The organism is Rhodococcus sp. G-MC3 (assembly GCF_030063335.1).
GTDB lineage: Bacteria > Actinomycetota > Actinomycetes > Mycobacteriales > Mycobacteriaceae > Rhodococcoides.
Window position 1 is genome coordinate 57,672 of sequence record NZ_JASISW010000020.1, and the last position, 54,937, is coordinate 112,608.

The 54,937-nt window shown below is 62.3% G+C and carries 55 protein-coding genes and 1 pseudogene (1 of these 56 running past the window's edge); 28 read left to right on the plus strand and 28 right to left on the minus strand.

Annotation, left to right across the window (positions count from 1 at the left end):
* The 3 genes from QMK17_RS20015 to QMK17_RS20025 all read left to right on the plus strand — a co-directional run.
* Nucleotides 1–237, plus strand: the 3' portion of a protein-coding gene (locus tag QMK17_RS20015) for an ANTAR domain-containing protein (RefSeq protein WP_283511046.1). Its footprint begins 27 nt before the window's first position; 237 of the gene's 264 nt are visible here — the last part of the coding sequence; the start codon falls outside the window, past its left edge; the stop codon is at nucleotides 235–237.
* Between the two features lie 305 nt (nucleotides 238–542).
* Entirely contained in the window at nucleotides 543–1,505 is a 963-nt protein-coding gene (locus QMK17_RS20020; RefSeq protein ID WP_283511047.1) for an Hsp70 family protein, read from the plus strand.
* Between the two features lie 102 nt (nucleotides 1,506–1,607).
* On the plus strand, nucleotides 1,608–2,663 hold the full coding sequence (locus QMK17_RS20025; protein ID WP_283511048.1) for a fused (3R)-hydroxyacyl-ACP dehydratase subunits HadA/HadB: 1,056 nt from the start codon (nucleotides 1,608–1,610) through the stop codon (nucleotides 2,661–2,663).
* A gap of 13 nt (nucleotides 2,664–2,676) precedes the next feature.
* Here QMK17_RS20025 and QMK17_RS20030 read toward each other — a convergent pair whose 3' ends face one another.
* The 10 genes from QMK17_RS20030 to QMK17_RS20075 form a co-directional block, all read right to left on the minus strand.
* Complete coding sequence (locus QMK17_RS20030; RefSeq protein WP_283511049.1) at nucleotides 2,677–3,708, minus strand: hypothetical protein; 1,032 nt, start codon at nucleotides 3,706–3,708, stop codon at nucleotides 2,677–2,679.
* Complete coding sequence (locus QMK17_RS20035) at nucleotides 3,705–4,835, minus strand: glycosyltransferase (RefSeq protein ID WP_283511050.1); 1,131 nt, start codon at nucleotides 4,833–4,835, stop codon at nucleotides 3,705–3,707. The genes QMK17_RS20030 and QMK17_RS20035 overlap by 4 nt, the downstream gene beginning before the upstream one ends.
* Nucleotides 4,832–5,992: a lipopolysaccharide biosynthesis protein gene (locus QMK17_RS20040; RefSeq protein ID WP_283511051.1), complete on the minus strand. Its 1,161-nt coding sequence runs from the start codon at nucleotides 5,990–5,992 to the stop codon at nucleotides 4,832–4,834. The genes QMK17_RS20035 and QMK17_RS20040 overlap by 4 nt, the downstream gene beginning before the upstream one ends.
* Complete coding sequence (locus QMK17_RS20045) at nucleotides 5,989–7,119, minus strand: glycosyltransferase (RefSeq protein WP_283511052.1); 1,131 nt, start codon at nucleotides 7,117–7,119, stop codon at nucleotides 5,989–5,991. The genes QMK17_RS20040 and QMK17_RS20045 overlap by 4 nt, the downstream gene beginning before the upstream one ends.
* A gap of 71 nt (nucleotides 7,120–7,190) precedes the next feature.
* The gene (locus QMK17_RS20050) at nucleotides 7,191–7,802 is read right to left on the minus strand and encodes an acyltransferase (protein WP_283511053.1); all 612 of its coding nucleotides are present in this window, start codon (nucleotides 7,800–7,802) and stop codon (nucleotides 7,191–7,193) included.
* The gene (locus tag QMK17_RS20055) at nucleotides 7,799–8,764 is read right to left on the minus strand and encodes a GDP-mannose 4,6-dehydratase (protein ID WP_283511054.1); all 966 of its coding nucleotides are present in this window, start codon (nucleotides 8,762–8,764) and stop codon (nucleotides 7,799–7,801) included. The genes QMK17_RS20050 and QMK17_RS20055 overlap by 4 nt, the downstream gene beginning before the upstream one ends.
* Nucleotides 8,761–9,756 carry a GDP-mannose 4,6-dehydratase gene (locus QMK17_RS20060; RefSeq protein ID WP_283511055.1) on the minus strand — a complete coding sequence of 332 codons (996 nt, stop codon included), beginning with the start codon at nucleotides 9,754–9,756 and terminating at the stop codon, nucleotides 8,761–8,763. Before QMK17_RS20060 ends, QMK17_RS20055 begins: the two co-directional genes overlap by 4 nt.
* The gene (locus QMK17_RS20065; RefSeq protein ID WP_283511056.1) at nucleotides 9,753–10,895 is read right to left on the minus strand and encodes a glycosyltransferase; all 1,143 of its coding nucleotides are present in this window, start codon (nucleotides 10,893–10,895) and stop codon (nucleotides 9,753–9,755) included. Before QMK17_RS20065 ends, QMK17_RS20060 begins: the two co-directional genes overlap by 4 nt.
* Before the next feature lie 576 nt (nucleotides 10,896–11,471).
* Nucleotides 11,472–12,989: a cellulase family glycosylhydrolase gene (locus QMK17_RS20070; protein ID WP_283511057.1), complete on the minus strand. Its 1,518-nt coding sequence runs from the start codon at nucleotides 12,987–12,989 to the stop codon at nucleotides 11,472–11,474.
* Nucleotides 12,990–13,115: 126 nt separating this feature from the next.
* The gene (locus QMK17_RS20075; RefSeq protein ID WP_283511058.1) at nucleotides 13,116–14,519 is read right to left on the minus strand and encodes an O-antigen ligase family protein; all 1,404 of its coding nucleotides are present in this window, start codon (nucleotides 14,517–14,519) and stop codon (nucleotides 13,116–13,118) included.
* A 109-nt stretch (nucleotides 14,520–14,628) separates the two neighbouring features.
* Between QMK17_RS20075 and QMK17_RS20080 the strand changes: the two genes are divergently transcribed.
* Genes QMK17_RS20080 through QMK17_RS20115 form a run of 8 tightly spaced genes read left to right on the plus strand, consistent with a single transcriptional unit; the run spans nucleotide 14,629 to nucleotide 22,718 of the window.
* On the plus strand, nucleotides 14,629–16,020 hold the full coding sequence (locus tag QMK17_RS20080; RefSeq protein ID WP_283511059.1) for a polysaccharide biosynthesis tyrosine autokinase: 1,392 nt from the start codon (nucleotides 14,629–14,631) through the stop codon (nucleotides 16,018–16,020).
* A 5-nt stretch (nucleotides 16,021–16,025) separates the two neighbouring features.
* A complete protein-coding gene (locus QMK17_RS20085; RefSeq protein ID WP_283511060.1) occupies nucleotides 16,026–17,270 on the plus strand; it encodes a lipase family protein in 1,245 nt (414 codons plus the stop codon).
* The gene (locus QMK17_RS20090; RefSeq protein ID WP_283511061.1) at nucleotides 17,267–17,974 is read left to right on the plus strand and encodes a YveK family protein; all 708 of its coding nucleotides are present in this window, start codon (nucleotides 17,267–17,269) and stop codon (nucleotides 17,972–17,974) included. The genes QMK17_RS20085 and QMK17_RS20090 overlap by 4 nt, the downstream gene beginning before the upstream one ends.
* Entirely contained in the window at nucleotides 17,971–19,188 is a 1,218-nt protein-coding gene (locus tag QMK17_RS20095; protein WP_283511062.1) for a lipase family protein, read from the plus strand. The genes QMK17_RS20090 and QMK17_RS20095 overlap by 4 nt, the downstream gene beginning before the upstream one ends.
* Before the next feature lie 16 nt (nucleotides 19,189–19,204).
* Nucleotides 19,205–20,491, plus strand: coding sequence for an acyltransferase family protein (locus tag QMK17_RS20100; protein ID WP_283511063.1), 1,287 nt, complete (start codon nucleotides 19,205–19,207; stop codon nucleotides 20,489–20,491).
* Nucleotides 20,492–20,495: 4 nt separating this feature from the next.
* Nucleotides 20,496–20,708 carry a hypothetical protein gene (locus QMK17_RS20105; RefSeq protein ID WP_283511064.1) on the plus strand — a complete coding sequence of 71 codons (213 nt, stop codon included), beginning with the start codon at nucleotides 20,496–20,498 and terminating at the stop codon, nucleotides 20,706–20,708.
* Complete coding sequence (locus QMK17_RS20110) at nucleotides 20,705–21,898, plus strand: lipase family protein (protein ID WP_283511065.1); 1,194 nt, start codon at nucleotides 20,705–20,707, stop codon at nucleotides 21,896–21,898. The genes QMK17_RS20105 and QMK17_RS20110 overlap by 4 nt, the downstream gene beginning before the upstream one ends.
* A 10-nt stretch (nucleotides 21,899–21,908) precedes the next feature.
* On the plus strand, nucleotides 21,909–22,718 hold the full coding sequence (locus QMK17_RS20115) for a sialate O-acetylesterase (RefSeq protein ID WP_283511066.1): 810 nt from the start codon (nucleotides 21,909–21,911) through the stop codon (nucleotides 22,716–22,718).
* Nucleotides 22,719–22,757: 39 nt separating this feature from the next.
* Here the strand turns inward: QMK17_RS20115 and QMK17_RS20120 are convergent, their stop codons facing one another.
* On the minus strand, nucleotides 22,758–23,660 hold the full coding sequence (locus QMK17_RS20120) for an NAD(P)/FAD-dependent oxidoreductase (protein WP_283511067.1): 903 nt from the start codon (nucleotides 23,658–23,660) through the stop codon (nucleotides 22,758–22,760).
* Nucleotides 23,661–23,734: 74 nt separating this feature from the next.
* On the opposite strand from QMK17_RS20120, the gene QMK17_RS20125 reads away from it, so the two are divergent.
* Nucleotides 23,735–24,262 (plus strand): MarR family winged helix-turn-helix transcriptional regulator, encoded by a 528-nt coding sequence (locus QMK17_RS20125; protein ID WP_283511068.1) that lies wholly within the window; start codon nucleotides 23,735–23,737, stop codon nucleotides 24,260–24,262.
* A 163-nt stretch (nucleotides 24,263–24,425) separates the two neighbouring features.
* Here QMK17_RS20125 and QMK17_RS20130 read toward each other — a convergent pair whose 3' ends face one another.
* From QMK17_RS20130 to QMK17_RS20160, 7 genes are all read right to left on the minus strand, one after another.
* Complete coding sequence (locus QMK17_RS20130) at nucleotides 24,426–25,523, minus strand: sulfite oxidase (RefSeq protein WP_283511069.1); 1,098 nt, start codon at nucleotides 25,521–25,523, stop codon at nucleotides 24,426–24,428.
* A gap of 104 nt (nucleotides 25,524–25,627) precedes the next feature.
* Nucleotides 25,628–26,794: a TDT family transporter gene (locus QMK17_RS20135; RefSeq protein ID WP_283511070.1), complete on the minus strand. Its 1,167-nt coding sequence runs from the start codon at nucleotides 26,792–26,794 to the stop codon at nucleotides 25,628–25,630.
* A gap of 114 nt (nucleotides 26,795–26,908) precedes the next feature.
* Entirely contained in the window at nucleotides 26,909–28,264 is a 1,356-nt protein-coding gene (locus tag QMK17_RS20140) for an MBL fold metallo-hydrolase (protein ID WP_283511071.1), read from the minus strand.
* 56 nt (nucleotides 28,265–28,320) lie between these two features.
* A complete protein-coding gene (locus QMK17_RS20145) occupies nucleotides 28,321–28,590 on the minus strand; it encodes a metal-sensitive transcriptional regulator (protein ID WP_283511072.1) in 270 nt (89 codons plus the stop codon).
* A gap of 79 nt (nucleotides 28,591–28,669) precedes the next feature.
* Entirely contained in the window at nucleotides 28,670–29,443 is a 774-nt protein-coding gene (locus QMK17_RS20150; protein ID WP_283511073.1) for a sulfite exporter TauE/SafE family protein, read from the minus strand.
* A complete protein-coding gene (locus tag QMK17_RS20155) occupies nucleotides 29,443–29,862 on the minus strand; it encodes a DUF302 domain-containing protein (protein ID WP_283511074.1) in 420 nt (139 codons plus the stop codon). Before QMK17_RS20155 ends, QMK17_RS20150 begins: the two co-directional genes overlap by 1 nt.
* A gap of 113 nt (nucleotides 29,863–29,975) precedes the next feature.
* Nucleotides 29,976–32,129 carry an MMPL family transporter gene (locus QMK17_RS20160; protein ID WP_283511075.1) on the minus strand — a complete coding sequence of 718 codons (2,154 nt, stop codon included), beginning with the start codon at nucleotides 32,127–32,129 and terminating at the stop codon, nucleotides 29,976–29,978.
* A gap of 351 nt (nucleotides 32,130–32,480) precedes the next feature.
* Here QMK17_RS20160 and QMK17_RS26525 point away from each other — a divergent pair.
* Together QMK17_RS26525 and QMK17_RS20175 are read left to right on the plus strand one after the other, a co-directional pair.
* A pseudogene (locus tag QMK17_RS26525) lies at nucleotides 32,481–33,178 on the plus strand (NAD-dependent epimerase/dehydratase family protein).
* 91 nt (nucleotides 33,179–33,269) lie between these two features.
* Nucleotides 33,270–33,599, plus strand: coding sequence for a YnfA family protein (locus QMK17_RS20175; protein WP_283511077.1), 330 nt, complete (start codon nucleotides 33,270–33,272; stop codon nucleotides 33,597–33,599).
* 18 nt (nucleotides 33,600–33,617) lie between these two features.
* On the opposite strand, the gene QMK17_RS20180 is transcribed toward QMK17_RS20175, so the two are convergent.
* Nucleotides 33,618–35,864 carry a putative bifunctional diguanylate cyclase/phosphodiesterase gene (locus QMK17_RS20180; RefSeq protein WP_283511078.1) on the minus strand — a complete coding sequence of 749 codons (2,247 nt, stop codon included), beginning with the start codon at nucleotides 35,862–35,864 and terminating at the stop codon, nucleotides 33,618–33,620.
* 122 nt (nucleotides 35,865–35,986) lie between these two features.
* On the opposite strand from QMK17_RS20180, the gene QMK17_RS20185 reads away from it, so the two are divergent.
* Nucleotides 35,987–37,372 (plus strand): protein adenylyltransferase SelO, encoded by a 1,386-nt coding sequence (locus tag QMK17_RS20185; RefSeq protein ID WP_283511079.1) that lies wholly within the window; start codon nucleotides 35,987–35,989, stop codon nucleotides 37,370–37,372.
* A gap of 86 nt (nucleotides 37,373–37,458) precedes the next feature.
* On the opposite strand, the gene QMK17_RS20190 is transcribed toward QMK17_RS20185, so the two are convergent.
* The 3 genes from QMK17_RS20190 to QMK17_RS20200 form a co-directional block, all read right to left on the minus strand.
* A complete protein-coding gene (locus tag QMK17_RS20190; protein ID WP_283511080.1) occupies nucleotides 37,459–37,686 on the minus strand; it encodes a hypothetical protein in 228 nt (75 codons plus the stop codon).
* Nucleotides 37,687–37,782: 96 nt separating this feature from the next.
* On the minus strand, nucleotides 37,783–38,163 hold the full coding sequence (locus QMK17_RS20195) for a histone-like nucleoid-structuring protein Lsr2 (RefSeq protein WP_283511081.1): 381 nt from the start codon (nucleotides 38,161–38,163) through the stop codon (nucleotides 37,783–37,785).
* 328 nt (nucleotides 38,164–38,491) lie between these two features.
* Nucleotides 38,492–39,139 (minus strand): TetR/AcrR family transcriptional regulator, encoded by a 648-nt coding sequence (locus QMK17_RS20200; protein ID WP_283511082.1) that lies wholly within the window; start codon nucleotides 39,137–39,139, stop codon nucleotides 38,492–38,494.
* A 70-nt stretch (nucleotides 39,140–39,209) separates the two neighbouring features.
* On the opposite strand from QMK17_RS20200, the gene QMK17_RS20205 reads away from it, so the two are divergent.
* Nucleotides 39,210–40,325, plus strand: coding sequence for an FAD-dependent oxidoreductase (locus QMK17_RS20205; protein WP_283511083.1), 1,116 nt, complete (start codon nucleotides 39,210–39,212; stop codon nucleotides 40,323–40,325).
* Nucleotides 40,326–40,401: 76 nt separating this feature from the next.
* Here QMK17_RS20205 and QMK17_RS20210 read toward each other — a convergent pair whose 3' ends face one another.
* A complete protein-coding gene (locus tag QMK17_RS20210) occupies nucleotides 40,402–40,584 on the minus strand; it encodes a hypothetical protein (protein ID WP_283511084.1) in 183 nt (60 codons plus the stop codon).
* A gap of 170 nt (nucleotides 40,585–40,754) precedes the next feature.
* Here QMK17_RS20210 and QMK17_RS20215 point away from each other — a divergent pair, with 170 nt between their 5' ends.
* The 5 genes from QMK17_RS20215 (at nucleotide 40,755) to QMK17_RS20235 (ending at nucleotide 44,791) form a co-directional block, all read left to right on the plus strand.
* Nucleotides 40,755–41,033, plus strand: coding sequence for a YrhK family protein (locus QMK17_RS20215; RefSeq protein WP_283511085.1), 279 nt, complete (start codon nucleotides 40,755–40,757; stop codon nucleotides 41,031–41,033).
* A 70-nt stretch (nucleotides 41,034–41,103) separates the two neighbouring features.
* The gene (locus tag QMK17_RS20220) at nucleotides 41,104–42,054 is read left to right on the plus strand and encodes a glycoside hydrolase family 25 protein (protein ID WP_283511103.1); all 951 of its coding nucleotides are present in this window, start codon (nucleotides 41,104–41,106) and stop codon (nucleotides 42,052–42,054) included.
* A gap of 167 nt (nucleotides 42,055–42,221) precedes the next feature.
* A complete protein-coding gene (locus QMK17_RS20225; protein ID WP_283511086.1) occupies nucleotides 42,222–43,355 on the plus strand; it encodes a DUF6745 domain-containing protein in 1,134 nt (377 codons plus the stop codon).
* A 31-nt stretch (nucleotides 43,356–43,386) separates the two neighbouring features.
* The gene (locus QMK17_RS20230) at nucleotides 43,387–43,839 is read left to right on the plus strand and encodes a hypothetical protein (RefSeq protein WP_283511104.1); all 453 of its coding nucleotides are present in this window, start codon (nucleotides 43,387–43,389) and stop codon (nucleotides 43,837–43,839) included.
* A 61-nt stretch (nucleotides 43,840–43,900) separates the two neighbouring features.
* The gene (locus tag QMK17_RS20235) at nucleotides 43,901–44,791 is read left to right on the plus strand and encodes an NADP-dependent oxidoreductase (RefSeq protein WP_283511087.1); all 891 of its coding nucleotides are present in this window, start codon (nucleotides 43,901–43,903) and stop codon (nucleotides 44,789–44,791) included.
* Here the strand turns inward: QMK17_RS20235 and QMK17_RS20240 are convergent.
* Entirely contained in the window at nucleotides 44,788–45,183 is a 396-nt protein-coding gene (locus QMK17_RS20240; protein WP_283511088.1) for a cupin domain-containing protein, read from the minus strand. The two genes, QMK17_RS20235 and QMK17_RS20240, sit on opposite strands and share 4 nt — an antisense overlap.
* 52 nt (nucleotides 45,184–45,235) lie before the next feature.
* Here QMK17_RS20240 and QMK17_RS20245 point away from each other — a divergent pair, with 52 nt between their 5' ends.
* Entirely contained in the window at nucleotides 45,236–46,216 is a 981-nt protein-coding gene (locus tag QMK17_RS20245; RefSeq protein ID WP_283511089.1) for a GlxA family transcriptional regulator, read from the plus strand.
* A gap of 130 nt (nucleotides 46,217–46,346) precedes the next feature.
* Here QMK17_RS20245 and QMK17_RS20250 read toward each other — a convergent pair whose 3' ends face one another.
* Both QMK17_RS20250 and QMK17_RS20255 read right to left on the minus strand, forming a co-directional pair.
* Nucleotides 46,347–47,867, minus strand: coding sequence for an HNH endonuclease (locus tag QMK17_RS20250; RefSeq protein ID WP_283511090.1), 1,521 nt, complete (start codon nucleotides 47,865–47,867; stop codon nucleotides 46,347–46,349).
* A gap of 81 nt (nucleotides 47,868–47,948) precedes the next feature.
* Entirely contained in the window at nucleotides 47,949–48,350 is a 402-nt protein-coding gene (locus QMK17_RS20255) for a YbaB/EbfC family nucleoid-associated protein (RefSeq protein WP_283511091.1), read from the minus strand.
* Between the two features lie 87 nt (nucleotides 48,351–48,437).
* On the opposite strand from QMK17_RS20255, the gene QMK17_RS20260 reads away from it, so the two are divergent.
* The 3 genes from QMK17_RS20260 to QMK17_RS20270 all read left to right on the plus strand — a co-directional run bounded on the left by QMK17_RS20260 (nucleotide 48,438) and on the right by QMK17_RS20270 (nucleotide 51,265).
* On the plus strand, nucleotides 48,438–49,460 hold the full coding sequence (locus QMK17_RS20260) for a hypothetical protein (protein WP_283511092.1): 1,023 nt from the start codon (nucleotides 48,438–48,440) through the stop codon (nucleotides 49,458–49,460).
* Nucleotides 49,461–49,661: 201 nt separating this feature from the next.
* Complete coding sequence (locus QMK17_RS20265) at nucleotides 49,662–50,330, plus strand: TetR/AcrR family transcriptional regulator (protein WP_283511093.1); 669 nt, start codon at nucleotides 49,662–49,664, stop codon at nucleotides 50,328–50,330.
* Nucleotides 50,331–50,332: 2 nt separating this feature from the next.
* Nucleotides 50,333–51,265, plus strand: coding sequence for a TIGR01777 family oxidoreductase (locus QMK17_RS20270; protein WP_283511094.1), 933 nt, complete (start codon nucleotides 50,333–50,335; stop codon nucleotides 51,263–51,265).
* 103 nt (nucleotides 51,266–51,368) lie between these two features.
* On the opposite strand, the gene QMK17_RS20275 is transcribed toward QMK17_RS20270, so the two are convergent.
* Entirely contained in the window at nucleotides 51,369–52,097 is a 729-nt protein-coding gene (locus QMK17_RS20275; RefSeq protein WP_283511095.1) for a hypothetical protein, read from the minus strand.
* Between the two features lie 85 nt (nucleotides 52,098–52,182).
* On the opposite strand from QMK17_RS20275, the gene QMK17_RS20280 reads away from it, so the two are divergent.
* Together QMK17_RS20280 and QMK17_RS20285 are read left to right on the plus strand one after the other, a co-directional pair.
* Nucleotides 52,183–52,521, plus strand: a complete 339-nt coding sequence (locus QMK17_RS20280) for an ArsR/SmtB family transcription factor (RefSeq protein WP_283511096.1) — start codon at nucleotides 52,183–52,185, stop codon at nucleotides 52,519–52,521.
* The gene (locus QMK17_RS20285) at nucleotides 52,514–52,954 is read left to right on the plus strand and encodes an SRPBCC family protein (RefSeq protein WP_283511097.1); all 441 of its coding nucleotides are present in this window, start codon (nucleotides 52,514–52,516) and stop codon (nucleotides 52,952–52,954) included. The genes QMK17_RS20280 and QMK17_RS20285 overlap by 8 nt, the downstream gene beginning before the upstream one ends.
* Before the next feature lie 28 nt (nucleotides 52,955–52,982).
* Here the strand turns inward: QMK17_RS20285 and QMK17_RS20290 are convergent, their stop codons facing one another.
* Nucleotides 52,983–53,936 carry a lipase gene (locus QMK17_RS20290; protein ID WP_283511098.1) on the minus strand — a complete coding sequence of 318 codons (954 nt, stop codon included), beginning with the start codon at nucleotides 53,934–53,936 and terminating at the stop codon, nucleotides 52,983–52,985.
* A 370-nt stretch (nucleotides 53,937–54,306) separates the two neighbouring features.
* Between QMK17_RS20290 and QMK17_RS20295 the strand changes: the two genes are divergently transcribed.
* Nucleotides 54,307–54,678 carry a VOC family protein gene (locus tag QMK17_RS20295; RefSeq protein WP_283511099.1) on the plus strand — a complete coding sequence of 124 codons (372 nt, stop codon included), beginning with the start codon at nucleotides 54,307–54,309 and terminating at the stop codon, nucleotides 54,676–54,678.
* The last annotated feature ends 259 nt before the right edge of the window (nucleotides 54,679–54,937 follow it).

Here is a 54,937-nt window from a genome sequence, read left to right on the forward strand (position 1 = left end):
TGGGCAGTCGGAGTTCTCATTGCATTACGGGGTTATTCCCCGGAACAAGCATTCGAAGAATTGGTCGCGCACAGTTACAATTTCGACGTCAGTTTGCTGCAGTCGGCACGTTCGTTGGTGGCTGTGGCTCGCGAAGTCGCAGCGGAGTCCTTGCCGGTCACCTCGACCGAGCGTGAGTGGGGCGGACTGCTTGCCGATCGTCGCCCGGTGGACGACGGCATCGAGAACGTCGCCTGATCCACAGCCCGCCCCTCGGGATCGGCACTTCTGGGCCCTGTCTGCTTGGCCGCGCGTGTGCACGCCACTGAGTTCTTCGGCCGTGGTTCAAATCTTTCCGGCGCAAGTTTCAACTTCTTCGGCGCATCGAATGCGCCGCATCGATTCCCTCCCTTTCGGAGTCGCTCCGTCGGAAGAGTTGAACTCGCCGATTCGGCGCAAAACAAACCAGTTCCCTGATCAAAAGGACTTAATGCTACCCACGGACGGATTTCGCGGCTAACATCGAACACGTCGGAACGCGAGCGCTGGAAGTCGGGGAAGCCATGAGAACGGTGCTGGGAGTGTCTGTCGGCTCTACAACGGCCCGGGCCACAGCCCTCGACGCCGCTGACGATTCGGTGTGTTCGGCCAGCGTTGCGCGTCCGTTCGAGTCCTCGGGTCATGTGTCGGCAGCTTTGGAGCTGCTGGACTCGATGGCCGTCGCGCACCAGGTGGAGCCTGCCGACTCGATACTGGCAGTGCCTGACAATCCTGCTGGGCGGTCGCAGACCTCTGCGTATTCGATGCACCAGGCGGATCGGTTCATGGTGGTGTCCGAGCTCGGTGCCCAGCTGCGATTTCTGCGCGGAACCGGGCAGCTGGAGGGGCTCCGGACGGTTGCTGTGTGCGATGTGGGTGCCTCGGGAACCACGGTGTCCGTCGCTGATCCGAAGATCGGGAATGTGTTCTGGTCCGTGCGGACCACCGGCTTCGGCGGAAACATGTGCGACGAGGCCGTGCGTAATTACCTTCTCGCCACATACGGTGCCGACGAGTTGGTGTCGAGTGCAACCCTGGACGGACTGGTCGTAGCCATCAGGTATGCACGCGAACAGTTGTCCAGTCTCCGCGTCGCCGAGATTCCCGGACCGTTCATCGGCGGTCCAGTCCGGTTGTGGCGCAGCACTTTCGAAGACATCGTCGATCGCGGCGTTCGATTCATCGAGGACTGGATAGCGAGCGCCATCGTCGAAGCGCCGAAAGCGGTCAATGCGCTCGTCCTAGTCGGGGGCTGCGCTCATATCCCTACACTTCGGCGGGTGCTCCGACGCGATTTACGACTGCCGGTGCTGGTTCCAGCAATGCCGGACTCCCTGACCTCACACGGTGCGGCACTTCTTGCATCCGACGCCATGAGGCGGCGATCCAGTCGTCCGCTCGTTGCCGTCGGGACCATCGCGGCTCCCGCTCAGGCGGCGTTCGCGTCGGCCGGTTACGACGCGATTCCGCGGCACCGGACGGCATGAAGTATGTGCGCGTCAACGAGCTCTCCAGTCGGCGGCTATGACGTGCCACAAGCCGCATCCCCCACGTGTACTGGCACCGCTCCGACCGGTAGGTTGCCACGAATGAGTGAGAATGTGGCAGTCACCGAGACGTTCGACCCAGCGGAGCATGTCCGTGCAATGGTGGGTCGTCATTACCGCACCGACGACTACTACGAAGTGGGTCGCGAGAAGGTCCGCGAATATTCACGGGCAGTACAAGACTTCAATCCTGTGCACTGGGAAGGCGACGCCGCCAAGGCGTTGGGCTACGGCGGTGTGATCGCACCGCTCACGTTCATGTCGCTGGTGGGTACGCTCGCGCAGCGCAGATTGCTGCAGAAGATCGCGGTCGGGTTCGACCTCAGCCAGATGCTGCAGACCGATCAGGTGCTCGAGTTTCATCAGCCGATCGTCGCTGGCGATCACTTGTACTGCGATGTCTCCTTGGACTCCTACAAGGAGGTCATGGGCAAAGACATGATGGTCACCAAGAACATCGTGTCCAACCAGCGCAACGAGCTTGTTCAGACGACGTATACGACGCTCCTCATCGGCCGTGACGGCGATGTCGACAAGGGGATCGTGGACGCTGCCGAGAACCTCGTCATGCAAGGTGCGACCACTCTCGCGGCGCGGGCCAACGCGTCGGACGAGGATGAAGACGAGCAGGTCGAGCATCCGCAGCTCGTCGTCCTGGACAATCTGTCTTCGGCCACGGTGAAGTTCGACGACGCCTCTGTCGGAGATGTCCTGCCCAGTAGAACATTCCGTGTCACACGTGGCGATCTGGTCAACTATGCGGGCGTCGCCGGTGATGCGAACCCGATTCACTGGAGCGAGGAGTTCGCCAAGCTGATCGACCTCGACAACGTACTGGCACACGGCATGCTGACGATGGGCCTCGGCGGCGGTTACATCACCGAGTGGCTGGGAGATCCGGGCGCCGTCAAGGACTACACGGTGCGCTTCACCGCACCGATCCCCGTCGATTCTCACAAAGCAGCGGAAATTCAGTTCGACGGCAAGATCAAGTCGCTCGATGCCGAGAGCCGCACCGCAGTGGTTGCGCTGAACGCCACGTTCGAGGGCAAGCGGATCTTCGGTCACCGAGCGACGGCGACGGTCCAGCTGGCTTGAGTCGGCCTCTCGATCAAGAACCCTGTACGACGGCGAACGACGGCTTCTGGCTGAAGTCGCTGCGTAGCAGTCCGTAGTTCTGCTCGGAGTCGCCCAGGTTGGTTCCGGCATCACGGAGCGAGTGCACGAACACCGGTCCGACGTACGGAAGTCGTGATGCCTGCGCCAGGCTGCTACCGATGATCGCGGCCTGGGCGTCTTCGGAGACCGCCATGGGACCGTTTCCGGTGGGCGCGCCGAGTTCGGTGACCCAGACCTTCTTGCCGCCGTCGCCGTTGGCTGCCATGGTTCCGTAGGCCTGATCGACCTGTGCCCACTGGCCGTTGGGGTCATTCTCGACGGTGAACGGATATGTATAGGGGTGCAGTGCAACCGCGTCCATGAACCCGCCGGCGCCTGCCGCGTACATCTGCTGCAGGAACGTCACCGGTGCGGTGGTCCACGTACCGGCATCGATGGTGGTTGCGAGTCCGGCACTGAGGACGCTCGCACCCGGGTCCGCGTTGTGGATCGCGGGATACGCCGCGCGCAGCAACCCGACGTACCGTGCGGCATCGACGGGTGCGAAGAAGGTCGGGATGTTCGGCTCGTTCCAGACCTCGTAGGAATCCACGCGGTCACCGAGGTGCGCTGCAGCTGCGCCGGAGAAGGCCCCATAGGTGTTGGGGTCCAGTGGAACCGCACCCGGCAGCAGCGACGGCAAGGGGGCCTGCGCCCACAACGGCGTGCCCGCGAGAACCGCGAGAACCGAGTATCCCTGCGAACGTGCAGCATTGACGATTCGATCGGTGTTGCCCCAATCGAACACACCCGGTGCGGTTTCTACCGACGCCCAGTTGACGACCACGCGTACCCAGGACGCTCCGGCGTCCCGCCCGGCACCGAGTTCGTTGTTCAGGGTTGCGTCGTCCAGCTGTAGAAACGGTGCGCCGCTGGAAAATCCGAGTCCCGACGGCGGAGCCGCCTGCGCGGTAGGTGCCGTCAGCCCCAGTGCGAGGGCGGATGCAGCGACCACGGTGATCAAGCGGACTGGTGAAAAGTTCATGTCGGTGATCCTGAGATTCCTGGTAGGGACGCGCTGATCAGCGAGGCGACGCTGGTGTGCGGTGCTCGTTGTTCCCAGCGCTCGGAGTTCAGTTCGTACAGCCGCTCGCCCGCTTTGACGGCGGTGTTTCGGTCCAGCAGATATCGGCGGCATTCGGCGATGAACTCCTCGGGATCGTCGAAGGTCGGGAGTTCGAAGATCGATCCGAGCGATCCGACGGCAGCAGAAGTCCCGACGACGGGTAGGCCCTTGCTCGCTGCGTCGAGAATCTTGACGCGGACTCCACCTCCGGTGGCGACCGGAGCGATGAGCGCGCGACAGGTTCCGAGAAATTCCTGAAGGTCGTCGACGAATCCGAGGTCGCGCACACCCGCGGGGTAGGTTGGATCAGGGGCGCCGTCTGCTTTGGCACCGATGATGCACAACTCTGCGCCCTCGATTCCCGCAGAGATCTGTGGCCAGTACTCGAGTGCGATCTTGAACGCTTCCTGGTTCGGCGGCCACCCTCGGGTGCCCATGAATACAAGCCTTTTCGCTGTTTCGGTCAGATCGAGGCGTGGCGCAGGCTCCAGGGTGAGGTCGATCCACCGCGCATCATGTACTCCGTTGTCACGGTACATCTCGGCTTCCTCGACGTCGTACGTTCCGACAGCGTCTGCCTTGCGGGCGACTCGAATTTCGTCGCGCAGGATGCGGGGCGACTCGATGCGGCCGATGAGTCCGCGGGTCACTTTCCAGACCTGAGATTCGGTGTTGACGGTATTGATGACGAAAGGCGACCCGTACTTTTCGGACCGAATGAACGGTTCGGCCATGTAACTGTGCTCTGCCACATACACATCCGACTCGGATCTCTCGATGGCGTCGACGAATGCATCCACGTCGTATCGGCCGTGGACGATACTGCGGATGGGGTGCAGCGACTTCAACAGCAGCGATGCGTTCACGCCTGGCTTTTCAACGCGTGTGACATCGGGATCGGGGGAGGGTGCGGTGTCCTTGGACAGGCACAGTGCTCGCACTTCGAAAGCTTCACGCGCGAGCTGCATCATCAAACGGGACAGTGCGATATCCCCGCCGTGTTCGGTGACGGGGTCTTTGGACAACAGGAACGTTGCTCGCCTCACGAGTACACCTCTTCTTTGGCAGGCTCACGATAGAGAGCTCGGATGAACCACACGAGTAGTACGGCGTCGGTAACGACCGATGCGATCGCGGCACCGACGGCGCCGAGGGGGAACAGGCAGAAGATCAACACCATCTTCAGCGGTGCAAGTGTGGCCGCGGCCAAGACGCGGGTGCGGTCGCGATGCTGCAGGTAGAGCACGGTGGTGAATACGTAGTTCATCACCCGCATGACGACGAAGAAGGACATCACCACGAGGGCTCCGGCGATCTCGTTCGATATAGGTGTGAAGAACACAGCGACGCCGGCGACGAGGACCAACGATCCGGCAGCACAGGCGAGCACGATGGTGTGTTTCAACGCAGGTCCCGCGGTAATGCTGCCGTCGGCGAGACGCAGTTTCTCGTGGAACGTGTGGCCGAACGACTGCCCGATGAACGCGACGGCCCACGCGGTGACGGATGCGACGGAGTAGTAACCCGCGATCGTGCTGTCGGTCAGGTAGCCGAGCAGTAGTACATCGCCTTGGACATAGATGGCGTTGGCGAGGTTCTCCGAGAACAGCATCGAGATCTCGCGCCACGAGCCAGGTACGCGTGGGCGCGCAACTCTTGCCTGTACGACGGCGGCGACGGCGATGACGAAGTACGGTGCAACATAGAGCAGGCTGGCCACGAGCAATGTCGGTTCGGCGGTAGTGAACAGGGTGGTAGTGAACAGGTAGGCGGTGGCAAGGATGATGCTCGACGCCTGCCGCAGCGTGTCCATGCGCTGGGTGATATTGGGATGACCGTCGCGGAGAGCACGACTCTTGTACGCGTTGAACGTCATCTCGCCGCCGGCGACGACGAGGGCGAACCATGCGATGTAGTTGACCTCGATCAGGCACGACCCCAGCACAATCAGTACTATGCCGATCAGTGCGCGGCTTGTGCGTTCGCCCAGATAATCGTCTTCGTCGACGCGGATCGACCGAACACCGAACGGGTGATCGAGCGGCGCGGCGACGATCGCCGCGAGCGCGAACGCCATTGCGTAGTGCCCGTAGTCGGAGATTCCAAGTTGGGCGATGAGCGCGACGGTCCACAGCAGACCGATGCCGCGACCTCCGTAGGTCCACAGCGCGGCGATGCACGCCTTCATCAGGTTGGCGTTCATCCTCGACCGACGCCTCGAAGGGAGGCCGTCGGGTTGGTGACTCGGGCGGCTGCCAGCGAAGGGGTCACTTTCCACGCCGACAAGAAATCGTCGACGACGAGCATCGGTGTGTTGGCCGTCCGAAGCGTTTCCACTTCGCGGCGAAGCCTGGCGAGTGCGACGGTGTCCGTGACGAGAGTCGCTGCAGCATCGGCGACGTCGTCGATTCCTCCGTCGACCACCACCGCGCCGCCGTCGGACTCGGCCAGAGCGCCGTACTTCATGCAGACGATGGGTGTCTGGTAGGCAATAGCGCGCGTCACCACCGAGGATGCGGGGAAGGCGTCGCCATAGATCGTTCGCCGGCCGTAGGGGACGACGAGCGCCCTGACGGAGGCGAAGAAGGCATCCTCGTCGGGTCCGTTGACCTCGCCGACGATCTCGACGCCGTCCACCGGGGGAAGCTGCTCGGTGCCGCGCCCGGCGACTCGGATCGCGATCTCGCGGGGAAGGGCGTCACGCAGCTGTTGTATCTGATCGAAACCTTTTCCGCGATAGACGAGTCCGAACAGTCCGATCGCGAGTGGGCGTTCCTCGGCAGCCATGATATTCGGCCGCTCGGGTACGAACAGAGTGCTCGCTGTGGCTGTGGCTGCCGGGTATTCGCGGGCCAGTGAGTCTGCGCCTGCCTTGGTGAGTGCGAAGAACGTTCGCTCGCCTGCAGCGGCTCGTTCGAGCCTGCGCCACAGCGATCGCAGCGGATAGTGAATCCCGTGGTTCAAGATTTTCCGACCTGCCAGAAATTTGGTGCGAGCGGGCCACCAGACCAACCCGGGAGGGTCGTGCACCGTTGCAGTAACCCGCGGATTTCCGGTGAGCCTCCGAGTCGCCCAGAAGGGAACGACCGAGCCGCCGCTGAGTTCGCAGTGCACGATGGTGCGTTCGGGATCGTCGACGAGCTTTTGAATTGCCCTGCGGTGCGCAAGGATATCGCGCACCGAATCGCTTCCGGGGCCGTCGTGGCGGTACTCGACCACCTCGCGGAAGTGAGGACGAACGGCGACCGAGAAGTCGTCGGCATAGTCGCCTACGCCGCCAACCCCTGATCGGGGGGCGACGTAGACGAGTCGGTAGTCGCTCAGGGTCACCTGGTGCAGCTCCTTCGGAGCATGTGCGCGGAAATACTTCCCCTGGGACGTATTTCCGCTCACATAGGGGGTCAGTAGAAGAGAGGACGGTACTTCGGGCGGTACTGCAGCGCATTCGGATCGCGCATGCTGCGTACCTGGGCAGGGACACCGGCAACCACTTCGAGCTCACCGACATCCTTACGTACCATCGAGCAACCGCCGACGACGGCACCGCGCCCGATGGTCACGCCGCTGAGTACGGTGCTGCGGCTGGCGATCCACACGTAGTCGCCGATGACGCACGGCTCGAGGATCGGCTTGAATGTCGGATCGTTGTGATCGTGGTACCCGCCGATGATGTGGGTGTCACTGGCGATGACGACGTTGTCGCCGATGGTGATTCCGCCTCTGGCATCGAACATGCACCGAAAACCGATGGAGCAGCCTTCGCCGATGACGAGGTTCTCGATGTCGAGGATGGTGGTTCCGCGGAAGATCGAGGTGTCCTTGCCGATCGTCGCGCCGAACGCCCGCAGGAAGTTCTGACGAACGAAGTGCGACGGGATGTAGGTGACGATCATGTTGAACGCCAACGTGCCGAACCGGTTACGGATCTTCCTGGCCAACGTGATGTCCTGCATCTTGTAGTCGGTGATGTGGTGAACTTCTGCTACACCTGCAGGCTTCTCTACTGCGGTCATGCTGCCATCTCCTCGGTCATGTCGAATTCGACCATCGCTCCGACTACTTCTTCGAAGGTCATGGTCGGAGTCCACCCCAACAACTCTCGTGCTTTCGATGCGTCGCCGACCATCCTTGCGGAATCTGCCGGCCTCAGCATGTCGGGGTCGCCGCGCACATAGTTCTGCCAGTCGGTGATGCCGACGGCGGACATCGCCGCCGCCACGAAATCTGCAACGCTGTGTGCCTGACCGGTGGCGACGACGAAGTCCTCGCCCTTGCCGTACTCAGCCATTTTCACCAGGGCGTCGACGTAGTCCGGTGCCCAACCCCAGTCTCGTTCGACGGACATGCTGCCGAGTTCGATGGTCGACCGAGTACCTCTGGCGATACCGGCCGCAGCTTTGGTGATCTTGCGCGTGACGAAGGTATCAGGCCTGCGCGGTGACTCATGGTTGTAGAGGATGGCGTTGGTGGCTTCGAGGCCACGTGCGCGATACACCTGAACCATAGTGTGACTGAGTGCTTTCGAAGCTCCGTACGGTGACGTCGGGGCAATCGGGGTGTCCTCGTTCTGCAGTGCAATGCCCGAACCTGCGAAGATCTCGGCGCTCGATGCATTGACCACCATCACCCGCTTGCCCGATTCCTCTTGGTGCGTGTAACAGGCGTCGAGAAGCGATGTCGCCGACACACCGTTGACACGAGTGGTGAGCACCGGGTCGTTCCACGACTGCCACACCGACGAGATGCCGGCGAGGTGAAAAACATAGTCGGGATCGGACGCGAGTATCAGCTCGGCCGCAGCGCCGGGCTCGGCGAGATCCGAAGAGTGCATCGTGACGTTGTCGACGACCTCGGCCGAACCGGGTTTCGCGACACCATGAACCGACCAGCCCAGCGCGACGAGTGCCTCCGACAGGTAGCTGCCGTCTTGTCCGGCGACTCCCGTGATGAGGGCCGTCGGCCGCGAAGAGTTCACGCGATCTTGACGGTGTGGGGCGACTGTTCAGCCAAGTCGTTGTGCACCATCATCTTGATGAGTTCTTCGAACCCGACCTTTGGTTTCCAGCCGAGCTGGGCGCTGGCTTTGGCCGAGTCCCCGACGAGCAGGTCGACCTCGGCGGGCCGGAAGAAGCGAGGGTCGATGCGCACGTACTGTTCCCAGTCGGTGATATCGACTGCCGCGAACGCGTGATCGAGCAGCTCACGAATGGAATGGGTCTCGCCGGTGGAGATGACGTAATCGTCGGCGACGTCCTGCTGCAGCATCAGGTACATCGCTTCGACATAGTCGCCCGCGAAGCCCCAGTCACGCTTGGCTTCGAGATTGCCGAGTGCAATCTCGGTCTGCAGGCCCAGCGCAATTCTTGCGACCGACTGGGTCACCTTCCGGGTGACGAATTCAACGCCGCGCCGCGGGGATTCATGGTTGAACAGGATCCCGGAGCTGGCATGCATGCCGTAGGACTCGCGGTAGTTGATGGTCATGTAGTGCCCGTAGACCTTGGCGACGCCGTACGGCGAGCGGGGCCACAGTAGGGTCTCTTCGCGCTGCGGGACCTGCTGGACCTTGCCGAACATCTCGGAGCTCGATGCCTGGTAGAAGCGGACCTGCTTGCCTGCGACGTCCTGGTAGAGGCGAGTCGACTCGAGCATGTTCAGTACTCCGCCACCAGTGACGTCGGTGGTCAGGCGCGCGTTCTCCCAGGAGTACGCGACGAACGAGACGGCGCCGAGGTTGTATACCTCGTCGGGATCGGAGACGGCGAATGCTCGCATCAGGCTGGAGAGGTCGAGTAGGTCGCCTTTGAGAACTTCCACCTGCGGAAGAACCCGGTCCAGCATCGCGGCCTTCGGATTGTTCTGTCCACGAAGCAATCTGAACACTTTGTATCCCTTGCTCAGCAGTAACTCCGCAAGGTAGAGGCCGTCTTGGCCGGTGATTCCGGTGATCAATGCCCTCTTCGTCATCGGATGCGCGTCCTCTCGGTTGAATGTTCGTGTATTTCCGTGACTGCCGCAACCAGTTCTGCTGCGAAGCGTTCCTCACTGAACTGCTCCACGTGAGCCGCAATCTTCAATGGCTCCCAGATGGTTTGTTCCAAGACGTCCACTGCTTCCCGGATCGCCTCGGGGACAGGCTCATCGAAGTAGACTCCCGACACCCCTTCTTCGACCGTGTCGAGGAAACCACCCCATCTCAGAACTGCGCTCGGCTTGCCGTGATAGCCGGCCTCGATGGGGGTGAGTCCGTAGTCTTCATAGCTCGCGGCGACAACCGCGTTACATCGTGTGTAGAGCCAGGTCATCTGACCGGCCGAGAGGTCGCTGAGCATGGTGACGTTGTCCGACTTGAGCTTTCGTAGGCGGTCGGCTTCGGGCCCACGGCCGACGACGACGAGCTTGCGGTCCGTGTCCGCAAACGCGGCCATGACCTTGTCGACATTCTTGTAGGGAAGCAGCCGTGAGATGCACAGGTAGAAGCTGTCCTCGCCCAACCACGCTTCGGCTTCGGGGATCGTTTCCTCTTCCGCCGCATCCACGGTGAACGGTGCGGGCAGCACCGTCGAGCTGAATCCGTAGGCCGCGGTGATGCGTTTCTGTACGACGGTGGAGATTGCGAGGTAGCGGTCCGCCGACGCCGCTGCATCTCGGTCCCACCGTCTGAGCGGAGTTGTGAGCACTCTCAACATGATTCGCTTGGCTGCGCTGCTGGACTCGCCGAGGTACATCTCGGCCTCGTACAGCCACCGAGCAGGCGAGTAGCAGTACACGAGCTTGCTGCCCGACGTGCGGAAGCCGTGCGCCCAGCCACTGCTGCTGGTAAGCACCACATCGGCGTCGATGGTGATCGATCTGGACGCGAAGGGAAGCAAGGGCAGCGCCGCACGGTGGTTCTTGCGCAGGAACCCGATTCGGTTCAGCCGGGATGGTCGGATGTCCAGCTCGGCGAACTCGGGGAACGTGGTGGACGGTTCGAAGAGTGTGGTGTGGATGGGGCTTCCCGGGAATGCGCGTGCCATGGCCAGTACGACCTTCTCAGCTCCGCCACGTTGCGTCAGGTAGTCGTGTGCGATCGCAACGCGTATCGGTGGGGGCTCGGTCGTCATTGGCGTGACCGGTCCGGGTACCCGGAGCGAGTCGTATGGTCTTGTGTGGTGGTCCAACTGAAAGTCTTCATCGCCAACCCGTCGTGTCGAACTGAGCACATTCCGCGGTAGAGCCCCCAGACGAATACGAATATGTCTGTAAGGCAGGACAGTTCGGACTCTTGCCGGCCTCCGTTGGCGTGGCGAAAGGTCACATCGGTCATCCCCGACTGGGATGCAAACATCAGACACGGCCCGTGAACTGTGTCATTCGTTCGGTGTATATAAGTATCTGTTAAACAGGCTGAATGGCACTACTAAGTGAGACGGTTCACAGTGTTTTCCTGCTCGGGTCAGTGTTGATACTTGTCATTCTTTCAGAATTAACACTGGCGAAATAAATGTTTGGATAGGACATCGAAATCGTGTCTCATGTGCATGATCGGATAAATACCGACCGTCGTATTGCGTGTTTTTCGGCAACCGTTGAATGAATTCTTCGACGGTCACGTACGACAATCCGGCATGAATGGACCACCGCGACGGTTGAACGGTTACCAGTGGCCATTCATGCCTGCGCCAGGGCCGAGCGGAAAATTACCTGGTCACCGCTGCACCCACGCCGGGAGTCCACGTGATCGATCCGTACTGGAAGGTGACGCGCACACCACCTCCCGCGATGGGGGTTTCGTCGGAAGTCGCAGGCCCGAGCGTCGGGTCCCAGGCAGCGACGATGCCGCCGCCGATGAGCCTCGTACCGCCGATGCTGGTGGAGAACACTCGCAGGCCGTAGGGGCTGTCGAAGTCCTGCCAGGTGCCGTCGAAGCCGGTGGTCGGCAAGAAATTGGTGAACCTGACTGCCTCGGCGACGGCGCGCGGTGCGGCGATGAACCCGGCGGGCATTTCATAGACGACGGCGTAGTCACGGATCTGTGCCCAGGTATTGCGGATGGGGAAGACGGGGCTCAGTGCGGCTCCCAGCGAACTGGGTACGGCCTGGAAGCGGTTGTACTCGGGGGACTTCGGGATGTTGTTGGAGAGCAACGACATCACTCCCCACAGTGCCGGTTTACCGCTCCAGTCGGTTCTGAGCAGGCCGAACGTCATCTCGGGATCGCTACTGCCGGTCTGCTGGTCGCGTAGCTGATAGAGGTAGATGGGCCCGGCGTAGGGCAGTTCCTGCCACTTGGTGATCAAGTGGGTGATCATGTCGCTCTGGACGTCTTCGGACACGTAGGCGGTGGGGACGCCGTACTCGGTTGCCCAGATCTTCTTGGCGCCATCACCGTTGGCCGCCATCGCCGCATGCAGGTCCATCATCTGCCGGGCGGGTGAGTGGTCGACGTAGACGCCCTCGGCGAACTTCAGCGAGTACTGATACGGGTGATAGGACAGTGCATCGAAATAACCTGCGGCCCCCGCAGCGTACATCTGGTTCGCGAACGTGACCGGGTTCTGCATTCCTGCAGCATCTTCGACTGCGCCGAGCACTCCGCCGACGACGATGGCCGAGGAATTGGCCGCTTTGATCGCCGGATAGGCGGCCTTCAGGAGCTGGGTGTAGCCGGCGGCGTCGGGAGCCGGTCCGTAGAACTTGGCCCCGTTCGGTTCGTTCCAGATTTCGAATGCCGAGACCTTTCCGGCGTACCGGGCCGCGGCTTTCCCGGCGAACTGACCGAAAAGCGCTGGTGAGGCGGGACGTGTGTTGATGGGCTGCCCGACGGGCGACGTCGCCCACGACGGTGTGTAGGCGATGATTCCCAGTATCGAGATTCCCCGTGCGCTGACGGCGTTCACGACGCGGTCGACGGCACTCCAGTCCAGCTGATTCTGGGCGTATTCGACGTTCGACCACGGAATCGACAGTCGGAAGGACTTGATTCCTGCGGCGGACAGCATCGACAGCGTGGTGTTGAGGTCGGCGTCGCTCGCCCACAGCAGCGCTCCGTTGTCGGAGATGCCGACGGCGGTCGCTGTTGTCTGAGCATTCGCCGTCGGCGGAGCCGTCGCGGTGTCCGGCGACGAGAGCAACGGCGCGGCGCCCCAGACGAGACCGGCGGCCAGAATTACGACAGCTGACGCCGCAACTATCGATCGAATTCGAGACCTGTTCATGAGCGCAAATCTCTCCACGAGGGGCTCGTACGAGTAGGTACGCGGCCGGATTCACAGAATCATTGCACTATGAACAAGATTTTGTGCAAATCGAAACGATCTTTGTCGACGGTACGAAACTGCAGGTCAAGCACTAATTATCGTTTCCGGTCGTGTCGACGAGATTCTAGGTTTTTTGCGGTCGTCAGGCCGGTTATCGGAGGCTTTTTCCCACGCGAGGACAAGAAAAACGATCAGTACGGAAAAGGCCATTGTGGTTGCCGGAATGGTGACCACCGGAAAATCCAGTTGCAACGCGACGAGGGTGAATCCGATGAATCCACCTCCGACGAATCCGTGTTCCCAATTACGGGAGCGAAGGCAGCGATATCCGAGAATCGCGCCCACGACGATGATGGCCACGAATGCCAACCCGGCGAGAATTCCACCTCGATAGACCGTCAGCAGGGGCGCATTGGCGACGTAGTTGACATCGAAGGCGGTACCGGGGTCCTTGAATTCCGCTCGTCCCCAGCCGAGCCCGAACAGCCAATGTCCGGCCATGTGACCAGGGAAATCGACGAGTGCGTCGCCTCGCGCCGAGGACCCGGCGTCGCCGCTGCCGAAGGATGAGAACACTCGATTTCGTACAGCAGGTACTGCGAGGGCGCCGACGAATGCGAGACCGAATCCGCCGATGATGGCGGCACGTTCCCTGGTCTTCAGGTTCTGGAACAGAAGCATCAGCAACACACCGAACACGACGGAGAACAGCGCAGCACGCGAGAGTGTCAGCACAATCGAACCGAAGAGCAGGAGCGCCAACGCAACCCGCATCCTTCCACGAATGAGCAGCACGCACAGCATGAGCGCAACGAACAGACCAATACCTGCGGCGTTGGGATCGATATAGGTCCCGGCCAGGCGAACTGTGGCGGCGCCGTCGGTGTAGACGAAGCGCGTGCTCTCCGCTTCGGTGCCATATCCGAACGGTGACAGGTAGCGAACGAGCTTGCCTGCCGGGTCGGCAACGAAGATGACGACCGCGAATGCGGCGGCCGCCGACGCCGAATACACGTAGATCCGTCCGAAAAGCTCGAGTTCGCTGCGCGGCAGTCTCAGTAGTGACACAACTACAAGCGTCGAAACGAGCCACTTGCCGAATTCTGCGTAATCCACTGTCGCGCTGCCCGTTGCGAACACCGACAGTGCCGAAGCGATCACCAGGACGATGACAGCCATCTCCCCGTGTGTGATGCGACTCACAGCTGTGCGGTGAATCACCGAGGCCAAAATGACCGCACCGCCCAAGGTGAACACCAGCGGAGCATGAACCCCCGGAATGTAACCGAACGGCAATGCGCCCAATGAAAATGCAAGAGCACGAGTGAAATACAATGGATGGCGCAGGCCGATGTGGGCTCCCACTGTCAGTCCGACGAGCGCGATGCCGCCCAATTTCCCGGGTGTTCCACCGAGAATCATCAGAAATGTAACGATGATCGGAACGACGACGATCACCGCCGCGTCGACTCGTTTCGAGATGCTCATGGGCACTGATGTTGTCACGCTTTCACGCCCGTGCAACTGCTACGTGATGCTGAATTGTTGTCGGCACCTTATTCTTTCTGGCAGACCGGAATTTGCGATAGGAGCATTCGTGGAGATTCGAGAGTACGGACGGATTCTCCGTGCCGGATGGTGGATCGTCGCGGTGGTGACGGTACTCGGAATCGTCGGAGGGTTGGCGTACTCCGTTTTCTCGACGCCTCAATATCAAGCGTGCGCGCGCTTGTTCGTCACCACCGAGGGAGGCAGCTCCGTCGGTGAGGCGTACCAGAACAACTTGTTCTCGCAGGAGCGCGTCTCGTCGTATGCGGGATTGGCAACCAGTACTCAGGTCGCGCAGCGCGCGGTCGATCAGCTCCAGCTCTCGTTGTCGGCGAACGAGTTGCGCGAGCGGATGACTGCTACGCCGATCGAGAAGACCGTCCTTCTCGATCTGTGTGGCACCGACGCCGATCCCGCGGTTGCGCAGGTTCTGACCAACGCGGTAGCCGGTCAGCTGACGCAGCTCGTTCAGGAACTCGAGACCTCGCAGCGCGGCGGTAGCCCCGCGGCGGGCGCCACGATCATCGACCAGGCGGACGTGCCGTCGAACCCACTCGGCGCAGGTCTTGTCACCCTGCTCGGTCTCGGCGTGGTCGTCGGGCTGATTCTCGGCGTACTCCTGGCTCTCCTACGCGGACTGCTCGATCGCTCGGTTCGAGACCGCGCGCGCGCCGAGGACATCTCGGGCAACGCGGTACTCGGCGGTCTCCCCTTCGACAACGAACGCTCGAAGACTGCGGTTGCGTCGTTCTCCAAGATGGGTGAGCCGCTTCGCACTCTTCGCACCAACATTCGATTCCTCGGCGGTGGATCGCCGGTGCGCGTCATCACGGTGACGAGTCCGCATGCCGGCGAAGGTCGAACCTCGACGGCGATCGATCTCGCGGCGGTCCTGGCCGAAGCCGGTCACAAAGTTTTGCTCGTCGACGGTGACATCAGAACGGCGGCTCTCGCCGATCGGCTCGGAATCTCGCAGAACCGTGGATTGAGTACAGTGCTGTCCGGCGAGAACAAGGCTGCGGACGTAATCCAGCGCGACGTGGTCCCAGGGGTCAACGTGCTCCCGGCGGGTCCCGTGCCACCGAATCCAAGTGAACTGCTGGGATCGGATCGCGCTCAGCTTCTCCTCGAAACGCTGCGCGGCGAGTACCGCTACGTCGTGATCGACACGCCTCCGTTGCTCGATGTGTCCGACGGAGCCGTGCTCAGTGCCCTGTCGGACGGCAGTCTCGTGCTCGCCCGTGTCAACCGCACCACCCGCGAGCAGCTTCGCAAGGCGGTGAAGGTGCTCGGCGGCGTCGGCGCCTCGGTTCTCGGTGTTGTCACCACGTTCGAACCGCATCGTCGTCGACGCAATCCGAACGGTCCTGCCGCAGTGAGTGAGCCGAAGATCGCGGTGGAGGGCCGCGAGTCGTCCGCGTCCGGCGTCGGCCGAGGCTGAGGGCGATGCGTCGTTCTTGGGCGGTGAGTATCGCCGCGTTCGTGGCGTCCGCGTCCCTACTCGTTTCCTGCGCACGCGATCCGGCGCTGGTCTTGTCGTCGGATGCGGCGACGACACCGGTCACAGCGACCAAGGTCCCCGCGGCCCCGCCGCCGCCGTCGATCATCGGCGGGACCGCTCCCGGATCGCTGGTGTCGGTGCAACCCCTCGACGACATTGCCGACGACATCGCCGAACTCGGTGCTACCGCTACGCGCGTTGTGTATCGGTCGACGTCGGGAACCGACGGTGAGCCGACGGATGTGTCAGGCACCGTAGTGATTCCCGGCGGCAGTGCACCGGAGGGTGGTTGGCCGGTCGTCTCGTTCGGGCATGGCACGACGGGCGTGTTGAACAATTGTGGTCCGTCCCAGTACGACAACCTGCTCGGCAGTGCGCCGATCGTTGCAGCGCTTGTGCTCAATGGCTACGCCGTCACGATGACGGACTATCAGGGACTGGGGCTCGACGGTAGTTACCACCCTTATCTCGACTCGAAAACGTTCGGCTACAACATGATCGATGCCGTCCGAGCCGCACGTAACTTCCTGCCCACGCTCAGTACCCGCTGGGCTGCGTACGGGGTATCGCTCGGCGGCATGGCGGCCTGGGCCGCCAGCGACCGCAATGCCGAATACGGCGGCGGGCTCGACCTTGTCGGGACTGCGGCAATCGTGCCGGTGTCCGACATGGCGGGTCTGGCAGATTCCGCCGCTGCCGGCACCTTGACTCGCGCGCAGTACCCGCTACTGATGTACGCATTGCACGGACTGGCGATCACCCACCCGGAGATGAATCTCGACGACTATCGTTCGGGTCTCGCGCGGGATCGATGGGACGATTTCATGCAGTGCGTGCCCCCAGGCTCGGATGCCGTGCCGGAGTTGGTGGCAGCTCTGACGGCGACGGATCTTCGACCCGTCAGTCAAGAAGCCGCGGATCGGCTTCGTGGTTGGTTGTCGGATATGGCTCTGCCGAAACAGAAGTCCGACACGCCACTGTTGGTGATGTACGGGTCGGAGGACGATCTGATCCTGCAGGCGTGGACCGAGAAGGCATTGGCCAGTGCGTGCGACTCCGGTGACGAAGTGGAGTACGAACTGCACTACGGCGAGGGCCACGGTGATGTGGACAGCAGCCGTTCGGTGCCATGGGTCAAAGCTCGCTTCGCCGGTCAACGTGTGGACAACACATGCGAGCAGCGTCGATGAGGGACCCGTATGGGGTGGGACCGGTACCCACGCTTGCTGATTACGGGCGCATGCTGCGCGACGGGTGGGTGCTGATACTCGCAGCGACGATTCTGTCTCTCGGTGCGGCCTGGCTTGCGACGTCCCTTGTCGCCCCGACTTACAGTGCGTCCTCGCGAGTGTTTCTCACTGCGCCTGGGCCGTCGTCTCCGCGGGCAGCCCTGGAGGGCAACCGCAGCTCGCTCGCGCGAGTGGAAAGCTTCGCGGGGCTTGCCGTCAGTGATCAGGTACTGCGGCGTGTGATTCTCGATGTCGGCCTCGATATTTCACCAGAGCAGTTGAAAACCGATCTTCTCGTGGTCCCCACGCCGGGTTCGGCATTGATCGACATCACCGCCAACTACGGGGATGCGGCACAGGCACGGGACATTGCGAACTCCGCTGCGCTGAGTCTGATTCAACTCACCAGGGAAATAGATCTCGGCAAGGATGGACCGGTGTCGGAGGTGACGTTGGTCGATGCGGCGACACTGCCCGGTTCGTCTGTGCTGCCGGTGCTCTCGTCGAATCTCGTCCTCGGAGGGGGGATGGGATTCACTGTTGCGGCGGTGTTGGTACTCGCCACTGGAATCCGCCGAGACTCGATTCTCTCGCGCGCTCAGGTCGAGGACATCGTGCGAGAGAGTCGCGAGAGCTTCGAAAACTCAGGGGGAGTGGCTCGATGAAGAAAACAGTGTGCGCGCTCGCAGTGTCGTTGACGGTTCTGGCGGCTGGGTGCGGTAATGAATCTGCCGCGGTCGGCGCGGGCTCCGACTCGGTCGCATTCGGTGGAAAGATCCAAGCGGATTACGACGACTCGGGGCCTGGAAGTCTGGTGAGTGCGGACAACCTGCTCACGATCGATCGACGCCTCAGCGGTATTTCCGACATCGCAGCGCGAGTGGTGTACACCTCGACTTCGGGGATCGACGGTTCTGCGACGAAGGTCTCCGGCACTATTTTCTCTCCGCAAGGCCGAGCGCCGGAGGGAGGTTGGCCGATAGTCGCCTACGGCCACGGCACGACTGGCGTGCTTCCGGATTGCGGCCCGTCGACAGATCCCGAATTGCTCGGAAGCTCGACTATCGTGACGGCTCTCGTACGTTCGGGTTATGTGGTGACGGTGTCCGACTATCAAGGGCTCGGTCTGGAAGGTTCGTATCATCCATACCTGGATGCGCGGACCGCGGCGAACAACCTCGTCGACTCGGTTCGGGCAGCGCAGAAACTGGTACCCGATACATCGGATCGATGGGCGTCTTTCGGTGGTTCGCAGGGCGGGCAGGCAGCGTGGGCGGCCAACGAAATCGCCGCCACCTACGGCCAGGGTCTCGAACTTGCCGGTTCGGTGTCGCTCGTCCCGGCCGCCGACATAACCGGGCTTGCCCGAGCGGCGGCGGAGGGCACGTTGACGGCCGACCAGAAACCGCTGCTGCAGTGGGTGCTCGTCGGGCTTGCCAAGTCGCATCCCGAGATCGATCTGGACGACTATCGCCGGGGCGTCGTCGAGCAGTACTGGGACGAATTGTCCGCGTGTGGTGGGCCTCTTGCGGCCGACCGCACATCGATTGCAGCGCAGATCGGCAATGACGACCTCGAGCCGTCGACGCCCGAGGCCGAGCGTGCGCTGGAAGGATATCTGCGTGAGATGAGCGTCCCGCAGGCGCCTGCGACTGCGCCGATGCTGGTGATGTATGGCGGTAAGGACACGCTCGTGTCGCAGCCGTGGACGGACGGTGCGATCGCGGCCGGATGTGCACGAGGAGATTCCATTCAACCGGTCCTCCAACCGGAGGCCGGACACGCTGGCATCGACGGTGCTGCTGCGTTCCCGTGGTTGACAGACCGGTTCGCCGGCGTCCCAGCTACCAGCTATTGCCCGGCGCTCCCAGCGCCCTGACACCTAAGGCATCGCCATGAGCGCAACACCGGAGGACACCGCAGCGGCAGCCCGTGTGTCTGTCACAACAGCCCCTGTGTCTTCCACAATCGACAAGAAGCGCCCGGCGCGCATCCTCGGCCTCGACGGTCCACGAGGGGTCGCGTGCCTGTGCGTGCTGGCAGTGCACGTCGGCGGGCACAACAGCCCAGAGACGGTGTCGGTGTTCAAGTTGGGCTTGCTCGGTCAGGGTCTGATCTTCTTCTTCGCGCTGTCCGGATTCCTGATCTTCCTGCCGATGGTTCGCCGGTTGTTCGCGGGGAAGCCCATGCCGGACAACAAGAGCTATGCGATTCACCGCATCCTTCGAGTGTTCCCGGCCTACCTGGTGATCTTCCTGTTCGCGAACTTCGTGATGCGGGCGGTGTTCGTGCAGAATGCCGCGGTCGCCGAGAGCAATTTCTCCGATTCCGGACTCGGCATGCTCACCGACCCGTTGACGTTGCTCGGCAATCTCACGCTCCTGCACTCGTACTTCCCGTCGATGTTGCAGACTGGTATCAACCCCTCGTGGTCGTTGACGCTCGAGTTGGCCTTCTATGTCGCGTTGCCGCTCCTTGCGGGTATCTCCTTCTACCTGAGCAAGCGGACCACGATCAGCGCTCCGGTACTGGCGATGATTCCGGTGGCCGCGATGTTCGTCATCGGAGTCACCGGCAAGGTCTATGCCGCGAGCAGGGTTGCGCCGTCGGGCATCACCGCGCCGCTGCTGTTGGACTGGGGGAACAACGAGGTTGCCGTACTCAGCCGCAGCTTCTGGTCGCTCGCAGACAATTTCACATTCGGGATGCTGGCGTCCGTCATCTTCGTCGCCGTCGACAACGGAGATCTGAAGGGCTGGATCTCCTCGAAGATGCGGTGGTGGACCGGGCTGGCGATGATCCCCGTCGCAGGCATCTCGCTGAAATTGATCGACGACAACTCCCGCTGGCAGTCCACTTTCGTCTCGCTCGGATCCGCGTTGTTGATCCTGTTCATCATCGCGCCGCTTGCCCGGGGTGAGAAGTCCAAGATCGCCGAGTGGGCGGACTGGGCGCCGCTCAGTTACATCGGCGCGATCTCGCTCAGTGTGTATTTGTGGCACTTCCCGGTGCTCATCATGGTCGGCCGGTTCGGTTGGCTGAACAACAGTGATACCCCTGCAGCGATGCTGTGGAATTTCGTGGTCGTCGCGGTCGTCAGCGTCTCATTCGGAACGGTGACCTATCGCCTGGTCGAGAAGCCTGCCCTGGAGCTTGCGCGTAAATTCAAGTCTGTCCGATAAATTCGTGGGTGCGACGTCGCTGGCAATGACCGCCGGAGAGAGTGTGATGCTCTCGTTCATCGACGAGTGGAGTCAGCTGCCCTTCGCCGGTCCGTACATTCGAGGGACGCAGCAACTCGACGCCGACGGCGGCGCCTGGCGATACTTCGGGCATGGACTCCGGAGCTGGGCTAGCCGGTGCGACTCGGCCTCGGGTTCGGTAGTGGAGACGCGATGAGGCTTCTGGTGTTGCTCGTGGCCGCTTGCCTGGCTCTGACTGGTTGTGCGTCGGCGATGTCGTTGGCGTTCAGTGCCCCGGGGATGGTGGGTATCGCGATGCTGCCCGAGGACCCGGTGCCCATCGAAATTTCCGATCCGGGTACTGGTGCGGGATCGGTGATCTACGCCGAAACGCTTCCCAATCTTCCGTTCACCGCGACATGGGGCGGTATGAATTCGGCACGGGTGGTGTATCGATCAGTCGATGACAGTGAGGTGTCCGGCACCGTCTTCACCCCCAGCGGTGACGCCCCCGACGGTGGTTGGCCGGTCATCTCCTTCGGACACGGTACGACGGGGATACTGCCCGAGTGCGGGCCGTCGCTGTCCCGAACCCTGTTGGGTACAGTGGATCTCGCTTCGGGGTTCACGCGTGCGGGGTATGCCGTAACCGTAACCGACTATGAGGGGCTCGGGCACCGGGGTGTGCACAAGTATCTCGACAACGAGACTGCCGGGTACAACGTGATCGATGCTGTTCGCGCACTGCGGCATACGTTCCCCGACATCTCCGATCGGTGGGTCGCCTTCGGAGGCTCGCAGGGTGGCGGTGCTACCTGGGCTGCCAACGAACAGGCCGGTTACGCACCGGAACTGGATATGTTGGGTTCGGTGAGTTTGGCGCCGGCTGCGAACATGACCGGGCTGGTGGACAAGTCGATCGACGGAACCTTGACCGCAGACCAAGCGCCGTTGATGGAGTGGGTGATCGAATCGCTCGCCCGGGCATACCCCGATGTCGATCGCGACGACTATCGAAGCGGCGCGGTCGCTGCGGACTGGGATGCTCTGACGGGCTGCACCCCGGCTGATGCGTCGGCCCGCGGGGAAGCCGCCGCGCGAATCGGCCCGACCGATTTCGCTCCCAAGACCCCAGAAGCCGAGGCTCTGCTGAGGTCGCAACTCGACGAGATGTCTGTGCCGAGGCAGAAGGCGTCGGCGCCGATGATGGTGGTGTACGGAGATGCCGACACCTTTATCGACGTGGCGTGGACGGACGCGGCGCTGGCGAAAGCATGTGCGCTCGGCGATGTCGTCACCATCGACCGACAACCGGGCAAAGGGCATGGCGACGTCAACGGTGACGCGGTCAATCAGTGGATAGGTGAGCGGTTCGCCGGCGATCCTACCTCCAACGACTGCGACTGAAGGTGGGGCAATGATCGATAGTCTGAAAGTTCGCTTGAAAGATGTGATCAAGCGTCGACTGGGAACAGGGCTGCCCGTAACACCGTTCGACGAGCCGTACTTGATTGTCGCGGTGCTCGGTCAGTCCAACGCTCATGGCGCCGGCAACGGGCTCGATCGGAACGGGCTGGACGCGCCGCATCCCCGGGTGCATCAGTGGGCTGCGTCGGGTACCTCCAAGGACACCATCGTCGCAGGCTGTGACCCGCTGTTTCACGAAGTCCCCTCGAAGGGTGTGGGATTCGCTTGTTCGTTCGCGGTCCAGCTGGCCGAGTCGACCGGCAGGCCGGTGCTGTTGGTTCCCTATGCGCGCGGCGATTCGGCATTCGCTCGGGTACGGGGCGTCTCGTGGGATCCGGCCGACCGCGGTGCACGGCTGAACCTGCTGTGGAACGGCATGCAGCGCATCAGGTCTGCCGTCGCTATGGGCAACGAACTGGCCGTCGTGCTGTGGCATCAGGGGGAGAGCGACGTTCCGCTCACCACCGGCCCGGTCTACGCGGAGAAGTTGGATAGCGTGATCGACACTCTGCGAGATGAATTCGGGGACGTCCCGTTCGTTGTCGGGCAGATGGTTCCCGACGAGATCGCGTCGGGGCACCCGAATTATGAAATCATCGACGCTGTCCATCGGGACACACCTCGTCGTCGTAGCGGAGTCGTGTTCGTCCCAGGCCCTGCAGGGATGTACAACAGCGAGACCGAAAAGATCCACTACAACGCTGCAGGCCAACGCGAGCTGGGCGCCCGAATGTGGAAGGCGTTTGCCGAGATGGGCTGAGTTTTCCTTCCCGTGAACCCTCCAGGGGGTGGACACCGCTCAGTTGGCTTCGTGAATGTCCAGTTCCAGCAGGTAGTGATTGAGTGCGATACCTGCCTTCGAGCCGGCGGCCACCGAGTTGACCAGCTGCGCCGCCGAGTCGACGACGTTTCCGGCCGCCCACACTCCCGGAACGCTGGTACGACCGGTGGGATCGACGGTTACCCAGCCATCCTCTGTCGTTTCGCAGCCCAAATCGGTCAGCAACTCGTCGCGAGGAATGAACCGGGGCCCGACGAATACTGACGCGCGTGAGATGCTGTCGCCGTTCTCGAGCGCGACCGCTCGCACCCTGCCGTCCTGTGTGGCAATGTGGCTCACTCGGCCGTCGATGATCCGTGCTCGCGGAGAAATACGCTTGCGTTCCTCCGTGGTCAATTCGATTGTGTTCGTGAAGAATACGATATCCGACGACCACTGCCGTAGGAGCGCCGCCTGATGAACACTGAACGGCCGGTTGTCTCCACCGATGACTGCGATCGGGGTATCGCGGACTTCGTGTCCATGGCAGTACGGGCAGTGCAGCACGTCGATACCCCATTGCTCGGCGACGCCGGGGATGTCCGGGAGTTCGTCGTGCAAGCCGGTGGCGACCAATACTGACCTGGTCTCGAGTTCTGCTGTGCCGCAGCGCACGAGAAAGCCATTCGATTTCGGTTCGATGGCCCGTGCACGATCATTGATGATGGTGCCGCCGTATTCGACCACCTCGGCGCGCCCCGCGTCGAGCAACTCCGTCGGCGATATTCCTTCCCGCGTCAAGAAGCCGTGAACATGCTGGGCGGGAGAATTGCGGGGTTCGCCCGAGTCGACAACAGCCACCCGTCGGCGAGAGCGGGTAAGCATCAGGGCGGCACTCAGCCCTGCTGCGCTTCCGCCGACGATTACGACGTCGTATGTCATGTGGGCTCCTGTTTTTGGGTGAGATACGCTGCGAAGGTAGCAAATTGTCAACTAGTTAACAAATGGTGGTGGCCATGACTGCTGAGACCTTGCGAACTCGAACTTGCAGACTGTGGAACGAGCGCCGTCCTGAGGTCGACACCTCGCCGATGGAGGTGGTAGCGCAGGTCAAGCGCATCACGAGCCTGCTGGAGTTGGCGGTGGAACCGATATACCGGGAGGCCGGGGTGACATCGTCGGAGGTCGAGTTGCTCGTTCCACTCAGGCACACCGAGGAACCTGTGACGGCGATTCGGCTTGCCGAGCTCCTGGGAATGACTCGTGCAGGAGTGAGCAAGACCTTGGCCAAGATGGAAAGGCGCAATCTCATTGTTCGCGTTACCAATCCAGCCGACAGACGGTCCTCTCTCATCAAGACGACCGTGGAAGGCAACCGAATCGTCGACGATGTGTTTCCTCGTGAGTTGGAGGCGCACGGGAACCTGTTTGCGGGGCTGGGTGAGGAACGACGGGCTGTGCTCGACGCCTTGGACCGCCTCGCCGTTACGATGGAAACTCGCCTGGATGTAGCGGCTCGTGCTGTGAATCCACCGGTAATGTGAACTCTCGTTGTGTCGCTAAGGTTCGGACTTTGTTCCGTCGAGTCACCAGTTCCGGGCCGGCGCGTCCTCGCGGTGGTGCCTCCCAGGCCTCGGCTTCTCAGGGGAGTGGCAGTGCTGACATTTCAGCTCCTATCGCCGGACCGGACCTGTGTCGAAATCGGGGTCAGGTGTTCAGATTCAGATGGGCCCAGGAGTTGTTGACGTAGCCTTTCGGGTTCCACAGCTGCGCTGCAGATTCGGGTTGGGTGGCGGCGGTGTTGTCCCATGCCCTGGCGAGAAGGTCGGTTCGGCCGGGCTCGATGTCGATGACGGCGCTCCACAGCCGCCACACCCACGGTCCGTTTTCGTCGTGAAGCTCTGCCTCGGCCCAGGTATGGCCGTCGTCGGCGGAGATCTCGACGCGTTCGATGCTTCGATCGTCGCCGGCGAACGCATAGCCGTGCACCGTCACTGGTCCGGGTTGCACGGTGCTGTGCTGGGCAGGGGTGAGGAAATCGCAGTTCAGTGCCACCGAGGACAGGGAAATTCCATCCCCGGGTCCGGCTGTCGACGGGTCGACGTCCGGCGCGAGAACTCGGTAGGCGACTGCTTGAAAGTAGTTGTCGGAGGGGTGGTCCTGGACGGTGATCGAGTCGACCCATTTGACGCTGCGGGCTCCGATGAAGCCGGGGACGACCACACGGACCGGGCCGCCGTGGATGCGAGGGAGGGGTTGGTCGTTCATCTCGAAGGCAAGCAAGGTTTCTTCGCTAAGCGCTTTGGTCAAGGGGATGGAGCTGCCGTAGCGCTGCGGGGGTGACGCGATGTCGGAGATGTCGGGGCCGGTGAATGCCACGTGCATGCCCGGTCCTAGAACATCGACGTCGACTCCCGTCGAGCGCAAGACGTCTCCGAGTCGCACACCTCGCCATGAGGCGGTCGATGTCGCGCCGGGACCCCACGGGTCTTCACCGGGGATGTCGCGGATCTCGAGGAACCCGCGACGGCGGTTGCCGGCACATTGAAGGGTGGCGGCAAGGGTGACCGTTGTGAACTGCGATCGCAGTTCGTCGAAGGTGAGCTCGACAGGGGCAGCACCGGGAACGGTCAGTGCCGTCGTCCATTCGGCTACCCCGATGTCGGGGATGGGGCCGTGATTGCGGCTGTAGAACGTGTTGATGGCGGTGAGATGGTTCTGCGCCAATGCTGCGGTGTGCGGTTCGGCGTTGTACGGATCGAGTTCATGAACGACGTTGTCGGCCCGCTTGTTCCACGTCGTCATCTGGTACCCGTGCTCTCGTTCGGCAACTGAAAGGGTCGGTCGAGCGATGGAGAAACGGTGTGGAGCGTCCGATTCCGTGGTTCGATCCGGACGAGGGGAGCTTCTCACGCGGCCAGGAACAGATGTCCTCGTAGGCTGCCGCGGAAAGTGTGGGCGGCGACGGTGCCCCAGGCGGCGAGCAGAACCACATACAGTCCGACGGCAATAACATCGACGGGGGTCGAGCCGAGGGCACCCCCCAAGGCGGTGGCGCCGGTGACGCACGTGCCGATGGGGAAGGTGAACGACCACCAGGTGAGAGAGAAGGTCAGTCCCTGCCGCGCGGCGTGCACTGTCAGTGCAGTGGCGAGAGTGAACATCAGTATTCCGAAGCCGCCCATCGTCAGTCCGAAAACGATGCCGAAAACGTGCAACCCAGTTGCGACCGCAGCGGTGTCGCCCGCGAATGCCAACGGGGCATCGTTACCGAGAAGGTTTGCTGCGGTGATGGACTGGCCGATCATGCCGAGAGTGATCCACACGGTCGGTGCGGCCTGCACCGACGGGATGCCTCCGTGGACCAGGCGTCCGTAGATCAGTGTCATCGTCAGCATCCCGATGATCAGCGACAGACCGAACATCGCGTAGCAGCCCGCGAGCATCGCGAGCCTCCCCTGGCCTTGGTCGATGTGAGGAAGAAGAAGGGCGCCGGTGGATGCGGACACCATCGGCGGCACGATGGGCATCAGCCATGCCGGGAGCGCGACGGCGGTCTCGTGATCGTGGGCGGTGATCATCAAATACGGTACGAGCACACTGGTGAGCAGTCCGAGCACGGTGCCCGCGGTCCACAACACGGCGAACACGGTGGTCGCGGCCGTTGCGCCGAGGAGGTCTTCGCCCAGCAGCATCGTACCGGCGCCGACCGTCAGCAGAGCCATCGGCGGCGCGCCGTAGAACTGAACCATCACCGGGTGAGCGGCGTGTTCGCGTGCGTGGGTGCGGTGTCGAACCCAGTGCACACCGAACGCGGTCGACAGGGCTATCAACGCGACAGACGCGGAGATCCATACTGCGGTGGCAAATACGTGCAGGCCGGGGATGCGCGCTGGGAGGGTGGCTGCAGCATTGGCGACGATGCCGGTCCCCATCACGGAGGCAAACCAGTTCGGGGTGATGTGCTCGAACAGTCGGCCGGGGCGGTCGAGCGCCGGGAGTAGCCGGTGCGTGCGCTCGGGCGCCGCGCTACTCGATAGCGACGCGGTGATGGAGCTGAACGCTGTCGTGGTCATGCCTCCACACTGGCCGACCATCGGGTGCCTGGGTAGAGGCCATCCTCTTGTAGGCCCACAAAAGTAGATTGTGTCGCCTGGCCGGTGTCGTGTCGGCCGGAAACGGAGTTCGAGTCAAAGGCTGTCTGTTTCGACGGCATTGTCGTAGTCGTCGTCGATCAGTACGACGGTGCGGTCTGCTCTGTCGAGGATGGAGGCTGCGATCGAGGCGCGGTAGCCCGATGCGCAGTGCACCCACAGTTCACCGGCTGGGACTTCCGCGAGTCGATGCGGCAGTTCGTGGAGGGGGATGTTGACGGCGCCGTGGATGTGGCCGTCCGTGTACTCGGAGTGTTGACGCGTGTCGAGTATGGCTACCTCGCGCTCACCGGTAGCGCCGGCGAGTCCGGCAAAGTCGGACACTTCGTAGGATCTGAGCTCTCCGTCGCCGACCAATGTGTGGATTTCGCCGACTGCGGAGCCGGACGGGTGGTCGACGCCGATGCGTGCGAGTTCGCGTGTGGCATCGGCGATGTCGTCGGAGGTTTCGCCGATGAGTGTCAGCGGCGCACCCCACTGGTACAGCCATCCCAGGTAGGTGACGAAGCTGGTCGAGAGTTCGAAGCCGAGGGATCCGCCTAGGTGTCCGGCTGCGAAGGCGGTGCGTGCCCGGAGGTCGACGACCCATTCTCCAGCGGCGGTGCGGCGGCGCAATTCTTCCGGATCGATGGGTTCGGGCAGAGACAGGTCTATCGGTGCCGGGCCTTCGGTGTTGATGACGCCCATGTGGGCGTAGTAGGCGGGGTACGCGGACAGCCCTGCGATCAGTTCGTCGACGTAGGCCTGCTCGCCCTGGGTCAACGCCGGGTTCGACTGACGTTGTTCGCCGATGGTGGATGAGTCGCCGCTGGTGGGGGTGGCGGAACAGAAGCTACCGAACCCGTGAGTCGGGTAGACGTCGACGTCGGCGGGGAGTTCTGCGGCGATACGCCTCACCGAGTGGAACTGCGCGTGGGTGAGTTCGTCGGTGTGTGTGGAGCCGAGCAGGTCTGTGCGGCCGGTAGATCCGTAGAGCATCGAGCCGCCGGTGAAGATGGCGATTGGCTCGCTGTCTTTGCGAAGTACGTAGCTGACGTGGTGATGAGTGTGGCCCGGTGTGTGCATGACCTGAAATGTCATCGAATTCGTGGCGATGACGTCTCCGTCGACGACGGCTCGGCGCTCGTATTCGACGGGATCGCCGTCCGGGACGACGTACTCGGCGCCCGTGGCACGAGCGAGTTCCAGTCCGCCGGTGACGTAATCGTTGTGGATGTGGGTCTCGAGTACGTGCGTGATCGCGGCGTTCTTCTCCTGTGCCAGTGCGTAGATCCTGTCGATGTCGCGTTGTGGATCGATCACCACCGCAACGCCGTCGTGACTGATCAGGTAACTGCGGTCGCCAAGGCTAGAGGTGTCGATGATGGCGATGTCGGGATCGGTCGTGCTCATGCGGATACTCCCGGGATGTTGTCAGCTCACCTCGCTTCGGGTGTGAGAGCGGGTGCTCAGGCCAGTGCGAGGAAGAGTTTTTCGAGTTCTGCTTCGGTCATGGGCTGCTTGTTGTCGGCGGTCTCGCCGGTCATGCACTCACGAAGGCCGGTGGCGACGATCTTGAAGCCAGCTTTGTCGAGGGCCCTCGAGACGGCGGCTAGTTGGGTGACCACGTCTTTGCAGTCGCGTCCGTTTTCGATCATCCCGATCACGCCTGCCAGTTGGCCGTGCGCTCGTCGCAGCCGGTTGAGTACCAATGCGATGCTGTCTTCGTCGCCGATCATTTCGGTCTCCTCGGTGTGTGGTGATGGTTCGACCAGATTACCCCTGGGGGCATATGGCGACGTGAGTCGACGCCATCGGTCAGGAGAGAACGACGATGTCGAGGAGGACGTAGCCGGCGACGGCGAACACCAGGTAGGCGAACCACTGCCGGATCTTGTCGGTGTCGACGCGAGTGCTGAACCGTCCGGCCGCCAGCGAACCCACGATTGCAGCGCCGGCGAACGCAGCTGTCAGTACCCAGTTGCCCCCGAGCCCGTCTGCCTGAGCGATCAATCCTGCGGCGGAGTTGGCGACAATGACGACAAGGGATGTTCCGACCGCGACACTCATCTCGATACCCAGCAGCAGCACCAGCGCGGGGATGATCAAGAATCCCCCGCCGACGCCGAACAGTCCGGTGAGGACTCCGACACCGAATCCGGTGGGTATGGACCGCGGTGCGCACCGGCGCCAATTGATTCCGGAATTGCCGGTGGCGCAGGCCGTTCCGACGTCTTCGGTGCTTCGCAGCATGCGCGTCCCGGCGATGATCATGACGATCGCGAAACCGATCATCACGGCGGTCTCGGGCACATGCCTCCCCAGGGCAGTTCCGGCCAGGGTGCCGACGATGCCGGTTGCTGCGAAGATCGCTGCCAGCCGCCATTGGATGCGCCGGGCCCGAATCTTGGGGATGGCCCCCGTCGCGGAGGCGACGCCGATCACCAACAGTGACGTCGGTATCGCCTCCGACAACGGCAGCCCGAGTGCGTAGACCAGTATCGGAACGGCCAGGATCGACCCACCGCCGCCGAGGAGGCCGAGCAGGACTCCGACGGCGACGCCGAGGATCAGCGCCAGGGTCAGTGTCATCAGCTACTTGCTGCGCCCTGGCCGCCGAGTGCGTCGATAGCGGCCTGCAGGGTGGTGGTGGCCTCGGCGGCGACGTCGGAGAGTGCGGGCTCGCCGGTTGCCTCGACCATGATGGCGGGGTTCATTGCTTCCACGATGATCGACCCCGGTGTGGTGGTGTCGGCGCGGACGACGACGTTGCAGGGCAGCAGCAGGCCGATCTGTCGCATGATCCCGACGGCGCGGTGCGCGAGGGTGGGATTGCAGGCACCGAGGATCAGGTACTGCTCCATGTCTTCGCCGAGTTTGGCTTTGAGCGTGGCTTGCATGTCTATTTCGGTCAGCACACCGAAACCTTGTTCGGACAGGGCTGCTTTGACGGATTCGACGGCGGTGTCGAAGTCGGTATCGGTCAATGTGGTCGACAGTGCGATGTTCATGATGGGAATTCCTTCCGGTCGTCCTACTGCGGTCATGTGTGTGCCTACCCGTTTCCAGGGTGGCGGCGGCTGAACCTGTCGATCATGATTCCTTCCGTTCGGTGGTGTGATCGTCAGTGCGAGAAGCTGATCGACGGCAAGGCCTTGCGGAGCCAGGCCGGCGACCACCAAGCGGCGTGTCCGGTCAGTCGTAGAAGGACTGGGAGGAGGACCAGTCTGATCAGGAAGGCATCGAGCAGGACGGCGACACCGAGGATGATGCCCATTTCTTTCGGTGGGAGTGGATCGGAGAGTGCGAAAGTGAAGAACACGGCGACCATGACGGCGGCGGCGGCGAAGATGACGCGCCCGGAGTGGGCGAGCCCGTCGACCTGGGCGGATTTGGGGTCGCCGGTCTTCTCGTAGTGCTCTTTGGCGGTGGCCAGCAAGAACACGGTGTAGTCCATTGCGATGGCGAAGATCATTGCGAAGAAGAACACCGGCCCCCAGCCGTCGAGGAAGCCCTGTGGGGTGAAACCGAGCAGTGACGCTCCGTGCCCGTCCTGGAAGATCAGCTTCGCGACGCCGAAAGCGGCTGCGGTCGAGAGCAGGCTGACGGCGGTGCCGAGGACAGCGATCAGCGGCGCTTGCAGTGCAACGAGCAGCAGGACGAAGCCGAGGGTGAGGATGATGCCGACGACGAGCGGTAGGTAGTCGTTCAGGGCTTGCTGCAGGTCGAGGTTCTCTGCCGGTGCACCGCCGACCAGCGCGGACTCCGGGAGCTGTGCACGTAAATCGTCCAAGATGGTGCCCATGCGCTCATCCGATGGGTCCACTGCCGGAAGTGCCTGCAGCAGTGAATAATCTGAGCCGTCCGTTGCCGGTTGGGGCGGGGTGAGCATCGATACTCCGTCGATGGCTGTCGCAGCGGCAGCGGTGTCTGCCGCGTCGGACGAGGGCACGACGATCTGCAGCGCGCCGGGAGCGCCGTCGCCGAACTGGGCCTGAACCAGCTCGTAGCCTTGGCGTACGGGTGCGTCCTCGGGGACGACGGCGATCGAGGGCATCGCCACCTTCAACCCCAGAACCGGTAACGCGAGCGCGATCAAGATTCCGACCGATACGACGGCGAACGGCCACGGGTGCTTGTGCAGTAATTCTCCCCAGGCCGCAAACCTCGGGGAGCGATGCTGCTGGCGTTTGGCGTAGGGAAGCGAGGCGGCGTTGACCTTGGGCCCGAGTGCACCGAGGGTTGCCGGCAGCAATGTCATCGTGGCGATCAGGACGAAGGTGACAGCCAGCATGATTCCCACGGCCATCGTCCGCACAGCCGGTGCCGGCACGAGTAGGACAGCGGAGAGGCTGACCAGGACTGTCAGACCGGATAGGACGACGGCCTTGCCTGCGGTATCCATGGTTTCGGCAACCGCTGCCTGTGGACCGGCCTTGCGCAGCGCATCGCGGAAGCGAGCGACGATGAACAGGGCGTAGTCGATGCCGAGGGCGAGGGCGAACATCATCGCGAAATTCATTGCCCACACCGAGACCGGGGTGACCTCGTTGAGCAGCACCAGTCCGCCGGCGGAGGCGACGAGTCCGGCGACGGTCAGCAGCAGCGGTAGGCCGGCGGCGACGAGGGATCCGAACGCGAGGACCATGATCGCCAATGTAACCGGCCAGGAGAACAATTCGGCCTGGATCATTGCGTCGTGGTTGGCTTTGTTGAAGTCCGACCACAATGCGGAAGATCCGGTGGGGTAGACCTCGATACCGTTGCCCGACAGTGCAGTCAGATCGGCTTTGACGTCGTCGACGGCTTTGACCATGTCGTCGGTGCTCGCGTTGGCACCGGCGATGAGGATGCCGGTGTGCCCGTCGGGGCTGATCGTCATACCCTCCTGCGGGGCGACGATGGCTCCGAAGCGAGAGTCGCCGTCGAACACGGCCGCGACGTCGGTAAGTCTTTGCTGCACGGCAGGGTCATCGATCGTTGCAGTGTCGGAGTGAACGACCACCTGGACCGCGGCGGACGAGTTCCCGCCGAAGTGCTGTTGGGCTAGCTCGCGGACCTGCACGGATTCGGATCCGTTGGCCTGCCATCCAGCACCGGCGAGAGACGAAAACACCGATGGCGCTGCCGATCCCAGCACGATCAGCGCTATCAACCACACTCCGAACACCCATCGGCGGCGGGCGGCCATCGCGCCTCCCAGGCGTCCGAGCGGGCCGGGCGTGGATGCGCGATCGCGGGAATCACGACTGGTGACCATGGTGTCGGGCACAGACATAGCTTCTCCTGATACGGGTGGGGGTATTTTTTTCGGGCGAACTCGATACCTCCGGGATTTTCGGTCCGTGGTCGAGGGCTAGCGGCGGAACAGGGAGCGGAAGGGGCCGTCCCGTGTGGTTCTACCGCATGTCGGGCTTGGGGCGGGGTAACACACGGTCGGTCCTCTCGGTGGGGTGCTACCCACTCTGGCATATACCGAGGGGGGTATGCAAGTACCCCCGGGGGTATCGGGATCACTGTTGAATCAGCTTTGGCCGGACGGGGCGCTGAAGTGCGCTCTACTGTTGTCGGCGTGAGAATTCTTGTGACGGGTAGTTCTGGCCACCTCGGGGAGGCGCTGGTTCGCACCATGCGATCGCGCGGGCAAGACGTCGTCGGGATCGATATTTCAGCGACGCCGTGGACAACTCATGTGGCATCGGTGACCGATCGTTCGGCGGTGCGTGATGCGCTGGACGGGGTCGACCGGTCCCTCGAAACATCTATGGCGCAACCAAGACCGCAGCCGAGAATCTGTGTGCGCTGTTCCATCAGGAGCATGGTCTATCGGTCGTCGTACTGCGCACTTCCCGATTCTTTCCCGAGGCCGACGACAGGCCGGAAGTTCAGGTGGCATATCCCGATACGAACCTGAAAGTGAACGAGTTGCTCTATCGGCGAGTCGACATCGCCGATGCGGTGGATCCACATCAATGCGCTCTGGCGTCGGCCGACGAGCTGGGCTTCGGACGTTACATCATCAGTGCAACAACACCGTTCGACGAATCGGACCGCGCGGAATTGAGGGTCGATGCTCCCGCTGTGGTACGTCGTCACTTTCCTCGATACGCAGATATCTACGACACGTTGGGCTGGAAGATGTTCCCGAGCCTGGACCGCGTCTACGTGAACACTGCTGCGCGACGCGACCTCGGGTGGGAACCGAAGCACGGATTCGGGTGGGCTCTCGGGCGTCTCGAGCAAGGCAGATCTCCGTTCAGCGAGCTCGCAACGATCGTCGGGGCCAAGGGCTACCACGATCGTCCGACAGGTCCGTATACGACGTAGCACGATGGAAAGCTCACGCCGGGTCCTGCACGATCCCGCACCCGCGATCCGGGCTAATCTCACGGCTGACCCGACGACCTAAACTGTCCGCATGACCGTCCTGAAATCGATCCTTCTCTTCGTCGTCGCGGCGGTGTTCGAGATCGGCGGAGCGTGGCTGGTGTGGCAGGGAGTCCGCGAGCACAAAGGCTGGTTGTGGATCGGCCTCGGTGTAATTGCCCTCGGTGTATACGGTTTTGTCGCAACCCTGCAGCCCGACGCGAACTTCGGACGCATTCTCGCTGCCTACGGCGGAGTGTTCGTTGCGGGTTCGTTGCTGTGGGCGATGGTGATGGACGGCTTCCGCCCCGATCGATACGACACGATCGGGGCTTCGGTGTGCCTCATCGGCGTCGCAGTGATCATGTACGCCCCACGCTGAGCAGTCGGTCCGCCTACCTCAGTAATCCGCACCCGATGCATGAGCAGCGGAGTGTCGGCCGAAGTGCACATTTTCCGAGGGTGCGGCAAGCAACTCCGTAGCCCTGTCGGCAGTGACCGGGCGGCTCATCAGATATCCCTGCCCGAGTTCGCAACCGATGGCGCGGACCGCATCCAACTGTTCGACGGTCTCGATTCCCTCCGCCACGACGTTGACGTCGAATGCCTTGGCGAGGGCCGTGATTGCGGAGACGATGGCGTGCGGGCGGGCGCCGGGGAGTTCGGAGACGTACGACCGGTCGATCTTGAAGCATTCGAACACCGGGTATCGGTCGAGGTAGGAGATGCTGCTGTGGCCCTTGCCGAAGTCGTCGAGCAGTAGCCGGACACCCATCCCGTGCAGGGCAGCGAGGGTGTCGGTGACGCGAGCAGTGTCGGCCACCCATACGGTCTCGGTGATCTCCAGTCCGAGAACGGCCGGCGGTAGCCCCGTCTTGGCCAGAACGGCGTCGACATGAGCAGGAAAATCCGCGTCGTGCAGTTGCAGCGCACTGACGTTGACGCGGATGGTGATGTTGTAGTCGGTCCACCAGAGTGCAGCGCGTATACATGCGGTGGTGAGAGCCCAGGTTCCCAATTCTGCTATCAGCCCGGTGCGTTCGGCGACAGCAATGAATTCCGTCGGCCCGATCGGCCCGAGAACAGGGTGCGTCCATCGAGCGAGTGCCTCCATGGAAACGATGGAGCCCGAAGCGAGGTCATAGATGGGTTGGTACGCGAGAGTGAGTTCGTCGCGATCCAGAGCTGCCCTCAGATCGATCGAGAGCGTTCTTATCCGCTCGGCATCGTAGATGTCGCCCCGGTCGAACACCGCGTTCCTGCCGGATCCGCTTTCTTTGGCGCGGTACATCGCGAGGTCTGCGCGGTGGATCAGTTGGCGGCGTGAGGTGCCGGGCTCGGAGACCGTGATTCCGATGCTCGCGCTCAGCGGCCGCGGTGCGTCGCCTTCGGGATCCGGACCTGCGATTGCCGCGGTGATCTCGCGGGCGAGGCGTCGGGCATGGTCTATGTCGTCGACGTCGCCCACGACCAAGAACTCGTCGCCTCCCAGCCGCGCGACCGTATCCGAGTGTCGCACAGCGGAACGCAAGCGTTCCGCGAAGCGTGTGAGCGCCACGTCCCCGGCGTCGTGGCCCAGACTGTCGTTGATGATCTTGAGGTCGTCGATGTCGAGCAGCAGAACCGCAACGACGGTTCCGTCGCGTTCGGCGCGTTCGATCGCGTTGTCGATGCATTCGTACGCGCCCGCCCTGTTGAGCAGCCCGGTGAGTTGGTCGCTCATGCTGCGTTGGCGCAGTTGACGGTCGAGTTCGACGCGCCGAATCGCGGCCGAGAGTACATCGGCGACGGTGTGAAGAAAGCCGATATCACGGTCGGCGTATCCGCGAACGGCGTGGCTGTACACCGACAGAACTCCCCACGGGGCCGTCAGTCCTGCTATCGGAACCCCGATGCCGCTGCGGAGGTCGAAGGTTTCCATGATGGTCGATTCGAACCGTGTCTCGGTCAGCGTGTCGCTGCACACCACCACCTCGCCGGTGAGCAGGGTGTACCCCGACAGTGATTTGTTGCCCGCCGGAAGCGCTGATTCAGGAATAGGTTCTCGGCTGCTCGCTTCGAGCACGAGCTGCGAGGAGCCTGTATCGGAAATGCGGGCCACCATAGCGTCGTCGACGCCGGTGAGGGCGGTTGCTGCCGTCACTGCAGCGGCGAGCAACTCCGACAACTCGCCGGTGATCGCGAGTCGGCCCAGCGCCGCCAATGCTGACTGCTCGGTCGCGTACTGGACGGAGGATTCGACGGCGTTTTGCAGGCGGACGTTGCGCTCGGCATCTTTTCGACGATCCCGAATGATGGTGGCAACGGATTTCGGTACGCCCTCACCGTTGTCGATGACGAAGGCCGAAATGGCGACAGCGATGCCCTCTCCCGTGACGAAGTGTCGGAGCTCGCTGCGGCCCTTCCAGAAGCCGTCGCGCGCCAATGCTGTTTCGACGTCTCCGGAGACTCCCAGGCCGGCAGAGGTGAAGAAGTCGACTGTGGTCGAGTCGAAAGGCTTCCATGAGTCCGGTAGTCCCACCAATGCCCGTCCGGCAGGGTTCACGTAGCGGACGCTCCCCGTCCATTCCGACAGAGCCACCATGTCGGGTGCGAGGTCGACGACGGCTCGCAGCGCGGCGAGTTCGTCGGTGAAGGCATCTGTCATGGGCCACCTGGCTGATGTGGTCGGAAAATATCGGCCGACGCGAGGGCTGCACAACGGTAGTAAAATCATACCCGGGGGTATTGCCGTCGTCCGACGTTCGGCTCTGACGGTTACCCTCGGATATGCCCGCACACACGCCGATAACCGGCTTGGAAAGCACATTTGCCCGGGAAGTGCCGGGTCTGACGGTGCCGTGGCAGGGTGCGCACGCCCCCCAGCCTCGCGTGGTGGCCTTCAACGAGCGGCTCGCTCGGGAGCTTCACCTCGATGTCGAGGCACTGCGATCGGCCCCGGAAGTCCTCTCCGGATCCACGGCGCCCGAGGGCTCCAGCCCAGTTGCGATGGCCTATTCGGGCCACCAGTTCGGCGGGTACGCGCCGCTACTCGGTGACGGTCGCGCGTTGTTGGTCGGCGAGCTCGACATCGACGGTCGCCGGGTTGACCTGCACCTCAAGGGTTCGGGTCGCACCCCGTTCTCACGCGGCGGCGACGGCTTGGCGGTCGTTGGGCCGATGCTTCGTGAGTACCTGGTCAGCGAGGCGATGCACGCGCTCGCCATCCCCACTACCCGGTCGCTGGCGGTGACCACGACCGGCCAGGATGTCCTGCGCGAGGGCCCCGAGCCCGGTGCCGTCCTCGCCCGCGTCGCGGCCAGCCACATACGCGTCGGGACGTTCGAGTACGCCGTTCGGCAGGAAGGGCTGGTACAGCCTCTCGCCGACTATGCGATCGCCCGGCACTATCCTTCGGCTGAGGGTGACTATCTGGCGTTCTTCGGCGCTGTCGTCGAAGCGCAGGCGTCCCTGGTGGCGCAGTGGATGCTCACCGGGTTCGTGCACGGAGTGATGAACACGGACAACACCACTATTTCGGGGCAGACCATCGACTACGGGCCGTGTGCATTTCTCGATGCGTTCGACCGCTCGGCGGTGTTCAGCTCGATCGATCACAGTGGCCGCTATGCGTTCGGGAACCAGCCTGCGGTTCTGCAGTGGAATCTGGCGCGGTTCGGTGAAACGTTGCTGAGTTTGATCGGGCCTACTCCCGAGGAGGCGATCGCGCCGGTGACGGCAGTGCTCGACACCTTTTTCGAGCGTTACGAACGCCATTTCAACGCGGGTATGGCGGCGAAACTCGGCCTGGACAGCGTCGAGACGGCATTGGTCCACGACCTGCTGAACATCATGGAACGCGGCGGCCTGGACTGGACCGGGACGTTCCGCGCGCTGTCACGAGGGACGTCGTCGGTCGATGCCGAGTGGATTTCGCGCTGGCGAGCTCTCGGCCCTTCCTTCGACGAGATGGACCTCGTCAATCCGCTGTACATTCCGCGGAACCATCTCCTCGACGCTGCACTGAAAGCTGCGACTGCGGGGGACCTCGGCCCGTTCGAGGCTCTACTGGACGTAGTCACTCATCCCTTTGCTCAGCGCGACGAGTGGGCCGAATTCACCCGGCCGGCGCCGCAAGAATTTCAGACGGGGTTTCAGACGTTCTGCGGGACATGACTTGTGGGTGTTGCTGCGCGGTCGGACCCGCCGCGAGTGTCGAGGCGACGTTGTGGGCCTGCCGAACACTGTGGCGCACAACAAGATCAGCCTCTTCGAGGCGAATCCGACGTCGCCGAGCAATACCGCACGGCGCGGCCGGTGATCACCAGGATGCCGATGGCTGTGGTGACCGTTACAGCGTCGTGCACACTCATTGCCAGCGCGATGGTTGTGAATAGTGCGATCGTGCCCAGAGCGTCGAGCACTGTCCTGATTGTCCTCGTATCGAGGAGAATCGGAACTTCGGTGGTGGTGTCTGTACAGACGGACATGAATATGGGCCCTCCCTCTTCCGGCTACCTGTACCCCGGTCGAATAAATCTCAACCTTGGACGAGTGGAGGTGAGGAAGGGCCCCGTGCAAAGAATCTAGCTCGCGTGTTCTGCTTCGTACGCTTCGACGATGCCCGCGGGAATGCGGCCGCGATCGTTGACGTCGTATCCGCTGTCGGCTGCCCACTGACGGATGGCGCGGGTTTGAGCGGGATCACGCTTGGTGATTGCTTGCGTCTTGGGTGTCGATTTGGTGGCCGTCCCGGCTGTGGTCACTTTGCGCTTGCGTCCACCGATGCGGGTTGCGTGATCTACGTAGTACTCGATCTTCTTACGAAAGTCGTTGGCGTTCTTGGTCTTCAGATCGATAACGTAGTCGACGCCGTCGAGTGTGAACTCGATGGATTCGCCTTCGCCTTCTGCGATTGCGGTGCCGTCGATGTCGTCGACCAATTCATAGATAACTTGCTTCGCCACGGTGCGAGGTCCTCTCGAGGTTCGAATTCTACTCGAGGGTAGCGAACAAAGTTTGATTGTGCGAAAACGAGGTATCATACTGAGCTGCCCGTTTCGATCATTCGCTAAAGAAAGTAATCGGAATCTCTGGATGAATCGGTACACGCCGACGCGGGCCGCCTTCGGTGGCGAACAAACACTCTTTTTTCTATTCAGTATCTGCAGTAAGTAATAGACCTCGATCCGCTCCGCACGTGACGGCAACCAATACCGCGGTCAGCCCGGGGGCTATTTCCGCCGCATCGATGCGCCCGATTTGTCTGCATGTACGCAACTGTTGCGCAGCGGATCAATCGGCGGCAACTATGCCTGCCAGGAAAATGTCGATTCCCGCGAGGAATTGTTCGCGGTCGTCGTGTTCGCGTAGCTGTGGTGATATCTGATGCAGGAACGGAAACTGCTCAGGGTCGAGCTGTGCCCACCGATCGGCGATGCTGCCGAGGAATGCGGATCTGTCGGCCCGTCCGGCGACAAGTCTTGCAACCGCTGCATGTTGGGCTGCCAGTCCGATGATGTAGTTCAGCAACGCCGAGGCGGCATGGAATTGCAGCTCTCGTGGAACCTCCAGTGCCTGAAGTTGCCGACCGATCTCGTCGAGAATTCGGGTGGCGGCCGGTTGCCACGGCTCTCCGGCCAGTTGTGTGCCCACCCAAGGGTGGGCGTCGATGGCATCGAACACCCCTGAGGCCATGGTCCGGATCGCTTTTTTCGGGCCGGCCTTGTCCGCCGTCACCGTCATCGCCTCGGCGACGACGTTCTCGGTGGCTGCGGTCAGCAGGTCTCGTTTGTTGTCGACATGCCAGTAGATCGCGCCGCTGCCGGTGGCCAGGCGGGCGGCGAGCGCGCGGAACGTCAGCGCGGCTTCGCCCGCGGCGTCGAGGATCTCGATCGCGGCGTCGACGATGCCTTCCTTCGAGAGCTTCGACTTCGTGGCCATGGTCTTATCTTGACATATCTGGAACGTTGTTCCAAGATTCATGGAACAACGTTCCAGGCTGGGAGTCATCATGAATACAGAAGTGACGATTGTCGGCGCAGGGCTCGGCGGACTTGTCCTCGCTCGCGTGCTCCACATCAACGGGTTCTCTGTGGTCATCTATGAGTCCGACGACTCGGCGCAGGCGCGTACCCAGGGCGGGCAGCTCGACATTCACGTGGACGACGGGCAGGCCGCGCTCGCCGAGGCCGGCCTCACCGCGGAATTCCGCGCGATCATTCACGAGGGCGGCGAGGCCACGCGTGTGGTCGACACCGAGGGCGCGGTGCTGTACGAGGACGAGGGCACCGGAACTCGCCCGGAGGTTCTGCGCGGCGACCTTCGGCGAATCCTCATCGAGTCCTTGCCCGAGGGCACAGTCCAGTGGGGAAAGAAACTTGCAGGCGTCACACCCCTCGGCGACGGCACCCACGAGTTGGCATTCACGGATGGGTCGACGGTTGTCAGCGCCCTTCTCGTGGGAGCCGACGGTGCGTGGTCACGTGTGCGGCCGCTGCTCTCGAGCGCTGTACCTAAATATTCCGGCGTCACCTTCGTCGAGACCTACCTGACCGACGTCGACCAACGGCATACTGCCGCATCCAAAGCCGTGGGAAGCGGTGCGATGTTCGCGCTCAGCCCCGGCAAAGGGATCTCGGTTCACCGCGAGGCAGGCGACATTCTGCACACCTATGTTCAGCTGAAGCGGTCCGAGAAATGGATCAACGACATCGATTTCGCCGACGATGCCGCAAGGGGCCGGAACGCAGCTCAATTCGACGGCTGGGCCCCCGAACTGACCGCGTTGATCACCGAGGGTGACACGCCGCCGGCCACGCGGATGATTTACACGCTGCCGAACGAACATCGGTGGGAACGTGTGCCGGGGGTGACGCTGCTCGGTGACGCGGCGCATCTGATGCCACCGTCCGGCGACGGCGCGAACCTGGCGATGTTCGACGGTTCCAAGCTCGGTAAAGCGATCGCTGAGAACTCGGGCGATGTCGAAGCGGCGTTGGTTGCTTACGAAACGGAGTTGTTCCCGCGCAGCGCCGCCGCCGCCTTCGAGGCGCACGAGACGTTGGACCTTGTCGTCGGCGACACCGCACCCTTCGGATTGATCAAGCTCATCTCAGGCGCGGGCTAGGGTCTATTTCGACGGCCGTGGTGCCGGGAGCCGAAGCCAACGGTCACATTCGGGCGACCCGGTAAAGAACGGCTCGTCAAGAGCCGCTCTCGTCCTTCGTCTTGTCGGTCTCGTCGGCGTTGTTCACCTGTTCGGACGCTGACTCCGATGCGTCGCCGTCGAGCTCGCTCCGCGATATGCCGGTGCTGGACGCCGCGTCGTCGACGTACTTCTTGGCGTCCTTGATTGCCTCGTCGGCGCGTTCGATCTTGTCTGTCATGGCCCGGCTCCTCCTCGATGGCGATGAATCATCCCGTTCGACTGCTCGGTTACCCATCACGGAATTGTTTATGTCCGATCTCGGCGTCGAATCGTAGGTGTACGGATCTCGCCTCCGGGATAACCAACAGCAATGATCGAGATGTGCGACGAAGGAGCAAGGATCAGCCTGTGAACAGTCCGTTGACAGTGACGATAGGCCGCGAAGAACTGGTGATCAGGCAGCGCTGGGAGGTGGTCAGCATCGTCAACGACATCTTGATCGCCGTATGGTTCATCATCGGCAGCGTCTTGTTCTTCGACGAATCGACGGCCACCGCCGGCACGTGGCTGTTTCTCGCAGGGAGTGTCGAGCTGCTGATACGTCCGGTGATCAGATTGTCGCGACGGTTGCACATCAAAAGAATCAGGTCCTCGGGCAGTTCCGGCGATTCCGGATACGAATTCTGAGATCGTGCAGCCGGTATACGACGACACCCCTTGAACTCTTGTTCGGAGGCGCAAAATTACTCTGTTCGGCATCGACGTCAGCAACCATCAGGGCAACTTCGACTTCGCCGCTGCGCGGCGAGAGGGATTCGCGTTCGCGGTCCACAAGATCTCGGAGGGCGACGGATACCGCGATCCGTACTGGCCGTGGGCGCGGGTCGAGATGGCACAGTATTTTCCGAAGCGTTGGGGCGGCTACGTGTTCTGCCGTACCGACGTCGATCCGGCGCGCGAGGCACAGTTGCTCCGTGAGCATGCAGGCGGCATCGACTTTCCGTTGCAGATCGACTACGAGGACACGACCAATGGTGGCTCGGTCGACGATCTTCTGAGCCGGATCGATGCCTATCGGGCCGTCGGGTTCGAGCACTTCCTTCCGGTCTACATTCCGCGATGGTTCTGGGAAACCCGCATGGCCGGCGGCGCCCTCGATCGGTTACCTGTCGGCGTGTGGAACAGCGACTACGTCGGTGGTCGGGATTACGCGTCTCGGCTCTACCCCGGTGACGACTGGGCGCCTTCCCGTGGCGCCGATCGCGGCGGTTGGGCGGACATGGGTGGAAAACCTGTTCGACTACTGCAGTTTTCGGAATCAGCCGTGGTGGCCGGTCAATCCATCGACGCCAATGCATTCCGCGGCAACGAGTCTCAGCTCGACTCGTTGTTCGAAGTATCCCATGAGGAGGGTGAGATGACTGACGAATCTGCTGCAATCGCAGCGCAATTGCTCGGATCCGACGGACGGGGATTCGAGATCCTCGGGCGTGCCGTCGAAACCGACCCGTCCCGTGACAGATTCCTCACCGAGGCGGTCGCGGTGATCCTGACCCAACTCGCGGGTGGGCCCAATTTCGAGGGCTGGGAACAGCTCGGCGACGGCGCGGACAGTGCTGCTCCGAGAAGGACTCTCGTCGACGCGCTCGCGCACATCAAGAAGCAGAACGACGAGATCCTCGAACTCCTCCGGCGAATACGGGAGTAACAAAGGTTCGAACGGCCGCTGGCCTTGCGTTCGGAGCGATGTCGTGCCATCCTCGGAACTATGACTACAGGAAAGGCGGACTCCGCCACTCTCGCGTGAGCCCCGTATCGCATGCCTCGGAAAATTCTTGTCGAGGCGTCAATTCTTCGCTGGACACGATCGACACCATGCGCGACGCATGGCTCGCCATCGGTCTCTGCACCAATCCTTCCGATCGATCGACGGCAGAATCCGCTGTTGCGCAACTGTATCGATGGTCCGGTTGTCCCGAACCCAACTTCGTGTGGGTGCCGTCCCCGCCTGCGGCCGCGCAACTGATCGCTTCCGAAGGTTTGGCCGGGCCCCTCGACCTGGGCGGTGAGGGTATCCATCGTGCGCCTGCACGCATCGCTTCGCTGATTACTGCGTCGCGTGAGCGGATGGACAAACGGATCGACAGTCGAAGACCGTTGCTCGACGAGCGTGCAGCAATTGCCTCGGCGAGGAAACTGCCGTCGCAGGATGCGTTGGACAAAGGTGTCAGGCCGGATCTGATACTGAGATCGGCCATTTGGGACTCCCTGCGCACCAGTCTATTCGACGGCGTGGCGACCGCTATCCGGACGTTGCTCCCCCCGTTCCTCGGCGGTGTCACGTGGTACGGCCAGCAGGAGTCGCACAGGTTGGCGTTCTACGACGCTTATCGTCGCACCGGTCTTGCCCGGTACCGGTCCGGCGATCACGACATGCTGGACGTAGTCACCGCTCTGGCACGCTCGACCGGATGGTGGTGGGCCTTCGATGATGTCTGCGTCATGGCGGAGCGTCCCTGTTCTCTGTACACCGAACGCACGCCCGGGGGAGTGCACAACGAGCGTAGGTTGCATCGACCGAGTGGGCCCGCGATCGAATTCTCCGATGGTAGTGCGGCTTACGTGATAAACGGAACGATTGTTCCAGACTGGGTCGTGCTGGATCCGACCGTCGAACGTATCGCAAGGGAACGCAAACTCGAGGTCCGACGAAGTGCCATCGAACGTATCGGATGGTCTGCCTATATCGATGAGGCGGGACTCGATCTGATCGACTGCGCCGATGACCCCGGCAACCCCGGTTGTACTTTGCAGCTGTTCGCGATGCCGGACGGATGGGGGCTCTCCGGTCGGATTCTCCTCGTCGTCAACGGTTCTCTCGAACGGGACGGCCATCGCCGACGCTACGGCCTACACGTCCCCGGTTGGATTCCGTCGGCCCTCGATGCCGGAGGCTGGACCTATGGCATCAGCGGTGCTGACTATGCGCGGCTCGTCCGGCGCACCTGAACCACTACTACCCAAGGTGAAAACAGTGAGCATGAACACCATGAATATGACACTCTCGGATCTCACCGCGCTCAGCGGTCTCGACGTACTCGATCATCTCGACCAGCAGGTGTCCGTACCCGTCGTCGACGGGCCGCAAGCGCAGGGAGACCTCATCGTCGTGCCGCACGAAGTGCTCGTCGATGTCGTGAAGATCGAACGATGGTCCTCGTCGTTCAGCGTCCCACGATCGGGGATCGAACTGCTGCGCAGCGCGGCGGGCGGTAATCCGCACAGTCTGGTCGCCGACGATGGCGAGTGCACGTGGATCACCGGCGTCCGGGACAGTCGCCGCCTGGCTCTCGGAATCCTCGATACTCGGGTGGTCGCATACCTCATTCATCCCGAGCATGGCGCCACCGGAATTGCGCCGGGCCGCTATGTAATCGGCCGTCAACGAGAGAGCGGCGGGCTCTACTCTCAGGTGCATCTGGTGGCCGACTGAGAGCGTCGGAGATTTCGGTGCAAGGTGGTTTGTCTTTGGTCGAGGCTGGCAGACTGACAGGATGAAGGCAGTGCGTTTCAGCCGTTTCGGCGGTCCCGAAGTCCTCGAGCTCGTTGACCTCATCGATCCTCATGCAGGTCAAGGCCAGGTCCGTATCGCAGTGCGCGCAGCAGGTGTCAACACGAGCGATTGGAAGAAGCGGCAGGGACTGATGGACGAGGAGCTCCCGCAGACTCTGGGGTACGAGGCGGCGGGCATCGTCGACGAGATCGGCGACGGAGTCACGGGGGTAGCCGTCGGCGATCGGGTGTTCGGGTTCTCCGACGACGGCATTGCTCAGGCAGAGTTGGCGGTGCTCACGCACTTCGCGCCGGTTCCGAAGTCGCTCGGTTTCTCCGATGCCGCAGCGCTGCCTGTGGCGTTGGAGACAGCGACACGGGCGCTCGACCAATTAGGTTTTGCTGCAACATTATTGGTCAATGGTGCATCGGGGAGCGTGGGAAGCGCAGTAGTTCAGCTCGCGGTGGCGAGAGGTTCGAGGGTGATCGGCACTGCCAGCCCGGCCAATCACGAGTACCTTCGCTCGCTGGGCGCCGAACCGGTGGTGTACGGCGAAAGGCTTGTGGACCGGGTTCGCGCGCTGGGGCCTGTTGACCGGGCCCTCGACGTCGCAGGCGGCGGCGTCCTGCCCGAGCTCATCGAACTCACGGGCAGCGCAGACCACGTCGTGACCATCGCAGACTTCGCGGGTGCTCAGCAATGTGGGGTGCGGTTCAGTCGGGGCGATTCTGGGCGTGCGCTGCATGTGCTGGACGAGATCGGCGCGCTCATCGAGACCGGCGGCTTCCAGGTTCCCGCTGTGCAGAGTTTCGCTCTCGCCGATGTCGCGGCGGCTCATCGCCTCGGCGAGCGCGGTGGTGTACGCGGAAAGATCGTGCTGGTGACCGGCTAGGCCAAGTTTCGGCCGGTTGTGGATCGGATATGTTCCGGAAGCTCACCTTCCCGATCGCCGGTATTCATCGTGCTCGACGGTTCGAGAAGCAGCACGCTGGCTCCGTGTTCGGATGCTGGTTTGTGTTCTGTGCCTCTGGGGACGGTGAACACCGATCCCTGGTCGAGATGCACGGTGCGTTCCTGGCCATCTGGTTCGCGCAGTGCGATGTCGATTTCTCCGTCGAGAACGTGGAAGAACTCGTCGGTTTCGAGATGCCGGTGCCACACGAATTCGCCTCGAATCTTGACTATCCGCACGTCGTAGTCGTTGATGCAAGTGACGATCCTGGGGTCCCACTCGTCCGTGAACGAGTCTAAAGCGAGTCGAAGATTCACTGGTTCCGTTGTCATTCGTTGATAATGCATGTAGATAGTTACCGGACGTGAGTGCTATGAATTGCACATGCCGAAAGAAAACTCGCAACCCCGGAGGCCGGCACACCGCGTTGTTGTCATCGTCGACGAGAACTCGAATCCGTTCGAAATGGGCTGTGCAACCGAAGTGTTCGGGCTGGATCGGCCGGAGTTGGGCGGAATGCTCTACGACTTTCAGTTGTGCGCTCCGGAATCGGTCATCCGAATGCGCGATGGATTCTTTTCGTTGACCGCTGTTGCGGATCTGAGCGCTGCAGACGGCGCGGATACGTTGATCGTTCCGAACCGTCCCAATGTTGATGTTCCGCGGCGCCGTGAAGTGCTGGACGCCATCCGGCGAGCACACGACCGCGGTGCTCGTCTCATCGGGTTCTGCAGTGGCGCGTTCACTCTCGCCGAGGCGGGAGTCCTCGATGGTCGACGAGTGACTGCCCATTGGCAATGGGCGGATTCTTTTCGTCAGCGGTTTCCTGCGGTGACGTTCGAGGAAGCTGTCCTGTTCGTCGACGATGGTGACATCCTCACTGCAGCGGGGAGCGCCGCAGCTTTGGATCTCGGTTTGCACGTCGTGCGATTGGATCATGGTGCTGAGGTCGCGAACTCGGTCAGCCGTCGCCTCGTTTTCAACGCCAACAGAGACGGCGGGCAGAAACAGTTCATCGAACAGCCAGTTCCCTCGGTGGCCGAGGATTCCATGGCGGTGATTACGCTGTGGGCTCTGGCGCATTTGAGTGAACCGATCACGGTTGCAGATCTCGCTCGGCGTGCACATATCAGTGTCGCGACCTTGCATCGTCGTTTCGTGGCGCAGCTCAACACCACTCCGTATGCATGGCTCAATCGTGAGCGTGTTCGGTTGGCGTGTCGGCTGATCGAGCGGGGCGATTTGGATCTGAATGCGGTGGCTGCAGCCTCAGGTGTGGGAACGACCACCACTCTCCGGACTCTGATGCGCCGAGAAACTGGTCTCACACCCTCGGCATATCGGCAGCGGTTCAGCGCGATCTGACCGATCTCGAACCGCCCGCACGAAGATGCCGCCCGGTCGGATAACCCTGAGCAAGAGTCTGTTCGTTGTAGTCCGGTGAGTGGCCCGCACATCGGGTTTTCTATCCTCCTTCCGGCGGCTGCGTCGCGTTCTAGGCGGCAGGTTCTCGTCTTCGGTGATAGCTGGGTCTTGGCTTGCGCTCCGGGTTTTCGTTTGTTGCGGGCGGGATGACGAAGGGGTGTCCGTCTTTCCCCATTGCGAGTGCCCAGCCCTCCTGATGAACTCGACGATGGCAGTCACCGCAGACCAGCGCCAGGTTGGTCAGGTCGGTTGCGCCGCCGTTCTGCCAGTACGTCAGGTGGTGGACTTGGCACCACCGGGCGGGGCGTCCGCACATGACGCAGCAGCGGTCGCGGACGATGACCGCGTTGCGTTGTTCGGGTGTTGCGAGGCGAACGGTGCGGCCCATCGCTAATGGAACGCCGGCGTCGTCGACGATGATGGGCGTGAGGTGCGCGTCGCAGCTGAGAAGCTGGGCGAGGCTGTGGCTGATCGGCCCGGTCCATTCGAGGTTGAAAGGCCAGTCCAGATCGCCCATCGACGGCGCTGTGCGTTTTATGTCGGCGGTGCCCTCGCCGCTGTCGCTGTCGCCGTCGTCGGGGCCCGTCGTGCTGGAAGCAGTCTTGGAAACCGTCGATTCAGCATCTTCATGGCGGCCCGGTTTCATGAGGTCCCCTAGGTTCACGACGACGTTGACGTGTGGTCGAGCGGGCCCGCTCTGGCGTGTTCCGGTGCACGGATCGTGATCGAGGTGTCGGGAAAGGGCGTCGGCATTTCTTTGCGACGAGTTTCTGGGGTCGCGGGTGCCGTCGGGTGCAGGTTGCGGTTTCGATAGTGGCGAGAGCACAGCCCTGAGCTTTTCCGCGAGGACTTTGTCGAGGTCCCCCTTGAGGACAGTGCGGCCGTTGGCTTGCAAATACATGTCGAGCTTGTTCAGGGCGGGATTCTCCGACACCGGCGGAGGGGGTGGACCGACCGGCCCAGGTTGGGGTCCGTCATCCTCGGGATTCGGACCGTCGTCGTCAGTGTGGTGGTCGTCCGTGTCGTTGCGATCGGGGCCGTCGTGATCGGGGTAGGCGTCGCGCCGTTCTTCTTCTCGCCGTTGCTGTTCGCGCTGAGTCTGCTCGTACCGTTCACGGGCATCCCGGCCTGCGGCAAGCCCGACTTCATGGGAGCGAGTCATGACCTTGCCGGCGGTGCTGTCGAAGGCAATGCTGAGCAGTTCTGTAACGACGGCGGCGAGCGCCTCGGCGGTCGATGTCGGATCGCAGGTCCGGACATGGTTGAAGCCGTCGTAGATTGCGTTGACATGCGCGAGGTGAATATCACCGTCGGCGAGCGCGTTGGTGACGGCAGGCCACTGACTGGCCCAATTCGCGACGTCGAATTGTCGGTCGCCGTTTCCGTGGGTGACGCGGGTGCCCGCCGCGAGCCAGCGTCCCGGGGTCGAATATTTGAGTCCGACGTTGATGCCTCGGCGTGAGAACTGGGCCAGCAGCGCGTATTTCTTTGCTGCCAAGCTATTTTCAGCGTGGGTGAGTTCGGTGATGCCGGATACGATCTCCTGATCGGAGAGCGCGTCGGCGCTGCGGTCGTCGCCCAACTTCTGCATACCGAGAAAAGTACAACGACCCTCCGACAAGAACTTCAGGATGGAGGGTCAGCCGCATCTCGGGCATCGGGTGGAGACACATCACCAGCGGTCGTAGATCGACGATCCCTGTTGGTAGTCGTCGTCATTCCGGTGCACCGGGGGAGGCGTTGGTGGTGGTGGTGGCGATGCTGACGTGATCTTGTCGATCAGACGCACAACACGGTAGTCGTCGGTCAATTCCCGACGAATGTCGGCGGCGGCCATCTGGGCGTCGTCGAGGGCGGCAGAGTGGGTATGGGCGAGAAGCTGCGCGGCGACGTCGGGGTGGAGTTGCGAGAACCACTGCGTCATGGACAGATTGGTGATTCGGCCGTCGACCGACACCTCCATCGTAACTTCACCGTTGCGGGCAGTCGCACGTCCGCGCACCGAACTCAGCGCCTTCTGCACCCGCGCTGCCTTGGCGGTCAGCGGAGTGAAATCCTCGGGATCGTTCGACACATATCCCCCTTCCCGCGTGCGCCCTCCCCGACGCTCGGTCAGATTAGCAGCAGCGGGGTGCGCGCTAATGCGAGATAGCCTCGACGCATGCGCCCGACGGCCCCACTCACCCTCGCTCTGGTGGGTGCGTGCCTGTTGATCACGAGTTCGTGCTCCTACGGCCTGCAGGTGGTCGGGATCGACACGGTGTCTTTCACGCCGCCCAGCGCTGATGTGGTGGCGGCGCCCGAGTGCATGGCCGAGGACATCTTCACCGCGCTGACAGGAATGGGACCGTGGGATCCCGCCATCGCATCGCCGGCGCCCGATCCCGGATACCCACCTGTCGGGTTCGATCCGGTCGAAGTTGTGCGATGTGAGAACGGAGTGAGCGATCAAGGGTTGATGTCCGTCGACTCGGTTGTACTGCAGGGTGATATCGACGCAGTGGACGAGGCATTCTCGGCGAAGTCGGTGCGCTATGCCGACAACATTTCGGCTAGCTGTGTATACGCACCTGAGGTCCCTGCTGGACTGTGGTTGGTTGACGCCGAAGGCCGGGCATTCCGGCCGGTGTGGCCGTCCGGCCCGTGTGGCCTCCAGGAACAACCGTTGCGGGCTCTCCAGTCGCTGGACGAGGTCTCCCGCTCGGCCCACCCCACAGGCGTCGTCGACGGCAATCGCTCATGCGCAGGTACCAGCGGCGAGGCGTACTTCGAGACAACGACGGTCGACGATGTCGCGGCGAGTGCTCGGTGGGAGAGTGAAACGGGCCAGGTGCTCCCGCCGACGTTGGTGATGCCGATCAGCGATGTAGCACTGCTGCAGATCTGCCGTTACCACGCGGCCGAAGCCGAAGCGGGACAACCGAACGACCTCGTGCCGGGATCGTTGCTCGCGGTGAGTCGACCGGGGAGCGCAGAGTTGATCGACAAGCTCGTGAATGCCCCGATTGCGCGGGCCTGCTCGCAGCAGGCGACACGAATCGCGTCGATGACTCTCCTTCGGCCGGATGGCTCGGGGGGCGCGCGGGTACACCTCGAATTGGACGGGTGCACTCGGGTATCGGGATTCGGTGCCGACCGTCAGGTGCCGGCGGACGTCCTGGAGATTCTATTGCGGGACGACTGAACGCTCCGGGGGGCGGTTTTTTACCTTCGCGCGCCGACGGGAGAATTACAGGGTCCTGGGGACCTCCGCCGGAGCCGTGCGTGAAGCCCTCGCGCGAGTGGAGGTCTGCGTCGGGAAGCTACAGTTAACCGACCATCTTGAACATGTTCAAATTCTGACGTACGGTGTTTGAACACGTTCAAAAAAGGGGGGTGTCGATTCATGGTGGTGCGTACGACGGAGACACGCGACAAGGTCGTCGAGGTCGCCTTGCGGCTGTTTCGTGACGAAGGATTCCAGGCCACAACCATGCGCCGGATCGCCGACGAAGCCGGTGTCTCCCTGGGCAACGCGTATTACTACTTCGCGGGCAAAGACGAACTCGTCCACGAGTTGTATGTGAGGATTCAGCGCGAGCACCGCGCCCGCGCCCTCACCGTTCTGGTCGAGGGTGGCTCGTTGGCCGATAATCTTGGCGCTGTTCTTCATTCAGGGCTCGACGTCATGGCGCCGTACCACGCATTCGGCGGGTCGTTCATTCAGTTGGCTCTGCCTGCGAAGTCGAGTTCCAGTCCGTTCTCCGAAGAATCGTCCGACGCCAGGTCCATGGCCGTCGATCTGATGCGGTTGACCCTGATCGCGTCGAAACAAAAGATTCCGGCATCGCTGAGCGACAGCCTCCCGACGCTGCTGTGGATGACCTACCTGGGTGTCACCCTGCATTGGGTGAGCGATTCCTCGGACGACCAGGCGCGTACCCGGACGTTGGTCGACGGCCTGGTGCCGATCGTCGCCAAGTCGGTGAAACTTGCCCGGCTCCCGGTGGCGCGCGGATTGGTCACTGATGTGGCCGGTCTTCTGACGCGGATGACATCACGAGAAGGGTTGTGAAGATGAACAATTCACCGTCGACAGTCGTGATCTGCGGGGCGAGCGGCTACATCGGTCAGTTCCTGCGCCGAGCCTACGAGGAGCGCGGGGTTCATGTACGCACCATTGGCCGCGGTACATCCAGCGACGCGGCATGGTCCGATCATGTCGGGTTGGTGGGCGTACTCGACGGCACTGACCTGGTGATCAATCTCGCCGGCCGTTCGGTGAGCTGTCGCTACGGCAAGAAGAACGCCGACGACATCCTGTCCTCTCGCGTGCAGAGCACTGCAGCACTTGGCCGCGCATTGGCGGATGCGGCGCACCCTCCCGAACTGTGGGTCAATGCCAGCACCGGAACCATCTATCGCGATTCGCGTGACCGGCCGATGGACGAGCGGACAGGCGAGATAGGAACGGGCTTCTCGGTCGAGGTTGCCCGATCCTGGGAACGTGAGGTGTTCGACGCCGACGTGGCGGTACGTAAGGTGGCGCTTCGCCTTTCGATCGTATTGGGTGCAGGCGGAGGGGCCATCAATCCGATGATCGACCTGGCCAGGCTGGGGCTGGGCGGGCGTATGGGAGACGGTCGTCAGATGTTCAGCTGGGTCCACGTGGCCGATGTCGCGCGGGTGATCGACCACTTGTTTGTGCGCGATGATGTTTCGGGGCCGGTCAACGTCGCAACGCCATTCCCGGTGACCAACAACGAGATGATGAAGCAGGTGCGTGCGGCAATGGGGCGTAGCCGCGGACTCTCAACGCCCGCATGGCTGCTCCAGTTCGGTGCGAGAATGATTCGCACGGAAGCCGAACTGGTCCTGAAGAGCCGCTGGGTGCATCCTGGTGTGTTGACGGATACAGGCTTTGGGTTCGAGTATCCCTTGTTGGCAGACGCCCTCGCCGAGATCGCTCGGCAGACTCCGCGTGGTCTTTTGCCGGTTGCGCTTGGGTGAGCCTATTTGGCGTGGATCCCAAGTTCGTCGCAATCCCGGACGTGCACTACTCCGATCTCCATCCGCCTGCCACGTACGCCGGTGAAGAAGAACCAAGCTCACCTCAGATATTGTGTCGCACCCATACATTCGGCTCGGTGTAGACCGCAGTGCCGTGTTTCAGGTCGCACAAGACAGGCGTCAGTGCGCCTGGAACTTCGACAGGACCTGCCCGGTCGAAGGAGAGGCCGGTCCACTCTCGCCATTCGTCGAGAGTTCCTGGGATGACCATCGATCGTACGGCGACGCTGTCGATTACTCCTCCGGCACGGACATGTACTCGAAGCCACGGATCAACAGGCAACCCATCAGGGCGAGTTCGATGGGCATAGGTCTCCATCGTCTCGTAAATGTCGTTCTTGCCGTTCGGTCTGAGCGGCGCGACAAGCTCGCCGTAGCCGAGGCGTCGGGCGTTCCTGCCGAGTTCCGCGAGCATTTTCGACGATAGTCCGCGACTCTGCTGTCCGGGAGCGACCGAAATTTCAAGAGCGCAGACAGAGTTGGGTGTACTCCCGCCGATAAGGCTGCGTCGTATTGCGCCGTCCCAACCGTCGGTGGGAAGTGGTTCACCCTCGGGGAGATACAGCGGAATTGAATAGGCGACGGCGACCACGGCACCGGAGCGGTCTTGGCACGCGAGCACGTAGTCGGCGAACAGCTTGATAGTGATCGGGTTGTAGAACAGCGTCGCGATGGGGTCTTTCGTCATGAACGTCGGCCATGAGTTCGGCATCGCAGCAATAGCATCGGCAAGGTCGGGTCGCGAGGCGAGAACGGAGACCGTTGAATCCATAGCCCTATGGTGCCGCGACGTCCGCGGGTAGTCCAACAAGAATTTAACCTTGCGCTTAATTAACCCATCGGTTTACTATAGCTTCATGGCGACCGACCAACTGAGCAGGACCTTCTCGGCACTCGCTGATCCAACCCGTCGTGCGATTCTCTCCAAGCTCTCGCGCGGGGAGGCGACGGTGAACGACATCGCAGCACCGTTCGCGATGAGCCTGCCCGCCATTTCGAAGCACCTTCGGGTGCTCGAGCACGCTGGACTTATTTCCCGCGGCCGCGACGCACAATGGCGCCCTGCACGGTTGAATGCCACGCCTCTGGAACCTGCTGCCGACTGGATCGACGGTTACCGCAGGTTCTGGGACCACAGTTTCGACGCTTTGCAACAACACCTCGCACAAGAACAGAAGGGCAACACCCATGACTGAACCAATCGGCGCCTACCTCACACGCACGTTCGCGGCACCGCCGACGGCCGTCTTCGACGCCTGGGTGACCCCTGCATCGTTCGCCACCTGGTGGGGCGGCAGCGAAGTGATAGTTCCCCTCGACTCCGTCTCGATGGACGTTCGCCCCGGCGGTACCTGGAAGGCCACACTGATCGTCGGAAACGGCATGCCCGAATTCCACTTTCGCGGCGAGTACCTCGAAGTCGATCGACCGAACAAGCTCGTCATGACATTGACCGACGAACCCGGCGACGAACGCGAGGTCCTCACCGTGATCTTGACCGCGGTGGACGGCGGCACCGAAATGCAGTTCAGTCAGACCGGTGGACATCTCACGCCTGAGCAGTACGCAGGTACGGCGGATGGTTGGGGCGTTGCTCTCATGGCGCTGGATGCGCTTCTCGCGGCCTAGGGCATGCACAGATCTGCTACATGCCGAACTACTTCGCGTACGACGCCAACTCGGGCTCGGCAGCGACCGAATCCTCGAGGAAATGTCGGGGCACGCCCGTGAAGTACTCGAAGTTGGACGACGCGCTGTCCGCCGAAAGAACTAGTTCCGGCATGAGCGTGGTGAGGCACAGGTCTTTCGAGATTCTGGATCGGACGGCAGGCCCGTCGTTCTCTAGAGCGTCGAGCACAATGTTGTAGGCCACGTTGTCCCCGAGAATCGTGAAGTGCTCGACGGGTCGAAGCGGGCAAATATCTTGTACCGCAATGTTTGTTGCGCCGGTGAGCGTACTTGCATGTGGTTGCGGGTAGATCAGCTCGTCGAATTTGGTGTAGATCGAGGTATAGCTGGGGCCGTCGGGCAGCGGTCGCGCTTGAAGAGCGTTCAGGTAGTTGGATCCGCTTGCAATCTGCCAGTTGGCAGGCGGAAACTTCTTGGCCTTGTCGCAACCGTTGCGTGCTGAGTCGGTGCCGTTGTACGGCGTTGCCAGTGAAATGAAGTCCGATACCAGTGACGGTAGATCGGGCCAGAACTCGAGTGCCCACAGCTCGTTCAGCGGTCCGTGCTGGTGGCCCATCATCACTACTTTTCGGTTACTCTCGGCAGCCATCTTCCGCACGGCATGGACCACATACTCGGCCGAGACTTGGAGGTCGGAGTACCCGTCATTGGGAAGGGACAGGCTGCACACCGGAATGCCAAGAGCCGGAAGTGATTGCAGGTAGTTCCAACCGAACGACTGCTGATCGGTCGCGAACGCGGGCGTCAGCAGCACCGGATCTCGATCCACGCCATGAAGGTCGGTGGTGCAGGTGAGCGCTGAGTCGAGCTGATCGACTTCGACGGTCAACGCCGGCCCGGCAGCGTCGGCGGACGCGATTGCTGAATTTATGGTGAGGGCGAACAGCGCCGCCGCAGCGAGCGCCAGTGTTCGGATCTGCATAATTTCCTGACGTGGTCGGTTCCGCCAGTCTGTTCCGCAGTGCGCACGTAGGTGTTGAAACTGATGATCGTTGGGAGGACTCCCACAGATGTCTCCATCTGTGGGAGAAAGTCCAATCGTGAGCCGGAGGTCAGTACAAAACACGAGCGTCGAACCTAGTGGCCTTGCGATTCCAGCTCGGCAACCGGGATATTCCTTCAGCTCCCCGCGCAGTGGCCCCTAGCCCTGCAGAATCTGGTGCGAGCGGTCGTTCTGACCGGCCGCACCTGCACGAACAGGGGTCTGACTGTGTGGTGAGTGCTTCTCCTGCCTGGGTTGGATAGTGTTATCCATCAACGTCTCTCGACATTGCACAGAACAGGAGTCTTCGATGACTGACTTCGGTCGGCTGTTGGCCGTGACCATCGATTGCCCCGAGCCCAGGCTGCTCGCCGAGTTCTACCAAGGGTTGCTCGGCGGAGATCTGCGTTCGACGAATCCCGACTTCGTGGTGCTCACCAGTGGGCACGGCGGCCGTTTGGACTTTCAACGAGTCGACAACCCGAAGCCGCTTCCGTGGCCGAGTGAAGATGCCGCCAGTCGGCTGCACCTTGATTTCATTGTCGACGATCTCGATGAGGGCGAGCAACGTCTGCTCGAACTCGGCGCCGTGCGTGCCGAGTTCCAACCTGGCGAGGGCCGGTTTCGGGTCTTCGTCGATCTCGCGGGGCACCCGTTCTGCATTGTGACCCAACCCGCGTAGGTGTGATCGACGACGAGGCGAAGGTACGTGCGGTTGCACACCGATCACTTCCTAACGACCGAAGCTTTCGTTGTGAGCGATCGGCGGCGTTGTAAGACGAGCTCGAGAAACTCCAAACGCATAGTCGGTCTACTGGCGTGTCCCCGGTGAACGGGGCCATTTTGTTTTAGAGTCTTGTTGCCCGTGAACTGGGCGGATAGGACGACGGAGAAACATGGCTGGACGAAAGCGCAACTCTGCTGAAGACATCGTGCGCAAA

Excerpts from the sequence above, each read along its gene's own strand:
- QMK17_RS20265 (WP_283511093.1), top strand. The coding sequence starts at position 49,662 with ATGGTGGTGCGTACGACGGAGACACGCGACAAGGTCGTCGAGGTCGCC.
- QMK17_RS20180 (WP_283511078.1), bottom strand. The coding sequence starts at position 35,864 with ATGACAGATGCCTTCACCGACGAACTCGCCGCGCTGCGAGCCGTCGTC.
- QMK17_RS20140 (WP_283511071.1), bottom strand. The coding sequence starts at position 28,264 with ATGAGCACGACCGATCCCGACATCGCCATCATCGACACCTCTAGCCTT.
- QMK17_RS20110 (WP_283511065.1), top strand. The coding sequence starts at position 20,705 with ATGAGGCTTCTGGTGTTGCTCGTGGCCGCTTGCCTGGCTCTGACTGGT.
- QMK17_RS20260 (WP_283511092.1), top strand. The coding sequence starts at position 48,438 with ATGCGCCCGACGGCCCCACTCACCCTCGCTCTGGTGGGTGCGTGCCTG.
- QMK17_RS20250 (WP_283511090.1), bottom strand. The coding sequence starts at position 47,867 with ATGCAGAAGTTGGGCGACGACCGCAGCGCCGACGCGCTCTCCGATCAG.
- QMK17_RS20240 (WP_283511088.1), bottom strand. The coding sequence starts at position 45,183 with ATGACAACGGAACCAGTGAATCTTCGACTCGCTTTAGACTCGTTCACG.
- QMK17_RS20190 (WP_283511080.1), bottom strand. The coding sequence starts at position 37,686 with ATGTCCGTCTGTACAGACACCACCACCGAAGTTCCGATTCTCCTCGAT.
- QMK17_RS20285 (WP_283511097.1), top strand. The coding sequence starts at position 52,514 with ATGACTGAACCAATCGGCGCCTACCTCACACGCACGTTCGCGGCACCG.
- QMK17_RS20075 (WP_283511058.1), bottom strand. The coding sequence starts at position 14,519 with ATGAGCATCTCGAAACGAGTCGACGCGGCGGTGATCGTCGTCGTTCCG.
- QMK17_RS20130 (WP_283511069.1), bottom strand. The coding sequence starts at position 25,523 with ATGACGACGTGGAACAAGCGGGCCGACAACGTCGTTCATGAACTCGAT.
- QMK17_RS20270 (WP_283511094.1), top strand. The coding sequence starts at position 50,333 with ATGAACAATTCACCGTCGACAGTCGTGATCTGCGGGGCGAGCGGCTAC.
- QMK17_RS20175 (WP_283511077.1), top strand. The coding sequence starts at position 33,270 with ATGACCGTCCTGAAATCGATCCTTCTCTTCGTCGTCGCGGCGGTGTTC.
- QMK17_RS20040 (WP_283511051.1), bottom strand. The coding sequence starts at position 5,992 with ATGAACGCCAACCTGATGAAGGCGTGCATCGCCGCGCTGTGGACCTAC.
- QMK17_RS20275 (WP_283511095.1), bottom strand. The coding sequence starts at position 52,097 with ATGGATTCAACGGTCTCCGTTCTCGCCTCGCGACCCGACCTTGCCGAT.
- QMK17_RS20070 (WP_283511057.1), bottom strand. The coding sequence starts at position 12,989 with ATGAACAGGTCTCGAATTCGATCGATAGTTGCGGCGTCAGCTGTCGTA.
- QMK17_RS20125 (WP_283511068.1), top strand. The coding sequence starts at position 23,735 with ATGACTGCTGAGACCTTGCGAACTCGAACTTGCAGACTGTGGAACGAG.
- QMK17_RS20160 (WP_283511075.1), bottom strand. The coding sequence starts at position 32,129 with ATGTCTGTGCCCGACACCATGGTCACCAGTCGTGATTCCCGCGATCGC.
- QMK17_RS20030 (WP_283511049.1), bottom strand. The coding sequence starts at position 3,708 with ATGAACTTTTCACCAGTCCGCTTGATCACCGTGGTCGCTGCATCCGCC.
- QMK17_RS20235 (WP_283511087.1), top strand. The coding sequence starts at position 43,901 with ATGAAGGCAGTGCGTTTCAGCCGTTTCGGCGGTCCCGAAGTCCTCGAG.
- QMK17_RS20050 (WP_283511053.1), bottom strand. The coding sequence starts at position 7,802 with ATGACCGCAGTAGAGAAGCCTGCAGGTGTAGCAGAAGTTCACCACATC.
- QMK17_RS20155 (WP_283511074.1), bottom strand. The coding sequence starts at position 29,862 with ATGAACATCGCACTGTCGACCACATTGACCGATACCGACTTCGACACC.
- QMK17_RS20020 (WP_283511047.1), top strand. The coding sequence starts at position 543 with ATGAGAACGGTGCTGGGAGTGTCTGTCGGCTCTACAACGGCCCGGGCC.
- QMK17_RS20290 (WP_283511098.1), bottom strand. The coding sequence starts at position 53,936 with ATGCAGATCCGAACACTGGCGCTCGCTGCGGCGGCGCTGTTCGCCCTC.
- QMK17_RS20200 (WP_283511082.1), bottom strand. The coding sequence starts at position 39,139 with ATGGCCACGAAGTCGAAGCTCTCGAAGGAAGGCATCGTCGACGCCGCG.
- QMK17_RS20095 (WP_283511062.1), top strand. The coding sequence starts at position 17,971 with ATGAAGAAAACAGTGTGCGCGCTCGCAGTGTCGTTGACGGTTCTGGCG.
- QMK17_RS20230 (WP_283511104.1), top strand. The coding sequence starts at position 43,387 with ATGAACACCATGAATATGACACTCTCGGATCTCACCGCGCTCAGCGGT.
- QMK17_RS20085 (WP_283511060.1), top strand. The coding sequence starts at position 16,026 with ATGCGTCGTTCTTGGGCGGTGAGTATCGCCGCGTTCGTGGCGTCCGCG.
- QMK17_RS20135 (WP_283511070.1), bottom strand. The coding sequence starts at position 26,794 with ATGACCACGACAGCGTTCAGCTCCATCACCGCGTCGCTATCGAGTAGC.
- QMK17_RS20280 (WP_283511096.1), top strand. The coding sequence starts at position 52,183 with ATGGCGACCGACCAACTGAGCAGGACCTTCTCGGCACTCGCTGATCCA.
- QMK17_RS20060 (WP_283511055.1), bottom strand. The coding sequence starts at position 9,756 with ATGACGAAGAGGGCATTGATCACCGGAATCACCGGCCAAGACGGCCTC.
- QMK17_RS20225 (WP_283511086.1), top strand. The coding sequence starts at position 42,222 with ATGCGCGACGCATGGCTCGCCATCGGTCTCTGCACCAATCCTTCCGAT.
- QMK17_RS20145 (WP_283511072.1), bottom strand. The coding sequence starts at position 28,590 with ATGATCGGCGACGAAGACAGCATCGCATTGGTACTCAACCGGCTGCGA.
- QMK17_RS20150 (WP_283511073.1), bottom strand. The coding sequence starts at position 29,443 with ATGACACTGACCCTGGCGCTGATCCTCGGCGTCGCCGTCGGAGTCCTG.
- QMK17_RS20090 (WP_283511061.1), top strand. The coding sequence starts at position 17,267 with ATGAGGGACCCGTATGGGGTGGGACCGGTACCCACGCTTGCTGATTAC.
- QMK17_RS20120 (WP_283511067.1), bottom strand. The coding sequence starts at position 23,660 with ATGACATACGACGTCGTAATCGTCGGCGGAAGCGCAGCAGGGCTGAGT.
- QMK17_RS20065 (WP_283511056.1), bottom strand. The coding sequence starts at position 10,895 with ATGACGACCGAGCCCCCACCGATACGCGTTGCGATCGCACACGACTAC.
- QMK17_RS20025 (WP_283511048.1), top strand. The coding sequence starts at position 1,608 with ATGAGTGAGAATGTGGCAGTCACCGAGACGTTCGACCCAGCGGAGCAT.
- QMK17_RS20210 (WP_283511084.1), bottom strand. The coding sequence starts at position 40,584 with ATGACAGACAAGATCGAACGCGCCGACGAGGCAATCAAGGACGCCAAG.
- QMK17_RS20205 (WP_283511083.1), top strand. The coding sequence starts at position 39,210 with ATGAATACAGAAGTGACGATTGTCGGCGCAGGGCTCGGCGGACTTGTC.
- QMK17_RS20185 (WP_283511079.1), top strand. The coding sequence starts at position 35,987 with ATGCCCGCACACACGCCGATAACCGGCTTGGAAAGCACATTTGCCCGG.
- QMK17_RS20100 (WP_283511063.1), top strand. The coding sequence starts at position 19,205 with ATGAGCGCAACACCGGAGGACACCGCAGCGGCAGCCCGTGTGTCTGTC.
- QMK17_RS20115 (WP_283511066.1), top strand. The coding sequence starts at position 21,909 with ATGATCGATAGTCTGAAAGTTCGCTTGAAAGATGTGATCAAGCGTCGA.
- QMK17_RS20245 (WP_283511089.1), top strand. The coding sequence starts at position 45,236 with ATGCCGAAAGAAAACTCGCAACCCCGGAGGCCGGCACACCGCGTTGTT.
- QMK17_RS20295 (WP_283511099.1), top strand. The coding sequence starts at position 54,307 with ATGACTGACTTCGGTCGGCTGTTGGCCGTGACCATCGATTGCCCCGAG.